This window comes from Methylobacterium dankookense, from assembly GCF_902141855.1.
GTDB lineage: Bacteria > Pseudomonadota > Alphaproteobacteria > Rhizobiales > Beijerinckiaceae > Methylobacterium > Methylobacterium dankookense.
Genome location: NZ_CABFVH010000029.1, coordinates 1 through 53,529 on the forward strand (window position 1 = coordinate 1; position 53,529 = coordinate 53,529).

Sequence of the window (53,529 nt, forward strand, 5' to 3'; positions counted from 1 at the left end):
GCCGATCAGCGCGTGGATCGTGCCGCGCGCGACCTCAAGGGTCACGCCGCTCACGGCGCGGAACCCCTTGAACTCCTTCGTCAATCCGCTCGTCGCCAGGATGATGTCCTGAGCCAAGCGCAACCCTCCCATGCAATTGCGGCGAGCTTGTACCGGAAGCGCGAGCGGCGTCCACCGCATTTCGCATTCAGCCGGGGACAAAGCGGCGCCGCTGACAGGAAGGGGGCAAACGAAAAAGGCGGGGCTCGCGCCCCGCCTCCATGGCATCGCTCGTTGTGAGACGGCTCAGTAGGCCGGGCCGCCGGAGGTCTGGCCGTATTGCGGCACGAGGCGCTCCTGCTGGTTGGCGTTGCCGGCCTTGGCGGAATCGACGGCGTTCCAGTCGCGAACGCTCCTGCGGGCGCCGGCGATCGAGCCGGTGGTGGCGGGATCGAAGACGCTCACCGGGGCGCGGCCGGGATGGGGCCAGTTGCCGGCCTGGGCGAACGCGGCCGGGGCGGCCAGGCTCAGGGCGACGGCAACAGCGGCGGTAGCGAAACGGGTCTTCATCACAGTATCCATCATGTTCTGGCGGCTGAACTGCCGGGCGTGCTCTTCGCGAAGTCTTGAAAATAGCCCGCCGACAGGAGCCTTTGTTCTCGTACGAGACGGATATGGTGCCCGCATCCCGGCCGCGACGTGCGTTCGAGCACATCGCTCCGGACCGCACTGGCGTGCCGGCGCCCCGGCGCGTATCCCGGGGGCACGGGCCAGCGCCGCGGCCGACAGGAGCGACACGAGCATGAGCGACCCGATCGAGCGCATCGCCACGCAGGCCGTGCCCACGCCCGCCGGGCATTACGCGCAGGCCACCGCGTGGCGCGACCTCGTCTTCGTCTCCGGCCAGCTCGGGCCCCGCAGCGACGGCAGCCACACGGCGGGCGAGCCCTTCGAGGTGCAGGCCCGGCAGGCGCTGACGAACCTCCTCGCGATCCTGGCCGAGGCCGGGTGCGGGCCGGAGCGCGTCCTGCGCTGCACCGCCTACATCGTCGGCGTCGAGAACTGGCCGATCTTCAACCGGGTCTATGCCGAGATGTTCGGGGCGGCCAAGCCCGCCCGCACCGTGGTGCCGGTGGCCGCGCTCAACCACGGCTACCTCGTCGAGGTCGAGGCGATCGGTGCGCGCGGCTGAGCCCGCCCGAAAACCTGCATTGATTCATCGCATTGACGCTCGCCCGGGCAGATGGGAGACCCTGCCGCCATGACACGGCCCGACCTGCCCCATCCCCTCCCCTCCGAGGCCGACATCGCGGCCCTGAAAGCGGAGGCCGGCGCGTGGTTCGCCGGCCTGCGCGACCGCATCACGGCGTCGCTCGAGGCCATCGAGGCGGAGGCCGCGGGGCCCTTCGACGCGGACGCGCCGGCCGGGCCGCAGCGCTTCGTGCGCACCCCCTGGGAGCGCACCGACCATGACGGCCGGCCCGGCGGCGGCGGCACCATGGCGATCCTGAAGGGCCGGGTCTTCGAGAAGGCCGGCGTGCACGTCTCGGCGGTGCACGGGGAGTTCGCCCCCGAGTTCCGGGCGCAGATCCCCGGCGCCGCGGAGGATCCGCGCTTCTTCGCCACCGGCATCTCGCTGATCGTCCATCCCTGGAACCCGAACGTGCCGACCGTGCACATGAACACGCGGCTGGTGGTGACCACGAAGGCCTGGTTCGGGGGCGGGGCCGACCTCACCCCCGTGCTGGACCGGCGCCGCACCCAGGAGGATCCGGATTCCGAGCTGTTCCACGCGGCCCTGCGCCGGGCCTGCGAGGCGCATGCGCCCGCGGTCGACTACGCGCGCTACAAGGCTTGGTGCGACGAGTATTTCTGGCTGAAGCACCGCGACGAGCCGCGCGGCATCGGCGGCATCTTCTACGACTACCACTGGACCGGCGGGCCGCAGGAAGACCTCGCCTTCACCCGCGACGTAGGGCTGGCCTTCCTCGAGGCCTATCCGGCGATCGTCCGGCGCAACCTCGCCACGCCCTGGAGCGAGGCCGACCGCTACGAGCAGCAGGTGCGGCGCGGGCGCTACGTGGAGTTCAACCTGCTCTACGACCGCGGCACGATCTTCGGCCTGAAGACCGGCGGCAACGTCGCCTCGATCCTGTCCTCGCTGCCCCCCACCGTCCGCTGGCCGTGAGCGCGGGCGTCCCCACCCGGTTCGCGCCGCAGCAGGAAGCTGCGCTCAAGGCGATCGCCGACTGGCGCAAGGGCGGCGAGACCCCGGTCTTCCGCCTGTTCGGCTATGCCGGCACCGGCAAGACCACGCTCGCCCGCCGCATCGCCGAGGACGTGGACGGCACGGTTCTGTTCGGCGCCTTCACCGGCAAGGCGGCCTCGGTGATGCGCGCCAAGGGCTGCTTTGACGCCGGCACCATCCACAGCCTGATCTACCGCACCAAGGAGGCGGACGAGGGCGGCCCGACCTTCACCCTCAACCGCTCCGGGCCCGCGGCCAAGGCCGACCTCATCGTCATCGACGAGTGCTCGATGGTCGATTCGGATCTCGGGCATGACCTCCTCTCCTTCGGCAAGCCGGTTCTGGTGCTGGGCGACCCCGCGCAGCTGCCGCCGGTGCGCGGCGGCGGCTTCTTCACGGAGGCCGAGCCCGACGTGATGCTCACCGACGTGCACCGGCAGGCTGAGGACGACCCGATCGTGCGCATGGCCATGACGGTGCGCGAGGGCGGGCGGCTGGCGCCCGGCCGCTACGGGGCGAGCGAGGTGGTCTCCCGCCGCGAGATCCATCCCGAGCAGGTGCTCGACTGCGACCAGGTGCTGGTGGGCCTCAACAAGACGCGGCGCCTCTACAACAACCGCCTGCGGGAGCTCGCCGGCCATACCGACCCGATGCCGGCGGTGGGCGAGAAGCTGGTCTGCCTGCGGAACGACCGCACCAAGGGCCTGCTCAACGGCTCGACCTGGACGGTGAAGGCGCTGCGCGCGCCCCCGCGCCCCGACATGGTCCGCCTCGACGTGGTGCCCGACGACGACCCGGCCCTGCGGCGGCGGGCCACCGACATCAAGGTGCTGCGCCAGATCATCGCCGGCAGCGAGGAGGAGATCCCGCTCTATCTCCGCCGCGAGACCGACGAGTTCACCTACGGCTACGCGCTCACCGTGCACAAGGCGCAGGGCTCGCAATGGGACAAGGTCGTCCTGTTCGACGAATCCTACGCCTTCCGCGAGCACCGCGCCCGCTGGCTCTATACCGGCCTGACCCGGGCCGCCGAGGCGGTGACGGTGGTGGTGTAGGGGGCGAGCGGGAGGGGCCCCCGAGCCCCTCTCGACGCCCCTGTTTAACCCATGGCCTCTTCGTACAGGTCGGAGGCCGAGGGCGCGGCCTCGAGGTTCCAGCGTATGGTGCGCCAGGCCTTGCCGGGCCCGTCGCTGTATCCGCCCTTGTGCCATGCCGGGAGGATCCGGCCGCGTCCCGCGCTGTTCACCAGCGTCGTCGCGCCGAACATGTTCTCGATGACCATGCCGTAGACCCAGCCGAGGCCGCCCTTGTTGTATCCGCAGCGGATACTGACGGGCGACAGCATGCCTGCCTTCAATCCGACCATCGTTCCACCGTTGATATGGGACAGCGAGTTTCCGAAGACCGACCAGGGGTAATTGGTGTGCCGGTTGACCGTCTGGGGCGTGATGGGAAGGTTCATGATCAGGAGGCAGGAATACGCAGTATCACTCTCGTCTTCAGCAGAAAGCATGTACCGCATGGTGGCATCCTCCGACCTGCTTTCTTGTTTTGAGGTGGGCGAGGATGCGGCAGGGTATGAATTCGCACAAGTCTTACGCTGAAGATTAGAGCGCTCTCCGCCGAAGTGGACACCGGTTCGGCGCAAGAGAGCGCGTCAAAACAAGAGATTAGAGCCGTTCCCGATTGCAACGCGATCGGGAACGGCTCTAGGGCGTCTAATACTTAAGCATCATGGTTTCGCGTGATGCAGGACGGCGTGGGGCAGGCGTATCCCATCTCCTCACCTCATCCTGAGGCGCGCGGCGTCAGCCGAGCCTCGAAGGAAGCCTCCACGGATCGCGGCGCTATCTGGAGGTCTCCTTCGAGGCCTCCGCGTCGCTCCGGCGCCTCAGGATGAGGTGGATGGGTGGAGCAATGCGGGTCTGCCGTCTTGACAATGTTCCTGTTTTGTGCTCATTTGCCGGGGCCTGCCGCGACGCGTCGTGAGACGCCTCGGGGCGCCGCCCCGGTCAGCCGCCGGGACGGCGTGCGACAGGACGGTGCCTGCGTCTGCCGTCGGCTGCGGCAGCCCCGGGCGCGGGACGCGACACGACCCCCGGCTCGGGCTGGGCGACCTGCCTGGGGAGGAAATGCCCCAGGCCCGACCCTGACCTGGGCGGTGCGGAGGGAAGCTGCGGCGCCATCCACTACGGGATGGCGTGCGACGAAGGCTCGCTCGGAAGCGCCGAGGGCTCTGACCTCGGGACTGTCTTAGCGCCAGCTCGCGACCTCGCGTGACGGACACCGGACGCAAAATCGGATGATCGGCCGGGCGATCCGGCTCTCATCCGCGGGACGCCGGGGAGCCGGCTTTGTGCAACGTTGCGTCTTCGGGCTTCGCGGCGTCCCGCGTCACCCCGACTTTGGGCCATGCCCCCGGCGCAGCAGCGCGCGGGGCCGAAAGCACGTGTGCTCCTCGGATGCGGGACCCCGTCCTCAGCCGAGCGCCTGCTCCACCGCCTGGCCGCAGGCCGTGGTGTCGGCGTTGCCGCCGAGGTCGCGGGTGCGCAGGGTCCGCTCGGAGAGCACGCGCTCGATGCCCGACACGATCTCGGCCGCGGCCGTCCGCTCGCCGAGATGCTCCAGCATCATCGCCCCCGACCAGATCTGGCCGATCGGGTTGGCGATGCCCTGCCCTGCGATGTCGGGGGCCGAGCCGTGCACCGGCTCGAACACCGAGGGGAAGAGCCGGTCCGGGTTGATGTTGCCGGACGGCGCGATGCCGATCGTGCCGGTGCAGGCGGGGCCGAGATCCGACAGGATGTCGCCGAACAGGTTCGAGGCCACCACCACGTCGAACCGGTCCGGGTTCAGCACGAAATGCGCGGTCAGGATGTCGATGTGGTACTGGTCCCAGCGCACGTCCGGGTAGTGCTCGGCCATGGCCCGCACGCGCTCGTCCCAGTAGGGCATCGTGATCGAGATGCCGTTGGACTTCGTCGCCGAGGTCAGGTGCTGCTTCGGCCGCGATTGCGCGAGTTCGAAGGCGAAGCGCAACACCCGGTCGGTGCCGTGCCGGGTGAAGACCGATTCCTGCACGGCGAACTCGCGGTCCGTGCCGGCGAACATCCTGCCGCCCGCATTCGAGTACTCGCCCTCGGTGTTCTCGCGGACCACCCAGAAGTCGATGTCGCCGGGGTTGCGGCCCGCGAGCGGGCTCGGCACGCCGGGCATCAGGCGCACGGGCCGCAGGTTCACGTACTGGTCGAACTCGCGCCGGAACAGGATCAGCGAGCCCCAGAGCGAGATGTGGTCGGGCACCTGCTCCGGCATGCCCACCGCGCCGAAGAAGATCGCGTCGTGGGAGCCGATCTGTGCCTTCCAGTCCGCGGGCATCATCTGCCCGTGCCGGGCGTAGTAGTCGCAGGAGGCGAAGTCGAACCAGTCGAGCTGGAGCCTGAAGCCGTGCCGCTTGGCGGCGGCCTCCAGCACGCGGACGCCCTCCGGCACCACCTCCTTGCCGATGCCGTCGCCGGGGATGACCGCGATGCGGTAGCTGCGCTCGGAACTGGCCATGGTCTCCTCCTTGTCGGGCCCCGGACTGACGAAGCGGACGCCCCCGGTCAACGCCCCGGCCTGACAATCGCCCCGGTCCGGCACCGATCAGACCGGCTCGCCCGCGATGGTGCGGCGCTGGCGCTCCAGCTCGTCGCTGTAGCGCTTGAGGGTGTGGCTCTCGGTGAGCATCCCGATCACCCGGCGCTCGGCGGGGCCGTCGACCACGGCGAGCGCCTCGCTCTCCGCCCGGTCGAAGACGGACGCCGCCTCCTTGGCGTTCATCTCGGGCGTCAGGAACTCCGTCGGATAGCGCACCACGTCGGCGAGTTGGGGCTCGTCGCCCTCCTGCGCCTCCCGGGCGGCGGCATGCGCCTCGGGCACCAGGACCATGCCGGCATAGCGCTCCTCGGCATCGACCACGATGATCCGCGAGGGCGAGCCGATCGGGTGGGCGCGCAGGAAGCTCGCCAGCGGCGTGTCGAGGGGGACGGGGCGGATGTCCTTGCGCATCAGGCGCCCGACCGTGAGCGTGCGGATCCAGCCGACATCGTGGGCGCTGCGGATGCTCTCGCCGCGCAGGTGGAAGCGCCAGGTGGCGAAGGAATAGCCGAAGGTCTTGCGCACGGTGAGCGAGGAGGCGATCACCGCGGCGAGCACGAGGCCGGTGATCGGCAGGCTGCCCGTCACCTCCAGCGCCAGGAAGGTCATGGTGAGCGGGCCGCCGATCACCGCCACCGCGAGCGCGCTCATGCCGATCACTGCGTAGGCGAGCGGCGTCAGCCCGAAGCCCGCCATTGCCGGCACGAGAAGCGGGCCGATCAGCGCGAAGAGCTTGCCGGCGAGCGCGCCGAGGAACAGCGAGGCGAAGAACAGGCCGCCGCGGAAGCCCGAGCCGATCGAGATCGCCGAGGCCGTGGCCTTGGCGGCGAACAGCAGCGCGAGCCCGAGGATGCCGTAATCCTCCGCATGTTCCGCGAAGTGCTGGTGGAGCGCCCCGTGGCCGCCCGAGAGCACCTGCGGCGAGGCGACGAGCGCCAGCGCCCCGACGCAGAGCCCGCCGACGGCCGGCGCCGCCGCCCGCGGGATCCGGCTCGCCTGGACCAGCCGCTCGACCAGGGTGACGCCGCGCATGATCAGGATGCCGAGCCCGGCGCAGACGAGGCCGAGGACGAGGCTCGGCAGGGTCTCGAAGCTCGTCACCGTCGAGGTGGTCACCGCCTGCATGTTGGCGACATCCACCAGCGGATCGGCCGGGACGAGCCCGCGCGCGACGAGGCTGCCGCAGAGGGCGGCCACCACCACGGGGGTGAGCGTGGCGATGGCGTAGGTGCCGATGATCAGCTCGAAGGCGTAGAAGGCGCCGGTGAGCGGGGCGCCGAAGGCGGCGGCGATGGCGGCGGCGGCGCCGCAGCCGACGAGGGTGCGCAGGTCCGCGCGCCGCATCTCGAAGCTGATCCCGAGCCGCGAGGCGATGCCGGAGCAGATCTGCGTGTAGCCGGCCTCCAGCCCCACCGAGGCGCCCGAGCCGTTCGAGATCACGTTCTGCACCACCACATAGAGGCTGTCGCGCAGGGACATCCGGCCCCCGTGCAGGGCGTTCGCCTCGATCGGGTCGATGGCCGGGCGCCGCCGCATCGACCGGATCCGGCCGACCGCGAAGAGCAGCAGGCCGAGGGCGATGCCGCCGAGGCAGGGGGCGAGCAGCAGCGCCAGCGGATCGACATCCTGCGCGGCGCTGAGGCGGCTGCCGTGCGGCAGCCGGTAGAGCGCCTCGCGCAGCCCCTGCGTGGCGAGGTTCATCACCGAGACGGCGAGGCCGCCGATGCAGCCGGTGAGCGCGGCGAGCACCACCATGCCCGCCTCGCTGCGGCGGACGAAGGCGCGCAGCCGTTCCGGGGCCAGCAGCCAGGCCGCCCGGCGCCCGCCCTCCCCGCCCGGCCGCGCCGGAGCCGGCCTGGCGGTGCTCCCCGGCTTCGCGGCTGCCGGCTTCGCGGTGCGGTTGGAACGCTGGCTCACGCCCCCCTCATACGGGCGCGCGGGCCGACGCGTCCACACCATGCATCCACAGCGTGCGTGTGAGCCGCACAGGCGGCTTGAAATGCCCGCCGCCGCAGGATACATCGCGCCGCAGTGCAGCCGTAGCTCAGTTGGTTAGAGCACCAGATTGTGGATCTGGGGGTCCCCCGTTCGAGCCGGGGCGGCTGTACCATCACTTAGCGGATTTCAGGGATCTCGAAATTCGCACTGGGGTAACGCTCAGGGTAACAGCGGCACCCCTCTCCTGCCCATATCGAAAAGCGATACGAGCGTGACAGCGGTCATGGCCTTGTTCGCCACCTTGCCCGCACGCAGGCCGGCACGCCTGAAGCGGCGGAGAGGGGATGAAGGCCAGCGGCCTCCATCCGATTTGCCGCCCGCCGCATCAGGCGGTTGGCGCGCTGAAGGTCCTGGCGGGAGGCCCGGATCAGCCAGAGATGATGCAAAGCGCGGATCAGGCGCATAGCGTGCCCTCCTCCGCCATCTCGACTGTGCGATGAATGCCCCGAAACGACATGGCGTATCCGCACTCGATCAGGGCCTCGCGAGCGAGGGCGCGGACGATGAGCGGATCCGGTTTGCTGCCTCCGGCTGCAAAAAAGACCGCCTCTAGCACCTTCAGCGCTTCGTCGGACAGGCGCTGCGCTTCCTCGATCTCGGCTCGGATCTGAGCGAGGGAGCGCATAAGCCGGGCGTTCTCAGCTCCTGGGTGCGCGGCAAGGCGCTGAGCCTTTGTGGTCTTGCCGACGCGCCGACCGTTCTCGGTGGCGAGGCGGGGCTTGATGGCTGGACGCGTCATAGTCCGCCCCTCCGCCAGTTGCAGCCCACCGCACTCAGGACGAGCGCAGCGCGGGTCGAAGGCTCCAGTGTGTCGATGCCGTGAAAGCTCGCCCCGGCATTGGCTGCCGGGATGAAGTCGCAAGAGCTGGCGGGCCCCTTCGGATGGCCTTCGCGGTCGTACATCTGAAAGACGAACGGCATATGCAGCCGCCGTTCCATCTCCGTGCCGCGATGGCGCTCCCATTGCAGATGGCGCCGCTCGTACTCAAGCCATGCGTCATAGCTGTCGAGCAGTCGCTCAGTGATAGGGACGGCGACCGCGGACGGCGCGCCGATGAGGACCACGCTCCCGCTCGTCGGTGGCAGCGTGGTCAGGCCGCGCAGGAAGCCGCGGCGGGATGAGGGGGCACTCATGCGCGCCTCTCGAAGCTGTCAGCCGCGTATGAGCCGCCAGTCATCATGAGCGGCTGAAGGTGGTCCTCAGTGTCGCCATCGTCGTCACGGTTCTCGCAGGACGCGCCTTCGTCCTCGCACTGCTCCTCCCAGTCATTGAGGCCGCCGTCACTCCACCGGCTTTGATCGCCGTGGCATCCTTCGGCTGTGCCGCCCAGCGAAGCGAGCGACGGCTCGTTGTCGCTATCGTCATGCTCGCGGTCGTCGTGGCAGGCGGGCGCGCCCACCGACACGCCGCACAGGCTTGCCTCGTCGTCGCTCGTCAGGCCGATGCTGTAGACGCCGACGCCCGGCAGGTAGCGGTGCGCGACGAAATCGGCCTCGCGCTCGTCGGCCTCGTGGTCGAGACAGTCCAGCAGTGCGATGTCAGCCTCGATGCGGTCGGCGATCATCTTGCGCAGCGCGCGGATGCGGTCGGGGTCGGCAGCCTGCATGGCCTGGAGGGCCAGGGTGACCGGGCCGAGCTGCCGGCTCGACCCCCGAGGTAATAAGGGTGGGCGAGCGCCAGCGCGGGGTAATAAGGGCGTGCGTGTGCTATGGGCACGGGTAGCCATGCCGCTCTCCTCAACAGAGTGGTGGGGTGAGAGCCGGGGCGAGGGTTCCAGCCTTGTCCCGGCTCGTTTTTTACGCTAGCGTCAATTCATGGGGTCGTCAATTAGCGCTAGCACTAAAAAACGCGGTCGGCCTGCTACGACTGGCACCGGCCAGACAGTTGGCGTGCGGATGCTACCTGACCAGCTCGCCCCCCTCGACGCCTGGATCGCCGATCATCCCGAGCCCAAGCCCAGCCGCCCCGAAGCTATTCGAGAGGCGGTCTCAGAGCACCTGAAGGCGAAGGGCTATCTGAAATGAGATGACCGTCCGATTAAGCTTGATAAGCAGCGAATAAAGCCAAGAGCGCCCGGAAATGAAGTGCCATCAATGCGATAGGCCAGCCATGTTTTCAGTGGGCGATGAGAGGCAAATTCCATTATGCGTGCACTGCTATTCTAAATTCTCAGAAGTAATAAATCTGGAATTTTTGAAGAGTGTACTTATGATGAACCAAGCTGCGGCCGAAATGGACTTAGTGGCGCCATTCGGCCCTCCAACTCCTAAAGTTCCTGTTGGGGAGTTTGCTAAAGCTATGCAAAAGGGTCATACGTTTAACAATTTCAACGTGAATAATTCGCAGATCGGCGTCATCAATACGGGCGAACTTGCCAAAATTGATGCCGCGATTACTCTCAGTCGAGGATCTGATGCTGAAATATTTGGACAAAAAGTCCAAATCCTCACAGAGGCGTTGTTGAAATCAACAGAGGTGTCGCAAGCTCAGAAAAATGAGATAATAGACCTTATTCAGGCTTTAACCTCTGAAGTGATAGCCAAGCGCAAGCCTGCAGTGATTGGTGCGCTACTTCAATCAATCGGTGCTAAAGTATCTGGGATTAGCGTACTGGCTCGGCTGACCAACGATTTGATCGGGTTAGCTAAAGATTTGTTCTGATATAAAATCTCGCAATAGCCGTAGATCATCAAACTATCAAGCGAAAATTATGGGCACCGTGCGCAAGTTGTCGAGCGAAGAACTTGGCAACAGAGGTGAAAAGGAGTTTGATAGCCTCTGCTCTTCTACAAAATTGATTGTCAATAGCGTCAAAAGAGATCTGACGGGCTGGGATTTCCTCATAGAATTCCCACAGGAGGCCCAGTCAAACATTCCTTTAGACGTGAGAAATAACCCGCATTCTTGTAAAATACAAATCAAGGCAATGTGGGAGGACAACGATGAGGTGAAATTCAGACTTTCTTCTTTGGAGAGGCTTGCAAAAGATCCTGGCCCAACTTTCGTTTGCGTTCTGAAATTCGGACCTGATCTCAAATGCACGAAGCTTTACTTTATCCATCTATTGGACGACAATTTGGCTCTCGTGCTAAAGCGTTTAAGATCAGAGTCTGCTAAAGGTATATCTAAAATCAACAACAAAGAAGTAGCTATCCGCCCGTCCAAGATAGGCATAGAAATCAAGCCTGATGGGGGCGAGATAGAAAGGACCATATTGAAACAAATAGGCGATAGCTTCGAAGCCTATACAAGCAAAAAATCAAGTCAGCTCAGGAACCTCGGTTTTGAACAAGATAGATTGACGTTTTCTGTGACTTTCAAGGTTCCGCCAAAACAGATCGCAGAAGCGTTCTTGGGCTCTGGCGAAGCTTTGGAAGTTTCTCGGTTTGAGGGGGTGGAGAGCCGTTTTGGCATTCCACTCCCAATTCTTGGCATTAATGGTCCCGGACGTCTAAGTATACAGCCAACTAATCCGGGAACATACACCATCGCGCTAAGAAGTTTGAAGGGAGGGTTGCCCGTAATCCTTGTGGCGACAATGTATAGCATACCTCCAGCTATGGCTGCACGACTGGGTGGACCTCAAGTTCGTTTAGATACTGGCCTGCTAGACATCCGGATGAAGGCTAAGTCTTGCACGATTACTGCCCTGGAGGCCGGCAAGCTGAACATAAAGGCGAGCCTATCGGATTGGCTTTCGCACTTTAAGGCACTCAAAATAATGGTTGATGGTAATTTTGTATTTGAGCTTCGATCTCAAGGTAAGAAATTATTAAATGAGCGTTTCAAAGAGTCAATGCAACACGTCAGTAAGGATAATCTACAGCAGGCAACTCTTGTTGCCCAAAGATTGCAAAAACTAGTCGCATTGACCCATAGTCGAGTTGATGAAAAATTCACTCTCCACGCAATGATGGGCAGTTGCGATCAAATTGAACTCGCTCACACCCTTTGCTTTGGAAGCGAGTCAGCAGAACCAATAACGATAGATTTTGATTTTTCCCGATCTGATCTTGTAGAAGACGGCACGGGAGGAAGATTGATTAGCTTTATCCCGTTGGGAGGAAAATTGCTTGTCTTTGCTGTTCCAGTAAAATCGATAGATTTCAATTCAAATCCGCGGGTAGTTGTAGATGTCCCCTCCGGTGAGCAGCTAGAAATAGATCTAGTTGATAGATCGGATTACTCTGAATACATCGAATGTTTTAGGGACATTCCTGAGGCTCCGCTGCTTTTGTTTAGGGATTTGAAGCAGGCCTAGCACAACAGCGGCACGACCTATTCAAATTTGACAGGGCCCCGCATCCACGTTTTCGTGCTGCCATAGCACGCGGGCAGCTGAACCTGCGGACCGATCGGCCACATAGCCTCCATCGTTAGTAGGGTAACACCCCATGCGTGTTCCGGAGCGAAATCTTCAGGAAGTCGTCGTTGCCGCCCGTCCTGATCAACCGCGGAAGCTGCACGCTCGCGTAGAGCGGCGGCACCTGCGCCGAGCCGAGGTTCGGGCCGTATGAAAGCGGCTCACTGAGTGTGTTCTCGATGTAGCTCAGGCGAGAAGCGCCGCGGGGAAGCGCGTTGTTTGCCTCAGCAATGCGATGCTCCACTGTCTGCATTCGCGTGAGCAGTGCCATTAGCCCGCCTGCAAGCTTAGGGTACTGCTCTCGCATCTCCACGATTAGGGCCGCGCGCTCAGCATGTACCTCGTCGTAGGTTGCCTGCAGGCCGCTCTGCGCCTCATCGTCCTCGATCTGGGCAAGACGGGCTGTGAGCCGCCTCTGGGAGGCTTCCAAGCGCTCCCGGTCAAACCCCAGGTTCTCGCACTCACGCTTCGCTGCAGTCGCTTCCTCCTCCGATGCGAGGGGGTCGACAGCGCGCGCCTTGGCCGACGCCAAATCGCGCTCGACGCGAGCAAAGTCGGCCTGGGTATGGGCGATGCAGGCGCGAACCTCACCCGAGGTCGTGTCCTTCGTCAGAGCGTCCGCTACGCGCTGGCGCAGGGTGATGATCGGCTCGCTGGTCTTGTCGGTCTTCAGGGCAACCACGGTCATCAGCGCCTCCAAGCATTCGAAAGTCGATCACACATCTGGTCGTAGGCGCTTCGGCCGTCCTGAACCGGCTGCGGCTCACCCTGGTTGGCGGACGACACTTGCGGCTCGGGACGCTTCCATGCGTTGTCCAGGGTCTTGATGTAGGCGGCGCGCCCGGCCTCTACCGCAGCCATATCGACGCCCACGTTGATGCTGGTGTCGCCGCGCGCCGAAGCGCCGTACATCTCGCCGACGCGCTTCATGGCCTGCTCCGAGAGTGAGCGAAGCCAGTTCGAGGCTTCCCCTGCCGCCACCTGCGAGTCACCGAAGTATCCGGGCGTGGCGCCGGAGCCGGCGGCGAACATGGTGTAGCTGAGCATGCGCGCGCTGTCGGCCGCGCGGCGCACCCGGAAGACTTCGTTGCTTCCGAAGTCTGCCAAGATGCTGCCGATCTGAGTGCTATCGGCGGTCGGAAGGTTGTCCATGAACCGGACCGGACTATCAGCCATAAGAAAAGCTCCATCGTTTTGCACCGGAGCACCGTCGCCGAAGCGCATATGCATCCTGTATCCGGGCTTCAATATGCCGTTCTGCATCGCCTCATCGACCGTGACCGGCATGCCGTCAGACTGCCTAAAGAAAATGCTTGCCATGATCTTCTTCTCACGGTGAGGTGGTCGCGCCGGTCGAGGTCAGATTGCCCTTCGTGATCGAGGGGCCCATTGAGGAGAGGCCGCTCTTGGCTCCCGCCGCCGCCGCTTGAGCGACGCCGGGAACTCCGTTCACCGTCTGGTTGACCGTGACGCTCTGTGTTCGGTGATCGTTGCCGACATCGCTGTTGTTCGTGACGTTGTGCGTCACCTGCGCCATGCCTTGCTTTATCCAGCCCAAGCGGTCGCCGAGACTGCCGAAGTTCGGCATCGTCATCCCGCTGGGCTGTGGCTGCGTGAACGTTGGCCGCTTCGGGCCGCTCATGCCGTTCCTGAAGCGGTCTAGAAGATCGTTGTTGCGGGCCCCGGGGTATCCGAGCTTCCGGGCCGTCTCCTCCGGCGAGCCCAGGTTCGGCTTGCCGAAGATCCGGTTGAGCTTCGACACGGTGGCGTTGCGCTCGGCGTCGGTCGAGCCCTTGCCGTCCTCGGCAGCCTGCAGAGCAGCGGATCCGATATCAAGGATGGCCTTGGCAAAGGGAGAACCTTTCTCGCCGATCTGGTCGGCGAGGCGGTCCACACTGGCGCTGAACTTGTCAACGCTCGCGTTGAAGGTGTCCATAACGCGAGCAAGGTCAACCTCCGTCGTGCCGGGCGCAGTCTTGTCGATCGTCTGCCGGAATTCGTCGAACTTGTCGCGCTTTGTCAGAAGTTGCTGAATGGCGTCTCGCGATTGCTGCTCATGCCACAATTCAGCAAGACGGAAGGGATTTCCCTTCGTGAAGCGCTGAGTGATATCAAGCATCCGGTCGAGACGGGACTGACCCTTCTTGTCCGCGGACGCCATCTCCTTCTCGACGTCGATGCCGGCATGCTTCTTGAAGTACCGGCGCGTCACCGGGTCGTTCATCTTCTCGAAGAAGTCTTTGAGGTGGATGGCCGCATCGCCGGTCGTGGCTGACGCCTCGCGTACAACCTCCAAGGCCGCCACAATGTCGCGGAGGCCCGGCAGATCCTTCAGACCGATCTTTGCACCCGACGAAGCTAGCTGCGGCATCGCACCTGAAAGTTCTTTGAATTCTGCTTTGCCTAGTTTGCCGCCAGCAATCATATAGTCGTAAGCAGTTTTGATATCCTTGATCTTCACGCCCAAGTTCTGGATTGTGACGATGCCGGCCTGAGCCGCGTCGTTCATGTCGGTATAGGACGCCCGGGCCGCCTTGGTCGTCGCGACCGCCGACTGCACTGCCGTCTCGTAATCGATGCCGGCCGCGGCAAAGGCTTGAGCAACCTCTGTCATGTTCTGTGCCGTCACCCCGAGCTTCGGCGCCTCGCGCTCGAACATCTCGATTGTTGGCTTGACCTCCTCCGCGGTCTTGCCCGCGGTGATGCCGAGTTCGGTCGCGGCCTGTTCCAGATTGCCGTAGCGCTTGAGGGTGATCGCACCGACCGCCGCCACAGCCGCGCCGCCGACTGCGGCCTGCGCCCGGCTGAACCGCCCGGCAGCGACGCCCGCTGCGATATGGCCTGGACCATAGCCACCATCGCCGGGACGCACCTTGCCGCCGCCATCAGCACCGGGCCCACTGCCGGGACGGAAGCGCACGCGGGATGCCCGCTCCGCTTCTTGGCGAAACCGGCGAGCGTTCCTGGCCGCACGCTCGAACTCGGCGGCCAGCTTGCCCAGGCCGCTCGTATTGCCGCTGAAGTTGAGCTTGAGGCCTTTGCCGGCCTCCCTGGCCGCCTTCTTTACGCGCTCAAGCTCTGCCACGAACTTGCGAGCCTCGCCCATTCCTGTGGCTTTGAACCCGAGCTTGGCGATCAGTTCCTCGACGGTCATGCCTCACCTTCGAGCGTCGCGGCGTTCTGAAACACGCTGATGCGAACGGCCACAGCCCGGCGGACGAACTCGGCGAGGCTGACGCCCTCAGATCGTGCAGACTGCTGGGCGGCCTCGGTCAGACCGCGGGGAACGCCAACCGCGAGGCGTTCGTGGTAGAGTCCGCGCCCGTCTGCGAAATTTGGCGCCTGCAGTTCGACAAGTTTCATGCGAAAAAGCTGCCGCAAAATCAGCAATTTTGCTAGGTCAGTTTCTCCAAATCTACCGGGATCGCCGTTTTGGCCGATATTTCCGCAAAATTGTTGCACCTGAGTCGGGAAAAATATCGATCCACATCTGCCGATTGTCGTTCGCCGCTGAGGTACAGAGCAAGAGCCGCAGCATCGCCTTCCAGCAGCATCAGCAGCGCGACGCGCGAGACCATCCAATCGCCGCCCGCGATGCGGCGCCCGATGTCGTGACGGGCGGCCCACTCGCGCACCGTCCGGGGCGAGCGTTTGGCGATGATGGCAGCTTGGGCCACTGTAATCGCCTCGGCTGGGATCCAGGGGATGAGTACCTGCGGGACCGGCCGCATCAGAGCAGGTCCATGATCGATACGTGACCCACGCCGATCCCGACCAGCACTCCAGCTGCGGCGTTGATGAAGTCGTCGTGGCCGTTGGTCGGATGGTCGATGGTGTCTCGACCGCCCCAAGCGGTTCGGCGCTCCAGACTGCAGAGCTGCTTGCGCATGGCGTCGTGCTCCAAGAGGCGGACCTTGCGGCTGTTTAGGAGAGGCAGGAACTCGGCGTAGATCGCGCCCTTCGGCTTGTCCGAGCGCTCGTAGGAAATGCCCTGTTTGAGCATCGCCTCCTTGGGCCACTCGGCCGCATAATTGTCGCCCACGACACGGTTGACCCCATAGGTCTTCAGGATCGCCGCGAACTGCGTGCAGGCGCTCTCCGGCGAGAAGGGTGGCGCGATGCCCTCTACACGGTCGAGGACGGCACAGCCGTTCGCGTCACGATGCCCTATGGCGAGGGTCATACTGTCCTGTCCCGAGCCACCGGCCGGGTCGATGAAGGCGGTGTAGCTCACATGCGGCTGCCGATCGCGCTGCGTGGTCCCGGGATCGGTGCAGGCGTCGACCACCTCGGGGCTGACGAAGTCGGATATGCCCTCGCGGAACTGCGCGCCATACTCAGCCTTGGCCGCCTCGGCATCGCGCTCGTAGGCCCGCGCCACCTCCCGCTCGATCTTGGGGCTGCGATGCATGGCGAGCGTAGGGGCCTGGATCACCAGCACGCGGGGATCGCCCTTGGAGCCGAAGTCGCGCCGGTAGGCGGCGTACAGCTCGCCCTTCTTGGCGTAGGGGCTCGACAGCACGAAGAGCGGCCCATTCAGAGTCATCAGACCTGGACGGAGCGCCCGCAGCACCTCGCGATCGGGGTTGGCCGCCTGCTCGATGTGCCAGAACGCGATCTCGTCGCAGACGGCCGCAACCAGCGTCGGACCGCGCACTGTTTTGAAGTTCGCCGGCTGCACCACGATGTCGACGCGGTTCCTGAGCCGGATCGTGTCCTGTGTCGGCTCGCCGTCCACCATGTCGGCGAACATCGGCACCTCCGTGAAGATGCCGAGCAGGTAGCGGAAGGCTTCGGTGGCCTGATCCTTCGAGGCCGCCATCACCGGAAGACGCCCGCGCTGGCCCGGAGCGAACTTGCCCTCGTAGTCGACGCAGCCGGCCATGTAGGCGGCAGCCACGGCGAACCCGCGGGTCTTGCCACCACGTCGACCGACCACGCCCCAGACCTCGTCGCAAGGCTGGTCAGGCTCATGCTCGCGACCGCTCAGCTCGCGGAAGATGGTACGCTCGTCCTCGGTCAGCGGCTCACCCTGACTGGCGATCAGCACCGTGCGCCACGCTGCCCAGGTTTCGCCAGGGAGGATGGTGCCGAAGATGTCCGGATCGGTGAGCGCCTGCCGCATGGTGCAGATGCGGCTCAAGGGCGGCCTCCACGGCCGGCGACGTGCTCACGCAGGCTTTTGCGCTCGGGCGCCAAGGGCGGCCCCATCCGACGCGCCTGGCGGTCCATGCGGTCGCCGATCTGGCCAAGCTCCTCCGTATCGACGCGCTCGCCCGCCGCGATGCGGCTGTGCAAGAGGTCGCGCTGGATGGCGAGGCCGGCATAGGTGCGGATGGCCTCGATCTGATGCAGCTCCATTGCGGCTTGGCCACCACGCTCGGCCATCAGATCCGCGATGAGGTCGCCGTAGCGGCGGCCGATCTCGGTGCGGCCGTCGACCTCGCCCAGAAACAGCGTCTTCCCGTTGGTGAGGCGAGTGCGGGCTCGCGGGTCTCGCTGGGGGAGGCGTCCGGTCATGGCTGTGTCGTGACCTCTCAATTGGTTGCGCGACCATCTCCAGCTTGACCGCCACGAAGACGTTGCGGAGCCACGGAGCTGAAGTTTCCGCTATTGGACGGGCCGCAGCGCCTTCAGGGTGTCTGGCTCTGCTTAGCCAATATGGTCGAATACGTCAGTCTTGTCACCGTAATGGAATGTTTTACAAAGATCTGTATTGCTAGACTTCGGTCGGTATCTTCTTGAAAAATTATTGCGGGTTTGTCGACGTGCCTACAAGGCGCATGGCGCTCAGAGGGGCGTCCACACATGTGCCGGACCAAATTGGCGCAGTCTTCAATCCTTACCCAGAGATAGATGAGATTTCTCGGCTGAAAATTGGTAAGGGTCGCACTGAAAGAGCGGGCTGCGGGTTCGGTGGGTGCCGAGATGAACGAACCAAAATTTAATCCAAGAGATCTTCAGGGAAACAAGCACGTAAAAGCTCATCATTGGGAGAAAATGAAATCTGTTGGCGCTGGAAAGCTGGTAAGAGTCACAAACCCTGTTGATGAGAGAAATACAGCGAAGGGTTACTTCACTATCTGGACTGCCCTAGCGGGCAAGGATACCGATGAGATACGAAAAACCCTCGGGCTGAAAGACACGGATCTGATCACAGGAGCTTTCGTGTACAAGTTGCTGAGGGTTCCTGAGCCGCACGAATTCGAGGTTCGTGGGTATACCACGCTCCCGGACGGGATACCGCTGAAAGCCGGCGAGAAAACAGATGCAGCTGGCTTCCCTGCAGGAACTGGTGCTCTTCAATACACTTTGGTCAATCCTGTACCGGCAAAACTCGTATGCAAGTTGGGGCCTGGCGAGAAGTTGACACTGGAGCGCTTTCGGAGTGGGGCAGCATAGAAACGACTTCTTTGTGATGTAGCCATTTATACGACTCTAGCTAAGATCCGCTGCACTTGGATTGTTGTCCACACCTCTCCGCCACGTGCTGTCGGGATGCCGCGGGCCGTCAGGGCCTTAGCGAGTCCGGTGGCAGAGGTGATGCCCTCGGCGCGCAGGCCAGCGATCACCGGAGCGAGGCGGGCCGCCTGAGCGTCACCCTTGGCCTTCAAGGCGGCCTTGGAGGCTGCGTTGTCGGCTGCGGTCGGCACGTAGCCACGGAAGCCGCCCAGCTTGGTGCCGCGGGCCTTGGCGGCTGCCAGAGCGGCCTTGGTGCGTGCGCTGATCATGCGCCGCTCCTCCTCCGCCACCATCGCCATGATGCCGACCGTGAGGCGGTTGGCGTTCGGCATGTCGGCAGCGACGAAGTCCACGCCTGCCTTTTCAAGCCCGAGCAGGAAGTGCGCGTCGCGGGAGAGGCGATCTAGCTTCGCGATGACGAGCCGGGCGCCGTAGAGGCGACATGCCTCGATTGCCTTCACCAGCGCAGGTCGGTCGGCATCCTTGCCGCTCTCGACTTCCTCGAACTCGGCACAGACCTTCCAGGCGCCACCGTTGAGGAAGTCGGCCACAGCCTTGCGCTGCGCCTCGATGCCGAGACCGCTCTTGCCCTGACGGTCCGTGCTGACGCGGTAGTAGAGGACGTGATTGCCGCTGGCCATAACAACAACCTCAACCTTCGTTGAGATATTTGTAACTGGCATAGAGTCCGCCGGTCAATGGGCGTGCTGCCTAGCCTCCAGCTGGTAGATCACCTCAGTGCACATCAGCTTCGTCATGGCCTGGTCGTCGTCGTCCATGTCGAAGCCGCCGCTCCCGATGAAGCCGCCGAGCGCCGCCAGCGTCAGGGTTCGGGCCAAGGCCCCGTCGTCATCCGTGCCCATGCCGCCGAGGGCTTCCATCACCCGCTCCACCATCGTGACGGCCGAGGCCAGCATCACGGCCCCCTCATCGGAGAGCGGCGGCAGGTCGTCAGTCTCAGCGTCCATGCGATCCCTCTCGATTTTTGCTGTTTCCCAGGATGGATGGCGCGCCGTCCCAGACCGCGCCTAGAAATCTTGCCCCACAACAGCACTCTGTAGGTGACGCTACTGCTCGCATGCGCTCGAACCGACATCGCTTGAGCCGCGAATAGCGTCCTTTAGCGCGGCGGTCGGTTTGGAATTTGCCATCCCTCAAGAACTTGCGATGGGTCCTGCTTCTCCAGTTTCCCCACCTTGCGAAGTGGAGTGGAGATAGGTGGGGAGGTGGAGGCTTGGGTCCGTTTCTCCACCTCCCCACTTCCCCACCTCCCTATATGGGAGTGGGGGTGGTGGGGGTGGGGACGGACGGAGGGATATGAATGGCGCCCCAAACATCTCAGTCGCTGGCGGCCTCGCCCACCTCTATCATCGGGCGCGGTCGGCTCTTCTCATCCTGACCCGTCACCACCACGAACATCCCATTGGCGATCCAGATCCTGAGCAGGCGCTTCACCTTCTCCCTCTGGAGCTTGTCCGACAGATCAATCCCGAGCGCCTGAGCGATCGGCTTGCCGACCCAATCGGCGGCCTGGACGTTCTCGCGCCAGGGGCCACCGGCCCGCACGGCGGCCTGCGCGCGGCGTAGATCGTCCACGCTGAGATCGGCGAGCGGATCGGGCCACTTCCAGCGCGTGACCACGCCGATGCTGTCGCCGTCCGTGCCGAGCGGCCCGTTGCCGAGCGGCACGGATGCGAGCTTGAACCAGTCCGAACCCTCCGGCGGTGGGGCAAGGTTGGCCTTGCCGTTGTCGACCCGGAAGTGAAGGCGACGGCGCTCCACGCCTGCCCGCTCGGCCTCTTCCCTAGTCATCGCATTGAGGATCCGCCCCGTCCGGCTGGCCGAGATCAGGGCCACGGCGCCGCGGGCATCCTCCATCTGCACCTCGTTGCCCCCGGTCTTGCGAGCGTGGTGCACCAGCTCGACGGCGCAGTTCGTCTCCTCGGCGACCTTGCCCCAAGCCTTCGCCACACGGTCGATGGCGTTGTTGTCGTTCTCCGACACCCGGTGCGAGGACACGAACGGGTCGATGATGACCACGTCGATGCCATTCTCCACGATGGTGCGCTTCACCGCCTCGACCACGGGCACCGCGATGGTGATGCCGTTCCTGGTCTGCTCCGCGATGACGATCTCGGTCTGCCGGCCGGAGTTGAGGAACAGGCGCCCTTCCACGTCCTCGCGGCCGAGATCGTAGTGCATGGCGGTGGCCATGACGCGCCGCTGCAGCTCGTCCAGCGGATCCTCTCCGTTCCAGTACCAGACCTTGAGCAGGCTGGCCGGCTGCTCGCCGAGCAGGTCCCGGCCGCTCGTCATCGCCAGGGCCTCGGCGATGGCAAGGCTCGACTTGCCGACGCCGCCAGGCGCCACCGTCACGCTGACGAAGCGCTTGATGTAGTGCCGGCCGAGCAGCCACTCGCGCAACGGGATGGTCCTCGGATCGCACCAGGCGAACGGCTCGGCGCTGATACTGGCGGGTGGAGCCTCCGCCTTATCACCTTCCGCTGGTCCCCATCCATTCCGCCTGGCGAGCCAAAACAGGGTGCCGACTGTGATGCCGCCCGGCTTGCTGAAGCTATCCCACTTCTTGGCCGTGAAGGCGGCCTCGTTCTTTGGCGACTGCGCCGACCACGCCTCCCAGACGTCCTTCCCCTCCGGGCCGAGGCCATCGTAGAGGGCGAACCCGACCTGCACCCACTCGTCATAGGTGCAGTCGTTCGGGATGTGGCGCAGCAAGTCCTCCACCGTCGCGCGTGACGGCTTCTCGTGCTTCGACGTGCCGGAGGCTTCCTGTGCCTCCTCCTCGCGCTGGCGGATCCGCTCGCGCTGCTCCGCCCGGGTTTCGGCGCCGGTCGCCCGGATCATGGCCTCAGCCTCGCGCACGAAGGCGCTCAGTCGATCCGCATCCGTCTCCGGCAGGTCGGCGAAGGGCACGTCGAGGGGCGAGCCGGCGGACCACTCGTAGGGGCGTTCAGTCTGCGGATGGCAGCCGAAGCCCACGAATTGCTCACCCTCGGCCAGGGCCTCGACCTTGGTCGCCTTCTCGTCCGGATCGGCCGAGTAGAAGAGATCGGCCGTCTGAATTTTGCGATGTGCCGTCGCCACGCGGTAGCAGAGCAGCGTCCGGGGGGCCCGCCCGACCCGCCGCAGCGGGGTGGGGCCCAGCATCTCCACCGCGCGCGCCTCGATGGCCTGCGCGAGCTGCGGCTGCAGCACGTCGATGTCGAGCCCGATCAGCGTGCCGCAGAGCAGGCCGGTGTTCGTGCAGTCCGGCTCGGCCCGCGACCAGCGCTGGATCTCGCCGGGCGGCGCGTCGAGGCAGCGCACCTGCCACGCGCTCATCATCGGGCGCTTGCCGGCGTCCTTGACCTTCATCGAAGGCGCTGACACCGGCACGGGGTGGTAGCCACGCTCGCGCAGGGCGAGGCGCAACTCGGTCACGGGGGGAGCCTGGTGGAGCGTCACGCGGCGCCTCCCTGCTGACGGAGCGCACGCGCACGGTTGATCGCCAGCAACCGGAAGTCGGCGTAGGCGTCGGTATCGAACCAGGGGCCTGGGGAGATGCCGCAGGTGTCCTTCATCACGACCGGCGCGCCGCCGCGGACCATCACCACGGTGATGAAGCCGGCGGGATCCTGTATGGGATAGGCGCTCAGATCATTGCGTCGGGTCGGCCGGACCCGGTAGCGGCGCCGGCTGTTGTCCAGCGCCCAGAGAAAGTCCTCGCGGTCGAGGCGGCGCGAGATCATTGGACCGCCTCCCGCTGCACATCCTGCAAGGCGGCGATGAGGTCGGCGATGAGCCCGATCCGGATGCAGATGCCGGCGCGGGTCGGCCGGCGCTCGCCCTGATCACCGCAATTGGCTGACAGGGTCCGGATATCGCAGAGCAGGAAGCCGTCGAGATCCACGAGCGCGACGCGGATCGTCTCCGCGTTGTTCTTCGTGAACTCAGCGATGGTGCGCGACTCACTCATGCTCGCTTCCGCCAGTTGTCGGCGGCAGGGAAGGCCAACTCGGCGAGCACGCCTGCGACCTCGATTGACACGCCGAGCCGACGCGAAAGCCGTTGGATAATGAAGGTGGGCGCGCTATAATCCTGGGTGACAGCCGCCAAGCAGTCATTTCCCAGGACCCTCGCCGTGCCCGCGGCGGGGGTTCTGACTTTATGGGCCATCGGTCAGGCAGCCTCCCTCTTGGCGGCCTGTCGAGCCTCGAAGGCCTCCAGATCGGCAAGGCGCCAGTAGCGGCGCGTGTTGATGTAGATCGGCTGCGGGAAACCGAGTTTCTGATCGTTCACCCAACGGAAGACGGTCATGTCGCTGACGCCATAGCGGCGCCTGACCATTGAGGCCGGTAGAAGATCGCTGTTAGTGCTTTGGACAACAGAAGGCATTGCGTTGCTCCTTGTTGGAACACGCTGAAGATGGCTCGATGTCTTAGTCTAAGTCACTGAATTTGAATGGAGCGGAATTCGAGGATTTGGCCGCGCCATTTCAGTGAAAATTCTACGCTAGCTTTCTTTTGCTGTTATAGAGGTTGGCTACCCGCTTCGCACGGCTCACGTCCGTCCCAGAGCCCGCGATTTGCTTTACGATAAGGAGCGCAGCGCCATTCGCGCCTTGGGCTTTGCCAGTTTTTAATAGCTCATCAATCTGCGGGAATAAGGCAATATCAAGTTCTGCGAATATTGAACCCTTGGGGCGACCGCGTTTATTGGGCTTAGTATTTGTGTCTGGCTTTGCAGATACTGAAGAAAAAGTCTGGCCACACAGAAATTCATTCAGTTCCTGCTGAGCTATGAGGACCAGCGCAGCGCCAGTTAGATCTTCCCGAGAGAAGATTGATGTCCGAATAGGCTTCCCTAATGGGAAATAAAAACCGATTTCGAATACGCTATCGACCCTTGGGGTAGCCCATTCGCGCGTCGGTATCGATCTGAGATCGGACGAGCCAAAAACCGGATCGAAGTAGTGAGCCGTGAGTTGACCAAGAAAAAAAGCGTCTCGAAGTTTGCGACAAACTTCCAGTCTGATCGGGCCTAATGCGTAATTCAGCGCTCTTTTCCGATTTTCGTTCTCGAATTGTCCAGATATAGCTCGACCCAGAACATCGTCGACTCTTGGACGCTCCTTCTGTGCTGCCTCAATTTGCTGCGCGGCAGCTTTTATTTCAGCCGCGTACCAAGAATTCTCAGCTGCTTCGCATGCGTGTGCAATGGAGACGAAGCCCGGCGGCACGTAGTCGGTCACGCTTCATTTTCCTGAATTAAGCTACTCACATGCCGCGCCCAGGCCTCCAGCGCCGCGCGCTTCTCATCGAGGTACTGGTGGCGGTTATAGATCGCGGCCACGCCGCTGATCGTGCCGGAGTGGTGGTTCAACACGGCTTCAGTGACATGCACCGGATGCCCGAGCTTCGCCATGCCGGTGGTCGCCGTGCGCCGGAGGTCGTGGAGGCGCCAAGGTGTCATCATCACGCTGTCCGTCTCCCCTCCCCGTTCGGCTTCAACCCGCTTCAGGATCGCCAGCATGGTCGCATCGAGCCGCGCTTTGGCCTTGGCGTAGCCCGAGATCGCGGTTCGGCCGGTCGTGGTGAAAACGTAGCCCGATTTGCCCGCCACCCGTGGCTGGCTCGTCAGAAGGCTCTGGGCGGCTCCGGAGAGCGGTACGTCGTGCACCACGCCGTTCTTCGACCGTTCGCCGGGGATGGTCCAGAGCGTGCCGCCCTCACGCAGCTCCGACCGGCGCATCTTGGCGACCTCGTCTCGCCGCTGCGCCGTGAGCAGCAGTAACTGGACGAAGGGCCCGAACGGCCACCCGATCTCGTTGCAGGCGCGCCAGAGCACCCGGATCTCGGCCTCCTCCAGTACGCGCTCGCGGCTCGTCTCTGCGGCCGGTGCCCTCACCCGGACGCATGGGTTCGCGTCAAGGATCCCGCGATCCATGCACCAGTTGAAGAGCTTCGAGACGGCCGAGAGGGTTCGGTTCGCCGCGATCGGCGTGCCGGCGTCCACGATCTGGTCCAGCAGCTCGATGATGTCCCGGCGGCCGATCTCGTGGATCCGTTTGGTGCCCCAGGCTGGAAGCACCTTGGAACGGAGCAGGCGAGTCGTCTCCTCGGCCGTGCGGGGGCGGTTCTTCTTCCTGACGTGGCGCTCGATGAAGCTCTCCACGACGGTACTGACGAGGTCGCGATCAGGCTCCGGCGCAGGCACAGCCTTCGCGGCCTCTCGCTCCTGCGCGGGGTCACGCCCGAGCGACACGAGGTGGAGAGCCGCCCTGCCCTGCTCACGGGCCCTGGCGAGGTCGAGCGCCGGATAGGTCCCCAGCGTCATCTTCCGCGTCTTGCCGGCGTGGCGGTACCGCACGGCCCAGCTCTTTGCGCCGCTGGGCTGCACGACAAAGTAGAGCCCTGGCAGCGTCGCATCCGGGATCTCCGCGCGACGCGCGGCGTCCGGTTTCATCCGTTCGATTGCCTGCACGGTCAGTACCCGCGCCGCCATCTGGTGCTCCGCCGGGGTAACCAGGGGTAACAGAAATGGCCCGTTAAGGGCTGTTACCCCGAGTTAGGAACGAAGCCTAACATTGGCAGCTTTTGCCAGCGCTGGCAAAGCCGTCGACCATCTGACCACCACCTGATTGTTCGGCCCTGTTAGGCTTGAAAATCTGATTGTGGATCTGGGGGTCCCCCGTTCGAGCCGGGGCGGCTGTACCATCGAATCGCAGGACCTTTCGAAGGGGTTGGCATGAGCGCTGGCCCCTTTTTGCATTTCTGGCCTGCTGCCTGACGGTCGTGCTCAGGAAGCAGACGGGAAGCAGGGTTGCGCCTGTCCCGCGCCGTGCCGTGGGTTGTGGAACAGGCTGCACACGCCGCTGCGTTGAGCCAAGCTGGGGGACCCGTCCCAGGCGGATCTCGCCGCCGGTATCGTCGCGGCCGGCCGGCGACTGCCGGATGTGCCGAGCGCGGCGGCATGTCATCCTGCCTGGACCGCTCCAGAACGCCGATTCGATTGTGGGCAGCGCAGCTTACGGGTAAAAACGCGACCGCGAGGAACGTGCGAAGTGTGTCCGGGGCCGTGTTGAATTCCCTTACGCGTGAGGAGCTTGAAGCCGAGAACGCGCGCCTGCGAGTTGCGCTGGCGGAGGCCGGGATCGACGCGCAGCGCCTCGGTGGCCACCAGGCCGATCAGCGGTCCCGTGCCGCGCAGGACGATGCCCATAGCGCGGCGCGACAGCGCGCGGTCTTCGTGAGCGCCGTCGACTTCGCCATGATCGTCACGGACCCGGCCGGGATCATCTCCGACTGGAACCCGGGTGCCGAACACGTGCTGGGCTGGAGCGCGGACGAGATACGCGGCCAGGACACCGCACGGTTCTTCACGCCCGAAGACCGCGCCAGCGGCTATGTCGAGCACGAGATGCGGTTGGCGCTGCAGGAAGGGCGGGCCGCGGACGAGCGCTGGCACCTGCGCAAGGATGGCAGCCGGTTCTGGGCCTCGGGCGAGATGACGCCGCTCGTCGACAGCGACAGGGGCCATCTCGGCTTCCTGAAGATCCTGCGCGACCGCACTGCCGAGCACCTGGCGGGGGCCGCCCTCGAACAGACCCAGGAGCGCTACCGGCTGGCCCTGCAGGCCACCACCGACGCGATCTGGGACTGGGACCTCACGACCAACCACGTGCTCTGGAACGCGGCGCTGGAAGAGGCCTACGGCCACCCCCTGGCGACGATCGAGCCGACCGGCGACTGGTGGATCGGCCACATCCACCCCGACGACCGGGCCCGCATCGACGCTTCGATCCATGCGGTGATCGACGGCACGGGTCGTGCCTGGACCGACGAGTACCGCTTCCTGCAGGCAGACGGCTCCTACGCCCAGGTACTCGACCGGGGGCACGTGATCCGCGACGGCGAGGGCCGTGCCTGCCGGATGATCGGCGCTATGCTCGACCTGACCCGCATGCGCAGCGCGGAAAGCGCCCTGCGCGTCAGCGAGGAGCGCTTCCGGACGATCCTGGACACGATCGAGGCCGCCTTCGCCATCGTGCAGGTCAAGTTCGATGCCGACGACCGGCCGGTGGACTACCGCTTCCTGGAAGCCAACCCCGCCTTCGAGCGGGAGGCGGGCGTCAACCTGCGCGGCAAGTGGGTGACCGAGTTCGCGCCGAACCTGGAGCGGTTCTGGTTCGAGACCTACGGGCGGGTCGCCAAGACCCGGGAACCCACCAATTTCGAGAGCTATGCCAAAGCCTTCGCACGCTGGTTCGACGTCCGGGCCGTGCCCGTCGGCGAACCCGACGAGCGGCAGATCGCGATCTTCTTCAACGACGTCACGGCACGGCGCCAGCTCCAGGCCCGCAACGCGGCCACGCAGGAGCTGAGCGATCGGCTGCGCGACCTGACGGAACCCCGCGACATCGCCTCCGTCGCGGCCCAGATCCTCGGCACGACGCTGGAAGCCAGTCTGGTCGGCTACGGCACCGTGGACCACGCGGCCGAGACGCTGCTCGTCGAGCAGGACTGGTCCATCGCGGGCGTCCGGGCCCTGCCGAACCTGATCCACTTCCGCGACTTCGGCAGCTACTTCGACAACCTGCGCCAGGGTGAGACGGTCGTGGTGGCCGATGTCACCGAGGATCGGCGGACCACTGCGTATGCGGCGGATCTCGAAGCCATCGGCGCGCGCGCCTTCATCAACCTGCCGATCTTCGAGCAGGGACGCTTCGTGGCCCTCCTCTATGTCGGGCAGACGGAACCGCGCGCCTGGACGGACGACGAGATCCTGTTCGTGCGTGACGTGACCGAACGGATCCGGGCCGCGACCGAGCGGGCGCAGGGCGAGAAGGACCTGCGCGTGTCCGAAGCGCGCGCGAACGCCTATGCCGACGCGCTGCGCGCCCTCAACGAGACGCTGGAGCAGCGCGTTACCGAGCGCACCGCCGAGCTGATGCAGGCCGAGGAATTGCTGCGCCAGTCCCAGAAGATGGAGGCGGTCGGCCAGCTGACCGGCGGCCTCGCGCACGACTTCAACAACCTGCTGGCCGGCATCTCCGGCAGCCTGGAGCTGATGAATACCCGCATCGGCCAGGGCCGCCTCAAGGACGTGGACAAGTACATGGTCGCCGCGCAGGGGGCGAGCAAACGGGCGGCCGCACTGACCCACCGGCTGCTGGCGTTCTCGCGCCGGCAGACGCTCGACCCCAAGGCGACCAACGTGAACACCCTGGTCAGCGGCATGCTCGAGCTGATCCAGCGCACGGTGGGCCCGAGCGTGCAGGTGGAAACGGTCTGCATGAGCGATCTCTGGCCGACGCTGGTGGATCCGTCGCAGCTGGAGAACGCCCTCCTGAACCTCTGCATCAATGCCCGCGACGCCATGCCGGCGGGCGGCCGGATCACGATCGAGACCGACCACCGCTGGATCGACCGGGAGGCGGCCCAGCGGCAGGATATGCCGGCGGGGCAATACTTGGCGCTCAGCGTGTCCGATACCGGCACCGGCATGAGCCCGGAGGTGATCGCCAAGGCTTTCGACCCGTTCTTCACCACCAAGCCGCTCGGGCAGGGCACCGGCCTCGGCCTGTCGATGATCTATGGGTTCGCCAAGCAATCCGGTGGGCAGGTGCGCATCCACTCCAGTGTGGGCGAAGGCACGACCGTCAGCATCTACCTGCCCCGCCACCAGGGCGAGGCCGAGCACGACGAGGTGCTGCCAGAAGCCGGGCTGCTGCCGGTCGCCGAGGACGGCGAGACCGTGCTGATCGTGGATGACGAGCCGACCGTGCGCATGCTGGTCACCGACGTGCTGGGCGATCTCGGCTACACCGCGGTCGAGGCGGCGGACGGCGCCGGCGGCCTCAAGGTGCTGCAATCCGATGCGCGCATCGACCTGCTGATCACCGATGTCGGGCTGCCCGGCGGTCTCAACGGCCGCCAGATGGCCGACGCGGCGCGGGTCACCCGGCCGGAGCTCAAGGTGCTGTTCATCACCGGCTATGCCGAGAACGCCCTGCTCAGCAACGGCCAGCTCGAGCCGGGCATGGCGGTGCTGACCAAGCCCTTCGCAGTGGATACTCTGGCCGCCCGCATCCGTGAGCTGATCGCTCAGTGAGGTCAGGATCCGAGAGGCATCTCGGGCCTTGGGAAGATCTGCTTGCCGGCGGTCTCAGCAAGCCCGCGCGGCGCTTGAGCGAGGGCGACATCCGCCATCCCGAAGGGATCACCCGGATGTCGTATGATTGGCCTGGAACGACCGAGATTCGCAGCAGCCCGACCCACCAGGCCGCCTCCCGAAACGGATCCGTGGGCCGCGATCGTCAATCCGCCGGGATGAAGCGCAGCGTGCCGGCGCGACGCGCTGGCATGCCGGTGTCGTTCGGGTGATTGATCCCATCCGTGACGGGCACCTCGGAGAAGTCGAACGGGCTGACCCCGTCGAGACAGGCGACGTTCACTGCATAGAGGCTGGTGTTGGATCGCCTCTGGTGATGGGTGTATATTCCGCATCGGGAGCAGAAGAAGTGCTGCGCCGATCCGGTATGGAAGCGGTAGCGCGTCAGGGCATCCTCGCCCTGCAGGATCTTGATCCCGCCCGCCTCCGCCATGGCGACAACGGCGCCGCGCATGCGGCAGTAGGAGCAGGTGCAGCGGCGGACCGAATCGAAGCCGTCGCCGAGCGACACCGCGAAACGCACCGCACCGCAATGGCACTGGCCAGCCCGAACAGTCATGGTGCCCAAGTCCCCTATCTACCTGTTCATTGGAGAATGGATCACCAGGCCAGGCACGCCGCGCCGACTGCGACGGCGAGGCAGGACGCGATCCGACGCGGGCTCAGTTCCTCCCCGAGGAAGAGCCGTCCGATGAGGGCGGCGTAGACCACGCTGGTCTCGCGCAGCGCCGAGACCGCCCCCATCGCATCGGACTGCATGGCCCAGATGACGATGCCGTAGGCCAGGATCGAAACGAGCCCGCCGCCCAGCGCCATCGCCGTCTGCAGGCCGGTATAGGCCGGTGGCGTTCCGCGCATCGCGAGATAGAGGAGCGGCATGGTCAGGCTCCACAGCAGGAACATGCTCGCCGCGTAGGACAGGCTGTTCCCGGACAGACGCACCCCGATCCCGTCGACGACGGTATAGGCCCCGATCAAGATGCCGGTGACGAACGCGGCCGGGAGGAAGTCGGCTCGCACCCGCCCGCCCTGGATAGCGAGCGAGAGGATGCCGCCGGACACCAGCGCGACGCCAATGATGGGGACGACGCCGAGCGTCTCGTGCGCGAACATGGCCGCGCCCAGCGCGACGAGGACGGGCGAGGAGCCGCGCGAGATCGGGTAGGTCTGCCCGAGGTCGCCCGAGCGGTAGGTCCGCACGAGGGACAGATTGTAGCCGGTATGGATGAGGGCGGAGGCGATCACGTAGGGCCAGCTCGCCGCGTTCGGCCAGGGCAGGAACGCCATCGCGACCGCCGAGGCGCAGGCGACGGCGATCATCATCAGCGTCATCGACCAGAGGCGGTCGCTGCCGCCGCGCAGCACCGCGTTCCAGCCGGCATGCAGGATCGCGGCGCACACGACGCCGGCGAGGACGAGCGGGGTCATGCGCGGTCGTCGCCTCGGCGCCTCACGACGCTCTCGGCGTCGCGAGCCGGGGCGACAGGGCGAGCATGAGCGGGATCACGGCGAAGGCCGTCGCCGCGGCTGCAACCGCCGCCCCGCTCGGCCCGACGGCGTCGCCGAGCGGGCCGTAGAACAACGGGCTCGCGAGAGCGCTGCCGCCCAAGGTGCAGGTGTAGAAGATCGCGAAGGCCCGCTCGACCCGTCCCCCCGGCGCGAGTTCCGGCACCGTACCGTAGAGGACGGAGGACGTCCCGTTCAGCATCAGGCCGAGCCCCGGCAGCACGACGAGGGCGGGGGCAAGCGGAAGGGCGATCACGGCCAGGATGGCCGCGGCCGTGCCGGCTTCCGTGAGGATCACGCTGCGCGTCACCCCGAAGCGCTCGCCGAGCCGGCCGAAGACCGCCTTGCCGAGCGCGCCGCCGACCGCGACGAGGGCGAACGCGACGCCCACCGTCGCAAGCGCCGCCCCCTTCGCCTGGAGCAGGAACGGCAGGTAGATGAGAAAGGCCGGGCGCGCGGCATTGTCGAGCATGCCGATCGCCACGAGCAGGCCGAAGCCCGTCCGGCCGGCTTGGCCGGTGCCATCGTGTCGGATCGCCTTCGCCGTCCCGTGTGCCTCGCCGGGCATGAGGGGCTCGCGCGGGAGCAGGCGGCCGATGCCGAGCGCGACGACGAATCCTAGACCGGCGACGAGCCACAGGACCGGGCGCCAGTCGGAACGTGTGAGGAGGAAGCCGACGAGCGGTGGCAGCGCCGCCTTCCCCAGGTCGCCGGCGAAATTGTAGGTGCCGAGCGGGCCGCGAGCGGCCTGTCCGTAAGCGCGAGCGATCACCGCGGAGGCGAGCGGATGCTGCGTGCTGCTGCCGGCACCCGAGAGCGCCAGGGCCAAGCACAGGCCGAGGAGGCCCCCGGATGCACCGGCGAGCGCGTAGCCGCCCGCGCTCGTGAGCGTGCCGAGCATGAGTACGGCGCGCGCACCGAGCAGGCGCGCTGCCGCGGTGGCGGGCATCTGCAGCCCGGCCAGCGCGCCGACATAGAGCGACCGCAGCACCGCGAGCGCGACGTAGCCGAGGCCGAACTCCGCCTGCCAGACCGGCAGGAGCACGTAGATCAGGTCGGTATAGCCGTCGTGGAGCGCGTGGTTGACCCCGACCACCGTGAGCGAGCGCCGTGCATCGTGGGAGGTGGGGGAGATATCCTTCGCCGTGCCGGGGCGCAGTGCGGGCGAGATCCGGGTTTCGGTCGTCATGCCCCGCAGGATGGTCCGCTCGTCTCGCGCTGACAAACGCCTTATGCTGACGCTCACGTGAGGAAATCTGACGCATGCATCGCCGGTTGCCGCCGCTCAACGCCTTGAAGGCCTTCGAGGCGGCCGGCCGCCATGCGAGCTTCACCCTGGCCGCGGACGAGCTGCGCGTCACGCACGGCGCGATAAGCCGGCATGTGCAGGCGCTCGAAGCGTGGCTCGGGGTGTTGCTGTTCGAGCGGCACAATCGGCGCGTGGTGCTCACGGAAGCCGGACGCAGCTATCTCGCCGAGATCGGTGCGGCCCTCGATCGCGTGGCGCTCGCGACCGCGCGGCAGGTGGAGCGCGGTCAGGAGCGCGTGCTTCACGTGAACGCCCTCGCGACCTTCACGCTGCGCTGGCTGATCCCGCGCCTCTCCGCCTTCCAGCGCGCCCACCCCGCCATCGAGATCCGGCTGACGACCTCGAACGTTCCGCTCGCGCACATCGCCGAGCCGTTCGACGTCGCCATCCGAGGTGGACCGGACACGCGGCCAGGATATGTCGGGCGAGAGTTCCTCACCGAGGAGCGCATCCCGGTATGCAGCCCGGCGCTGCTGCGGCGCCAGCCGCTGCGGGAGCCGGCACAGCTCAAGCACCACACGCTCCTGCATGCGGCGACGCTGGCCGAGGTCTGGCCGCACTGGCTGAAGGCGGCCGGCGTGCCGGACCTGGAGCCGCAGGCCTCGATCACGCTGGAGCATTTCTACCTGACGCTGCAGGCGGCGCTCGACGGCTTGGGCGTGGCGATGGGCCCGACCCGGCTGGTCGCCGACGACGTGGCGGCGGGCCGGCTGACGCTCCCCTTCCCCGGCCCCGCGCTGCCGGCGCGCAGCTATCACACCTACGTCCCGGAAGCCCGCAAGGAGGACCCCGCCGTGCGGGCGTTCTGCGAGTGGCTGCTGGTTGCCGCTTGACCGCGACAGTGGCTGGTCGCCGACCTGACGCCGGATCGCCCGATGCGTCGCTCCGCGGTCGCACGATCGATGCAGGCGACCACGGCGGGCCCTTGCGGTTTCAGGAGAGAGGCATCGGGACGGCCCCCGAAACTGCGATCAGCGCTCCGCTGCGGCAGCCCGTGCCACGGCCAGGACCTCAGCCCGCGCATCCGCGTCCGCGATGGCGAACCAAAGGCTCAGCAGCTCGGCGGCGCCGGTCAGGTCGTCCCGGTCGCCGGAATCCAGGGTCAGCTCCTCCACCGGCCGGCCGAGCGCGGCGGCGATCCGTGCGAGCTGGATGCGAGCATTCCGCGGACCGGGATACACGCCGTTTGGATGAGAGCGATCTACCATTCCGGATATTCGAAGCGCGACCGACCGCCCTTCTATAAGGCCATGCAACCCAGGATGGAAGCCGTTCCAGTTGTCAGAATTCGCATCCCGGGGGGCCATTGCCAGACGGCTGGAATGCGCTAGACCTCCTTCGCGTTTAGGTTGAGTGGATCTTCGCGATTGCCATGATCGAGTGCGACGAGTTCGATGAGATGGTAGAGGCCTGCATCGAAGCTGGGACGCTTGTCCTTGATCACGGGTCGGAAGAACTGCAACAGATCATGCGCGTGCTGCTGTATCGTCTCGGCCAGGAGGTCGCCCGCCGCGAGGAGCAGGCGTTCACCGGCTTCCCCAAGCTGCACGACGGGGCTTGATGGGGCGGCCGCGGCCCGTGCGGCTTCGGTAGAGCCCGGGTTCAGGATCGTGCGGGTCCTGGCTGCCGAACGGCCTGATCGACCTGCACCAGAACGTCGAGCGCGCGCCAGGGCTTGTCGAGATAGACCGCCTGGCCGGGCAGTTCCTCGACCCGGTCGCCGCCTCCGCCGGAGGTCACGACGAGACGGATATTCGGCCAGGTGCTGCTGGCTAGGCCAGCCAGTTGAACGCCATCCATCGCGCCAGCGAGCCGAATGTCGGTGAACAGCATGGCCACCTCGTCGGGGTGCTCGCCGATCAAGCGGATCGCCTCCTCGGCGCTGGCACAGGCAACGACATCGAGGACCGTCTCTTCCAGCATCGCCACGGCGAGTTCCCGCAGGAGGGCATCGGCCTCCACGACGACGACGATCCGTGTGGGGTTCGTTGTGGTGGAGCGAACGCCGCGGCCCTTCAGCCCGACCGCATCGCGGTCCTGAAGGAGGAGGACGAGTTCGCCGAGTCTCGGCGGGAGTTCGACATCGATGAGGCGATCATATGCTGGGGCCAGGCGGTTCGCGACGCCGTGTGCCGTGGGATTGGCGCTCCCACAGTCCGAAAACTGAAGCATATCGTCCCCACGACGCATGAACCCTCCTGCCCGGCGATGATTGGCTACGCACCGGGATGCTCCTTAATCCATGTAATACCTTCATTTGAACGACGGTGGATCGCGCTGGTTTCAGCTGCGCTGTAACAAAGGCTAATATCATGAATTGCTTGGCTGGCATTCAATTGCGGGCAATCAGGATGTGCCGGCTCCCCCTGCCCTATCCCATCACGGCCACAGAGATTGCCCGAGCGTCGCGCGATCTTCATAGCGTCAGGCTCGCGGCGCTTACGAGGGCGCGTATGCCCCTATCCTGAACCGGGTCGCCGATGCGGATGGTGGGGTTTGCGCAAAGGCAGGGTGAAACATCGGACTGGATCCGCCAGGCAGCCCGATGATCCGCAATGACAGACTGGCGTGGACCTACGCCTCAGCCGTCCCCGTTCTGGCATCGATCAGATCAACAGCCTAGGCGCTCTTGAAATATGCGTGCCTGAGCCTCTCGGCGTAAATCTTGGAGAGCCGTTTCTCGACTTCGGGGCCCGACACGTTGTCGCTGATGTTTCCATTCTCGCTGAAGATACTGTGCGGATCACTATCGTGTATATCGCCCCGATGAGGGAAAGTGGTGTGGACCATCTCATGCACGATCGTGTCGCCGGCTCTGTTCCTCATGGATGTTGAAATGAGAATGTAAGGCAGCCAGCCTATCCCGTTATTGGCTGCTGCATCCTCGGTCTTGATCGTCATGCCGAACACGGTTGGATCGCCCAGGATGCAGAATATGAGAGGAATGCCCACGCCCTGGGATAGAGCATTGTGAGCTTGGGCCCTCAGTGTCCCCGGATCCCCGGCATCCGGCCATACCGGACCTTGATACGGGATGCCGATCGGATCGCCCGAGGGGATGCCGAGCTCCATGTTGTGCGGCTTCAGGAGCGCATTGGCTCCCTCAATGTAGGGACGATAGACCCGCTTCCAATCCGAATCGCCAGTCTTGAAGCAAGCGATGTTCAGCTTGAGCTTCTTCCCCGCCATGTTCAGACTCCAGCGGCGCGACTCGCCAGCGCCATTATGGGCATCCTGCCAACATTATATGTCAAGGCCGATATTGGCTGATGATATGGGTGAGGTGTATCGGAAAAGCTGAGATTGAGTAACTGTCCAGTCGTAATTGCAGGTCGAATTGATTTTTAAGGCATCGAATCGCACAGAGAGGTGATCCGATGGGAGTAAGTTCTCTCCTCGTTGTCCAAAAAATCCGAATCGCTGGGGCTCTTGGTCGGTGTTTTACAGCAGAGAGACGGAGCTTTGCTTCGTAAGGGTCCTGGCTGCCCTGTTCACCATCTGCGACCAAGCGAGAGCTGCGGCGGATGCCTGAGTCGAGGTCGGAAAAGTCCGGTGCGACGCGGCGAGAATCTCTCGAACATCATTCAAGAGAACCCATTCCCACACATTACCAGCCAGCCGGACCTCGAACTGCATGACAACCTCTCGGAGTCTGTTCCATGTCTCCAGAATGCCTTGCAAAAAGCGATGAGTCTTCAGTGCTTTGCCGGCAGCACTGACGTGGATTGCATACGCGGACGGTTGTCCCGAGGATTCACGGAATCCACAGGTCTTCCGATCTTATCTTCGGAAGAGAATCACTTGCTAGGTCCGCCGTCCATGCTGGGTCTGCTCAAGGTGCGCTACGGAAGGGCGGCAGGTTACTGGAGACGTATGACGCGGAACGAATGGACCTCATGCCGCGGCGCTGTAGCGTCTCGCAGTCGCGTTGGCTGCTGAGCGCTGCCGACTGGGATGGGAGTCGCAGGCCAGAATCCGGTTATAGGCTGTTCCTATGGCCATGGAAATGGCTCTGAGGAAAGCGAATGCCGTCGGATAAGATTTTTGATCTCAGTCACGACTTTCTGCTGAATACGTAATCCGTATATTTGTCGTCGTAATGACTGATCGGTATGATATGGACATTGTCCGCCTCGCCGTATCGGCTCAAATATGAGCGGGTGAGGTAATAATCGATCGTATAGATGTTCTGCATGGCGGAGACCTCAAAACCGGCTTCGGCGAAGAGGTCGATATATTTCGATGATTTCGGACTTACTTCCGCGGCAACGATGAGGTTGGTGGGGAGTTCAGCCAGTGAATCCAATATGGCTTGGAGAATCGGGGTTTCGGCCCCTTCGACATCGATCTTGATAAACGTAATACGCGAAAGGTCGGCGCCTGCGATTTCTCGGAGCGGAAGCCCCTGCACGGTGCCGGCGCTGGTGCTCACCGCGATGCTGTTGCTGCCAGAATTATGCTTCTCGCCGGGGCAAATATCGACCTGACAGCGCTTCTCGGTCGCTGCAACATTGCGAATATCGACATTGGAGAAACCGTTGAGGGCGACGTTGCTCCGCAAGGCTTCGCAGGTTCTCGGGTCAGCCTCCACGGCGATGACCTTGCCACCGGAGCCGACCGTCTTTGCGGCGAGGAGCGTGAAGTACCCGACGTTTGCGCCGATATCGAGATAATAGTCGCCCGGCCGCAAGGCGTTGAGCGTATAATATGTGAGGTTGTGTTCGAAGATCTTGAAGAACCGGATCCGCCTCTGGACGAAATCCCGCGAGTGACAGCGCATCAATGTCCCGAAGCTGGTTCGGACCTCTTCCACCGGGCTGATATAGGACACCGCGCGCATGTAGAATCGTTGCCCGACATCGAGCAGGCGCACGATAGAAGAGAACAGATGATTGTCTCTGAGGGAGACGGATGACATGGTGCCTCCAGCCTTGCCAGCAGGTGACATCTTCGATCGATTTCGCATGGGCGAGTCAATGTGAAGGGCGTCAGGTTTTTCCGCCGGATACAGGCCTGATAGATCCGGGTAGCCTCAACGCCTCCGCACGCCGACGCATCCTCTATCGCCTCGACCGCATACGCGTGGCGGTTGCCTGAGCCGTAACGAAATGGCCGCGGCGGCGTTGGTCAGAGAGGAGGCGTCCATGCTCGTTCGCACCCTCGCCGTTGCACTGGTTGCAGCGCAGCCGACCGCCCATGCCGCGCCGATGTCCCCGCATCGGTCGAGCCCCTTTTATCGGACTGCCAAGTTCGTTCCGCCCTCGCCCGCGACTTACGCGGCTCCGGGCATGGATGGGCGCATAGCGCGCGCGCCGTCGGTCCGCCGGGTCGCACCTGTTCCGGCGGCCGGTCGTCTTCCGAACCAGCAGGTCGGCCCCATGCGCGAGCGCTTCGTGCGGGACATCTGCATCGGGTGCTGAGATGCCGGCGGGAGACTCTCGTCGGCCGCAGCCGTCATCGCTCTCACGCTGCCCTGCGCGCCGGAGCGGAGCCTGTGGCGAGGCTCAGGGAAGGTGCTCGCCGCGATGCTCTGCGATGAGCAGCCCCACGGCAGCGGTGAGGCCGATCAAGAGCGGGAGGGCAGTGAACACCAGGAGGTTCGTGGTCATGGCAACACCCTGTCAGGATGCTACGGGCCTCGGACCTACGTCCAGGCGGCCCTTCGAGTTCCGAAGCGGCGTGCCGAACATTGTTGAAAACAGGCTTCGTCCCGTTCGCGCGCTGCCGGCAGCGCGCGAACGGGGCGCTCCTCACGCGGTCGTCGAAATTCCGATTGTCTCGAAACCCTCGAACTGGGGGTGTCCGAGATAGAGCGGCCGCGTGCCGGGGACGCGGCCATGGGCCTTGCTGATCCTCTCAATCAGCTCGGTCCAAAGCCAGCCGGTCAGGTCAGATCATCGGCTTGGCAGGGCTAATCCGATTGCTCCGAGTCCTGACACTAGGGAAGCGCCACACGGTCTCGGCCCTGCTCCCGAACTGGAAGGACGAGGTGGCCCACATCGCGGCGATCAAGGCCTTTCGGGCATGGCTCACCGCCGTTGGGTTAGGGATGCCGCCGCAAGGCAGGGTCGCGCCTCGCGATGTCATTGGTAGGCCTCTCGTCGCCAGCTGCTCAGTAGGGGGAGCCGTAGTAGGGTCGAGGCGCAGGACGATAGTGGTCGCGGACCCGCCGCCGGCCCGGCCCATCCGGGCCATACGCCCGCAGGTAGGTGTTGTACTCTGGCGGGTTGTAAGGGCCACTGTTGACGCCGCCGGTGCGTCCATTGCCGCTGAGCTCAGCGTAGGGGTTGAGGCCATCGCCTCCGCCATTGCCGCCGCCGCCTCCACCACCGAAGGCGAAGGCTGGGCCGGACAGGGCGACGATGAGGGCTGCCAAGGCGATGCGCATCTGAAGCTCTCAGTTCGGCTGGGAGATGCTCACCAACGCGTGTCAGCCAGCTTGGTTGGACGGGCTGGCGACTATGTCGCGATGGCGAGCAGAATCCTCAGTCCGATCAGAACAGGGTGGACGATGCCATGCCTCGCCTCTGCCAGGCACCGGGTCCGCATAGGCCACCTTCAGCAGATCAGCCTGCCGCGCGATGCGGCAGGCCCACGATGCGCCGCTGCGCTCAAAGACCCTTCTTCTTCGGGATCTTCCGGACGCCATGCGGGCGGCTGCGCTTCATCTTGACCTGCTCCGTCATGGTGGTGCCGGCTGTCAGCGCCTGAGACGGCCCGACCGGTGCCGCCGAGGCCGGTGCCGTGAACGATGCCGCGCCGAAGCCGGTCAGCAGGGCCGCGGCCATTATGCACGTGCGCATTGGGCTTCCTCTCCGTCCGCCATATCGCGGCGGTTCTGCCCAGCCAGGATGGCCGAGCCAGAGTGAGGTAGGATCTGCGCCACGAGCGGCGAGACAGAGCGGGACGTGACGCTTCCGCGCGCCTGGCAACCCCAACTGAGCCCGGCCGTTCTCGCGGTGTCGTCGAGGAGAGGCGCCTATGGCACGGGTCGCGGTCGTAACGGGTGGAACTGCCGGTATCGGGCTCGCGACGGCGCAACTCTTCGCCGCGCGAGGCTGGACGGTCGCGGTGATTGCCCGCGACGAGACGCGCTTGCGCCAAGCGGAGAAGCTCCTCGCCCAGTATGGCCGGCCAGTGCTGGCGATCTCCGCTGACGTCGCGAACGCGGCAGCGGTAGAGGCAGCAGCCGCACGGATCGAGGCCGAACTCGGGCCGATCCGCGCTTGGGTCAACAACGCCATGTCGACGGTCGTCAGCCCGGCCGATCAGATCACCCCCGAGGAATATCGGCGCGTCACCGAGACCACCTATCTGAGCCAGGTGTACGGGACGCTGGCCGCACTCCGGCACATGAAGCCGCGCAACCGGGGCGCCATCATCCAGGTCTCGTCGGGCCTCGGCATCCGAGCCGCGCCGCTCCAGGCCGCCTATTGCGGGGCGAAGTTCGCGGTCTCCGGCTTCACGGATGCCCTCCGATGCGAGCTGATCCACGACCGTGTCGATGTCAGCCTGAGCGTCGTCTACCTGCCGGCGGTGAACACGCCGCAATTCGGCTGGTCTCGGACACGCACGGGCCACGGGCAGAACGCGCCCGACCCTGTTTTCGACCCGCGCCTCTGTGCCGAGGCGATCCTTCATGCGGTCGAGAGCCCGCAGCGTGAGGTCTGGGTGGGTCGGACGTCGCTGATGATGGCCGCAGCCCAGGCGCTCGCCCCTGGCCTCGCGGACCGCAAGGCCGCCGCGATGTGGGATGCGCAGCTCGAGGAGGCGGAGAAGCCGGACCGCGCTGGCAACCTGTTCGAGCCAGTCCCGGGTGAGGCCGCAATCGATGGGCGGTTCTCGACCCGCACGCGCACGACCCGCCAGGAGTTCTGGACGAGCCGCGACCGCGACCTGCTGCTGACAGGTGTCGCTGGCGCGGCCATCCTTGGCTTTGCCGGTATGGTGGCCCTGGCAAGCTCACCACGCCGCTTGCTCGGCCGGCGGTAGTGCGGTGCTACCCTGAATCGCCGCGCCCTGGCCGAGAGGCGATATGGTCGAGTTTCAAGTCGGCCGCTGGCCATCCCGCATGGATGCGCCAGCCCTCACGATCATGGCCTCGGCTCTGACCTTCTCCAGCGTCGTCGTGCTGGCGGGGTGGCAGTGAGCCTTCACGATCGGCTGTCTGCCTCGCGAGCGAGCCGCAGCGCTCGTAGTCGTGACGTACGGTCCTCCAAGGCTTGCCGCTCTTCCGCTACCTCGTCCCATATAGCCGCTGCCTTCATCTGCCGATCATCCTGTCGCACCGCTGAAACGGTGCGGCGAAGGTGGGTATTGCTCAGCAGATCGGCCATATGCTCTCCTCTGGCTGCCTCGATAGTCATCTAGGACAGCGAAGCCGGGGGGCAAATTTCTTGACCTCTGCGCGGGTGGCTGGTGGTTGCGCCCTCGTCACGGCCTCGTTCATTGGGGTCGGCATCCGGCGTGCACAACAGGCTACCCCATGTCGGCTTGGTCGGACTGCGTCGCGAGCCTCTGGGCGGCCTATTGGACCGCGATGCTGGCGCAGGTGGCCCGCCTCCGAATGTGCGACGACGGTGACAGTGCATACGCCTTCGCGGGGACCGTGGCGGCGCTGCTCCCCACCGTCGCTCGTGAGGAGCACCTTCACTCCCGCCGGAATGCGCCCAGGAACCGTGTCAGGCCAGCGATTACGCTGTCATGCTCAGCCTCAGGTTCCGAAGAGGAGTCGTCGGGAGCAGCCTCGACTTGACTCAGCCGCTTGCTGAGCTCGGACACGACCTGCTCCACCAACGGCGGTAACGGCACGTTCTGATCCTGTAGGAGCCTGACGGCGCTGACGAGCGCGTTGAACTGATCCGAAGGTACGGGGCGCTCGATGAGCTGTGCCTCAAGGACTCGCTCGGCGACCAAAGTTGCCAGACGCAGAACCTCGGCCAATTTGTTGGGCTCGCCGTTGGCGTCAGTCATCGCGCATACTCCGCTTTCGGCTACCCCCGTCCTTCGTTATTCCCTTGCTTGAATACGGGCCGGCCTTTTCATGGGCGGCTGTGAGATTTTAGCACAGGTGCTGGTGTCAGTCTTCGCGATGGATGCGGAGCTGGCCGACCGTGAGTTCGCCGACCTCGAGCCGGCCTATCCGCGCTCGTCCGACCGACAGCCGCCCGATCGCGAATGCCCCTACGGCCAGGGCGCCGATCGCGAAGGCGCCAAGTGCCAGCGCACCGACCGCTGCGCGGCCGATCTGCGCTTGGTCCAGGTCTGCCTGTGTCGGAGGGGCAGGAGGGCGGTGGTCGCTCAATTCGGTTGGCCCTTCATCTCTAGACGCTCCGCGAGACGCCTGGAGGATCGTCTCTCAATCATCGTCGATGTCGGCCGGCGACCCTGGCGCGAGCGGCCCACTGTCCAAAATGTCATCGCCGTAGACATCGGGCACATCGTCGAAACCAACGACACCATCAGGATTGTCTGGGGCCACATTCGGATCGACCGGCGGAGGTAGATTCCGGTCAAGGCGCCTGTCTAAGCGGTCCATTCGGTCAAGATCACGCTCCACCGGGACGTCTCGGGCGCCTTGCGCGAAGGCGTCCGGGCCAACGACGGCCATCAGACCGATCAAAGCCAGCATCTTCATTTCGGGTCGCCCTTCGCTTTCAGATGCTCTGAGAAGGCCTCGCGGATGGCCAGTATTGCAGCTCCCTCAGTGCTCGTCTCGCCTCCCATCCACCGGCTTCTGCATGGTGACGGTATCGAGGCCAGCGAGCGGCGCGCCAAGCACGTTCACCTCGCCGATCTCGCCAAGTGGATCGACGCCCGCGCCGAGGAAGCCACGGGAGAGTAAGGCGACGGTCGCGGCAGGACGGCCGGTCGGAAGCCGCAAGCAGCCCCGGACGTGTTCGATCCGTGTTGCGCGGAGCCGCGGAGGTCCAGGCGTAACCCATTGTAAAAGCAGGGGCCGTGTTGCAGCGTGATGCAACACCATCAGAGCCCAATCGGGTCAGCAAAAAGCCCGCTAAGTTCTTGACCTGGCGGGCGAAATCTGTGGTGAGCGCGCTGGGACTCGAACCCAGGACCTACAGATTAAAAGTCCGTTGCTCTACCAACTGAGCTACGCGCTCGCTCGCTGCCGGGCCAGGGAGCCGGGAGGAAGCGTGGCCCGCAATAGGTGAGCGTCGGGATGGGGTCAACCGCTTCGGCGTAGCCCCTGCCCTGCCGGCGCCATGGTCCCGTGGCAGCCGGGCAGCGATGCGCCAGGATCACAGCCCGACCGACCCCAGCCTTCGGGCTCCCCACTTGGAACCGGTGCCCGCGGCGTGGCGCCGCTTCAGCTGGGACTTCGTCGTCGCCGCCCTGGCGATCGGCGCTGCGGCTATCGCCTTCGTCGCGGCGATGGACCCCTACGGCCTGCGTGCCGCGCCGGGGCGGCCGGGGGGGGCGATCATGGATCGCAACCAGCGCTTCATGTACCCGCAGATCGCCCGCGGCGGCGCCTTCGACGCGGCGGTGTTCGGCACGTCGACGGCGCGCCTGCTCGACCCCGATGATCTGGACCGGGCCTTCGGAGCCCGCTTCGCCAATCTCGCGGTCAATGCGGCCACGCCGGACGAGCAGCGCCGTCTGGCCGAGCTGTTCCTCGCCGGGCGGCCGGTGCGCGCCGCCCTGTTCGGGCTCGATGCGACCTGGTGCGCGGCCGAGCCGCCGCCGCGCACCGCCCATCCCTTCCCGGATTGGCTCTACGAGCCGGGAGCGTCCTGGGGCGCGCTGAAGCAGGCCAACCTCCAGGGCCTCGCGGTCGCGGGCCGTGTCGCCCTGCATGCCCTGCATCTGGCGCCGGTGCGCCTGCGCGCGGACGGCTACGGCGTGTTCACCCCGCCGGAGGCCGCCTACGATCTGGAGCGCGCCCGCCTCCATATCCGCGCCGGCACCCGGATCGATCCGGAGGCGGACGAGGCCGCGGCCGCGCAGGAGCGGCCGGATGCGGCCATGCCGGCTCTCGACAGGCTCGATGTGCTGCTCGCGGCGCTCCCGGATTCGGCGCGCCGGATCGTCGCCTTCATGCCGGTCCATGCGACGGCGCAGGGGGCGGCGGGGACCGAGCAGGGCCGGCGCGAGGCGGCGTGCAAGGCACGCGTGGCCGAGATCGGCCGGCGGCGCGGCGCGCTGGTGGTGGATTTCCGCATTCCCTCTCCGGTCACGACCGAGGATTCGAACTACTGGGACGCCCTCCACTACCGGTTGCCGGTGGCGGCCCGGATCGTCGCCGGGCTGAAGGCCGCGGCCGAGACCGGGGCGGACGATCCCGGCGGCTTCTACCGGGTGCTCGCCCATCCCTGAGGGCCTGAGGCGGATGCTCATCGGGCCGCTCCGAAGGGAGAGGATCACCCGTCAGGCTCCCGCCTTCGCCGCCGCCTCGGCCTGGGCCCAGCCGGCGCGCGTCTCTTCGGCGAAGGCGGCGAACCGGCCCTCCCGGATCGCCGCGCGCATGCCGGCCATCAGGTCCTGGTAATAGGCGAGGTTGTTCCAGGTCAGCAGCATCATGCCGAGGATCTCCTCCGAGCGGACGAGGTGATGCAGGTAGGCCCGCGAATAGTCGCGCGCGGCCGGGCAGCGAGAGGTCTCATCGAGGGGGCGCACGTCCTCGGCGTGGCGAGCGTTACGCAGGTTCACCCGGCCGTGGCGGGTATAGGCGAGGCCGTGCCGCCCGGCCCGTGTCGGCATCACGCAGTCGAACATGTCGACGCCCCGCTCCACCGCGCGCAGCAGGTCGTCCGGCGTGCCGACGCCCATCAGGTAGCGCGGCTTCTCCCGCGGCAGGTGCGGCTCCACCGTCTCGATCATCGCCAACATCACCGCCTGCGGCTCGCCGACCGCGAGGCCGCCGATGGCGTAGCCCTTGAGGTCGAGATCGACGAGCGCCCGGGCGCTCTCGACGCGGAGCTCCGGTACGTCCCCGCCCTGCACGATGCCGAACATCGCCTTGCCGGGCTGCTCGCCGAAGGCGGCGCGGCAGCGCTCGGCCCAGCGCAGCGACAGGCGCATGGCCTTCTCGATCGCCTCCGGGGGCGCGGGTAGGCGCACGCACTCGTCGAGCTGCATCTGGATGTCGGAGCCGAGCAGGCCCTGGATCTCGATGGAGCGCTCGGGGCTCATGCGGTGGGCGCTGCCGTCCACATGCGAGCGGAAGGTGACGCCGTCCTCGTCGAGCTTCCTGAGCGCGGAGAGCGACATCACCTGGAAGCCGCCGGAATCGGTGAGGATCGGCCCGTCCCAGCGCATGAAGCGGTGCAGGCCCCCGAGGCGGGCCATCCGCTCGGGGCCGGGGCGCAGCATCAGGTGGTAGGTGTTCCCGAGCACCACATCGGCGCCGAGGTCGCGCACCTGGTCGGCATACATCGCCTTCACGGTGGCCGCGGTGCCGACCGGCATGAAGGCCGGCGTGCGGATCACGCCCCGCGGCAGGGTGATGGCGCCGGTGCGCGCCTGCCCGTCGGTGGCGTGGAGCGCGAAGCGGAACTCGGGGGTCGCGGTGGGTTCGGTCATCGGGGTCCTGTAGGGCCGGGCTCGGCCGGGAAGAGCAGGCTCGAATCGCCGTAGGAGTAGAAGCGGTAGCCCGTCGCGATGGCGTGCGCGTAGGCCGTGCGCATGGTCTCGAGCCCGGAGAAGGCGGCGACCAGCATGAACAGGGTCGAGCGTGGCAGGTGGAAGTTGGTCATCAGCGCATCCACCGCCCGGAAGCGGTGGCCGGGCGTGATGAAGATCCGGGTCGGGCCGGCGAAGGGATGCAGGCGCCCGGCCTCGTCCGCCGCGCTCTCCAGCAGGCGGAGCGCCGTGGTGCCAACCGCCACGATGCGCCCGCCCCGCGCCCGTGCCGCGTTGAGCGCCTCCGCGGTGGCGGCGTCGAGATGGCCGACCTCGGCATGCATGCGGTGGTCGGCGGTGTCGTCGGCCTTCACTGGCAGGAAGGTGCCGGCGCCCACATGCAGCGTGACGTGGTGGCGCGTCGTCCCCGCCGCGTCGAGGGCGGCGAGGAGGTCGTCGGTGACGTGGAGGCCCGCCGTCGGGGCGGCCACCGCGCCGGGCTCGCGGGCATAGACCGTCTGGTAATCGGCCGCGTCCCGCGCATCGACCGCGCGCTTGCCCGCGATGTAGGGCGGCAGCGGCAGGGTGCCGAGCGCCGCGATCGCCTCGTCGAGGACGGGACCGGAGAGATCGAAGCGCAGCAGGATCTCGCCGCCCTCTCCCTTCTCGGCGACCGTGGCGTCGAGCCGGGCGAGCTCGCAGGCGGTGCCCTCTCCCTCCGCGCCGAAGCGGATGCGGTCGCCGGGGGCGAGGCGCTTGGCCGGCCGGGCGAAGGCGCGCCAGGAATCGGCGGCCTCGCGCAGGTGCAGCATCGCCTCGCAGCGCTGGCCCGGGGCGCCGGGGCGGGTGCGCACCCCGTTGAGCCGGGCGGGAATCACCCGGGTGTCGTTGAAGACGAGGGCGTCGCCCGGCCGGAGCAGGCCGGGCAGGTCGGCGACGTGCCGGTCTGCAAGCGTCCCCCCCGGCTCCACCACGAGCAGGCGGGCCGAGCCGCGCGGTTCGGCGGGGCGGAGCGCGATGCTCGCCTCGGGCAGGTCGAAATCGAACAGGTCCACACGCATCGGCTGCCGCTTGCACGGAATGCGTCCGCGAATCAATTTCGGGCCGCTGCGGTGGCACGGGAACCGGCGGCGCAGATCCGCGATTCCCTTCCGCCCTCGGGTGACGATTCGCGCCCCGCGCCACTGCTGCGGTCCTGCGCGCCGGTTCCCCGCGGGCCCGAGGAGGGACGCGCCATGCCTGCCGCCACGATGCCTGCCGCCAAGATGCCTGCCGCCAAGATGCCTGCCGCCAAGCGCATTCGCCGGGTCACGCTCGACGGCCAGCTCGTCGGCTACTGGGAGCGGGAGGCCGCCCGGCTCGACGCGCTCGCCGCCGAGGCACGGTTCGGCTGGCAGCGGCGCAGCCTGGAACGGAAGGCCGCCTATGCCCGGGCCCAGGGCGAGCGTAGCCGCGCCCGCGAGGTGGCCCGCGGGCGGGAGCCGGTCCCGGCCGAGCCGTCCGGGAATAGCCCAGGCTAAGACCTTTGCCGTGGCCTTGTGAGGCGTCGATCCCGTATGCGCCGGCCCGGACGAACCGGGCAGGAGAGCATGGACCGCACGCAGAAGGCCGCGCTGGCGAGCGCCGGGGTCGGGCTCGCCGTCATGGGACTCAAGTTCCTGGCCTGGTGGCTCACCGGCAGCCTCGCCCTGTACTCGGATGCCGTCGAGAGCATCATCAACGTCGTCGCGGCCGGCGGCGCCTTCCTCGCCCTGCGCGTGGCGGGGCGGCCGGCCGATGCCGACCACCCCTACGGCCACCACAAGGCGGAGTTCTTCTCCGCCGTGGTCGAGGGCGCCCTCATCATCGTCGCGGCGCTGCTGATCCTGCGCGAGGCCTATTTCGGCCTCCTGGAGCCGAAGCCTCTCGACGCGCCGGTGCTCGGCGTGGCGGTCAACGGGCTCGCCACGGTGGTCAATGCGGGCTGGGCCTGGGCGCTGATGCGCTGGGGCCGGGCCTGGCGCTCGCCCGCCCTGGTGGCCGACGCCCGCCATGTCTTCGCCGACGTGATGACCTCGGTGGGCGTGCTCATCGGCCTCGGCGCGGTGCTCGCCACGGGCTATCCGGTGCTCGATCCGGTGGTGGCGGGCCTCGTCGCCCTGAACATCCTGTGGTCGGGCTGGCAGATGGTGCGCGACTCGGTCGACGGCCTGATGGACCGCGCCGCGCCGCCCGAGATGGTCGGCGAGATCCGGGCGCTGATCTCGCGCCACGGCGCCGGCGCGCTGGAGGCGCACGACGTGCGCACCCGCTCGGCTGGGCAGGCCACCTTCGTCGACTTCCACCTCGTGGTGCCCGGCGAGATGAGCGTGCGGGATGCGCACGTGATCTGCGACCGCCTGGAGGGCGCGCTCGAGGCCGACATCCCCGGCGCCGTCGTCACGATCCATGTCGAGCCCGGCGAGAAGGCCAAGGGCTGCGGCCTGCCGGTGATCTGATACCGTGTCCGGTTGATCGGACCGGACACGGTCTCAGCAAGCCCGCCCGGCGCTTGAGCGAAGGCGACATCCGCCATCCCGAAGGGATCACCCGGATGTCGTATGAGGTGCCGGGGCGGCGCCCCGGCTTGGTCCCGGGCTCCGCCCGGACCCGCGAGAGGGGTGACCCCTCTCGACACCCGGACCTCATGCGCCTTCGGCTCCGCGCGTCGTGTGACGCCGGAGGCTTGGCCGGAGAGGGAGACGCGGGACGCCGCGGAACCCTGAAGGACTTTGCGCAAACACCGGTCCCCCGGCGTCCCGCGGATGAGAGAGGCGTCTGGCCCGGTCTCATCCGATTTGAGCGTCGCGGTTTCTTGGATACCCGCCTGCATCGACCCCGACCTCGGATGGCCTGGTATCGGGGTTGGACCCGCGACGCGGTGCGTCCCCCATCCCAGCCTCGTCCTCGGCAGACGTAACGTGTCCTGCACCCGGCCTCGTATTGGGCCCGGCATCGGTTCCTCGACCTGCAGGCCGGACTGTCGGCGCTGTCCCGTGTTCGTCCGGGCTGGCGCCGAGAACGGCCCTGTGTCGCGCAGAGGCGCCCGGGGCACCGGCTGACCGGCCGGCGACGCGGGAACCGCCGCGCTGTCCTGGTCCTTGCCGGCGGTCATCCGGCTCGGGCTCCCTGCTCACGGCGCGCCGGGTTGCAGGACCCGTCGCGCCGTGGGACAGCGCATGGGCAGGTGCGTACGTGTTTTGTTCTCGCATGTCAAGCTTATTGTCATAGAATGGGCCCGCTGTCCTCCCCGCAAGGGGGCGGGGAAGGCGCCTCTTCCGGACAATGGGTTGGGAGCGGCCAGTGGCGATGCCGGATCAAATGCGGGTCCCCTCTCCCGTTCGGGAGAGGGACAGGGTGGGAGTCGAGAACCGTCCGGACCGAGCGGAGTGGGCGCCGCCTCACCGTCGCGACCCCTCCGAAACCTTCTCATACGACATCCGGATGATCCCTTCGGGATGGCGGATATCGCCTTCGCTCAGGCGCCGCGCGGGCTTGCTGAGACCGGGCCCGGTCTGATCAGCCGGACGCGATATCATCCCTCACCCCAGCCCTCTCCCGACCCGGAGAGGAGGCGCGTCGCGGCTCCCGGGATGTCCGGACGCCGTCCCTCCCGATGCCCTTCGGGCATCACGCTCCTCCCAATCGGATCCGGCCCGATCCGAGCAAAGAGCGAACCCCATCCCCGAACGCGAAAAAGCCCGGCTTTGCAGCCGGGCCGATCCGAGTCTGAAGCTTTCGGATACCGTCCCCGCGCGGATCCCGAAGGATCCGCGCGGGGCCATGTCGTGGCTTAGAAGTCGCGCTGGACGCGGGCGCGGACCTGGAACACGTCGGCGTTGGTGACGGTGCGCAGGGTGCCGTTGGCGATCGCGGTGTTCAGCAGCGCCTGCGAGGTGATGCCGGGCGAACGGTTCGCGTCGATCACGCGGCCGCTCTGGACGCCGTAGTTCTGGTAGACGCCCTCGACACCGATATCGAGGTCCTTCACCGGCGACCAGATCAGGCTGCCGCCCACGTTGAAGGCGTAGGTGTCGCGCAGGATCTGGTTGAGGTTGAAGTAGCTCGAGCCGAATGCGCCGATGTTCGTGATGCCGGCGATCGCGAGACCGTTATACGAGGCCTGAGCGGCGCGGGCGCCGGGAGCGAAGGCGACCTCACCGTACGAACCGAACAGGGCCGAACGCAGGGTCGGGGTCCAGTAGTGCAGCAGCGAGGCGACCACCGTGAAGCTCTGGGTCAGCTCGAGGCGGTTGTTGAGCGGGTTGAGCACCGCGTCGCTGAAGAACTGCGAGAACGGCGCGCCCTGCAGCGAGGTGGCCTGCTGGATGTACGAGCCCGCCCAAGCGGAGGCGCCGGCGTACATCTGCGCGCCTTCGGCATAGGCGCCCTGCAGGTACAGGGTGTCGCCGGGGGCGATGAAGGGCAGGTTGATCTTCAGGCCGCCCTGAACCGCCCAGCCGTACTCGGAAGCCGTGCGGCCGAGGGTGCCGGGGTTCACGCCGATGATCTGGGCAGCGGCGGTGTTGAGGTTGCCGGAGTTGATCTCGTGCACGGCGCCCGAGATCTGGGCCGAGCCCCAGGGCTGGTCGTAGCGCAGCACGCCGACGAAGTCGGGCATGCGGTTGCGCTGGATCGCGTCCTCGAAGCCCAGGCCGACCGGGAGACCGGCAGCGTTGAAGCCCAGGAAGACCGGAACCGGCGACTGCGTGACCGCGAAGGTCTGCAGGCTGGAATTGCCGAGCACCGCGGCGGCGGCGGCGACGTTGGCCGGCGAGTAGGTCGGGGTGCGGCGGAAGCTCGGGTCTTCCATCGAGATGGTGGCCGAGAAGCCGTTGCCGAGGGTGGCGGTGTAGGCCGCGAGGTTGGTCGAGGCGACGTCCGAGCCGAGCGTGCCGGCCTGGATCTCGAAGTCGTGGGCGTAGAAGTCGAAGAACGAGGACGCGCGACCGGCGGTGAAGCCGGCGAACTGCACGAAGGCCTTGTCGGTGTTGAAGTACTGCTGCACGCGGCCGTAGCCGTCGACGCCGAGCGCCGGGAAGGCGTTGCCGATGCGGTTCTGCGTGCCCGAGTGCATGGTCGGGAAGCCGGTGCGGCTGGCAGTCTCTAGGCGGACGAAGGCGCGGAGCGTGCCGTAGGCGGTCTGGGTGCGCGCATCGAGGTTGATACGGGCGAGGCCGCGGTAGCCGCTGTAGTCACCGTTGCCGGCGCTGCGGGCGAGCGGAGCCTGGTAGCCGTACTCGAAGCGGGCGCGGCCCGAGAGACGCAGGCAGGTATCGGTGCCGGGGATGTAGAAGAAGCCGGCGCCGTAGGCGGAGCAGACGCGGACGTACTCGATCGGAGCCGCCTTCTTGACCGGAAGGTCGGCGGCCTGGGCGGCGGCGACGGCCGCTGCCGAGCCGAGAAGGGAGCTCTTCAAGAGCTTCATCGATATCTCCAAAAGCTTCGAGACCCGAGAGGGGCCCGGGGGCCGCGGCATTCGCCGTCTGGTTCCGGACTTGTTTTGCGTGGCCCACGTCTTTGGTGCGGTGGGCTCTTGCGGGCTCGCTTTTGCGACGCCCCCAGTGCGGTCGCACTCTGGGCGAAGCTTGGAACCGGAGCAACGTGGATTCACGCCCTCGGGGCTGGTTCCGGCCCCATGTTGCCGCCCCGCAACATTGATGGAACCCTATAGTCGGCAAGGATTTGCGTCGATTGTGCGCAAATCTGTGCGCGAATGCCGGCACCGTTCCGTCGAGACGACGGAAGCACTGTGGCCCGCGGACGTGCGGCTCCGTCGCCTCTCGCTCCGTCCACGCCCGGCCCGGATGTCGTAACGCCGAGAATCCTAAGGAATCAGCTTATGCGAATCCCGGACATCGAAGGCCCCGGTCCGGTCAGGCCTCCGCCCGGCGTGGCTCGCGCAGGGCGGCGTGGGCCTGGACGAGGATGTCGAGGGGCAGCCAGGGGCGGCCGGTGCAGACGGCCTCGCGGGGAATCAGCGCCCGGCAGGCCTCGGGCGTCCCCGAACTGACCACCACGCGGATGCCCGGCCGCAGCGTGCCGGCGGCGGCGGCGAGGCGGTGGCCGTCCATGCCGCCATGGAGCGCGTCGGCGGTGAGCAGCATGATCACGTCGTCGCCGCAGCGCTGCAGCACCTCGACGGCAACCTCGCCGCTGGCGCAGGTGATGACACCGAGCTCCGTCGGCTCCAGCAGGGCCTCGGCCCGGGCTCGCGCCGCCGCATCCGCGTCGACCACGAGGACCAGGGGCGCCGTCGCGGTGATCCCGGACATCGCTCGTCCTCCCTTCGCTGTCGCCTCCCGCAAGCGGCACGAAGCGGGCGCCGGTATGCCGCCGTCCCCCCACGCGATCCGCTTAATCCTGGAGTCGGCCCCCTGCGTGTCAAGGCCGGGCCGGCGTCCGCGCGTCAGAGCCGCAGCTCGATGCGCGTGCCGGAGAGGAGCACGGCATCGGGCCGGTGGCCGGTCTCGTCCGCGGCGAAGCCGATCGCGGCCTCCCGGCTCCGGAACAGACCGCCGGCACGGCCGTGGACCTCGACCGCGACCCAGTGCCCACACCGGTCCTGCCCGACGATGAAGCGGGCCGGGTCGGTCGCCGCCTCGATCCGGATGGCGGCTGGGGCGGCGGTTTCGACGGCCTGGAGGACGGCCTGGACGGTAGGGGGCATCATGCGTTCGGGGTTCGCGCGATCCTCAAGGGACCGCATCCCCAAGCTGCGCCGCCGCGCATAAGGGTTCGAGCGGGACGCGCGGGCAATTCCATCAGCGTCCCATAAGGATCCGCCGGCGCCCTCCCCCGCTCCGGAATCCGGGGTGACGAAACACCGCCGCTCGGGTATCCCTCACCGGCGCGCAGGGGCGTGGGGCCTGTAGCTCAATGGTTAGAGCCGACCGCTCATAACGGTCTGGTTGCAGGTTCGAGTCCTGCCGGGCCCACCACCCTCCCCTCAAGCGCTTGATGCGCAACAAGGTATTGAGCAAGAACGGGTTTCGAGCAACGACTGTAGCACCGCTATGGCCTCTGGGCCCGATACGCTATTGACGCTCGCCGTGCCCGCCGGCGTGCATCTGGGTCGCGGATTGGCCGGACACCTTCCACACCGGTAACGACCCGTCTCGCATGAACATGGCGAATGCCTCGACGACCTCCCATCGGTCGAGGGCTGCCACGCCATCCACGGCGCGACCGACGATACAGGCGCCCTCGGGAGCACCTGCGACAGGGGGGCGACTCTCCAATGAGAACACCACACCCGACCGATCAGGCCTCAGCTCGTCCGGCAAGGCATCGATCCTGCGCCAGAGGCAGTACCACTTGGCGCAAGCGTCCGGACGCTCGCGGTAGATGCCGCATGCCATGCCCGTGTTGTGCGGGCACAGGATGCCGGCCGGTTTACCGAGTGCCCTGATCTCCAGTATCCGGCAGCAGACCGTACAATGTCCGCATTCTCGGTCGGAGGCAGGTCTGGCCGCAGTTCCTGGAGGCGTCATTCGGCGACCGTGGGCGTTGGCGCGGCTCGGTGCGGGTCTCGAGCCGCCGGTTGGTTCTGGTGGCGTATGTCCGGGTTAGGACCTAGAGAGCCCGCATGCTGGACGAGCCGACGCTGTGGGACTTGGTATCCACCGAGCAGATCGCCATCGAGGATGTCGCGGTGGCTGTCGACGCGTACCTGGCCGATCCCACGACCGGCGAGCACCCGCTCGATGAGAACTTCTCCCTCGATCTGGCCGATGCGGTGACGCAGCACGCCTCGGCAGAGCAAATCGCGGAGCTGACGGACAGCCATGCTCCTTCACGGCGCATGGCTGTCCGCTCGGCCCTGCTGATGGCTCGGCCGACGAGGCGCTAGGGCATCTTCCGTGATCCTTGGATCGCGGAAGATGCTCTATCTCATTGGTTGAGCCGCATTTCTTTCGCGGAACCGGCAACCACTTCCGCGGAAAATGCTCCAGAGCTGGTCCCGATCCCATCGCAAGCGGGACCAGCTCCAAGTCATTGTCTTGACGCGCGCTCTCGCGCCGAGCCGGCATCCATTTCGGCGGAGAGCTCGCTAGTCCTCGTCGTCGTTCTCGACGTCGACCAAGTCGCTGGCGCTATCGTCGTCCTCGTCCTCGATGAGCGTATCGTCATCGGCGGTGTCGGCGTCTTCCTCGATGTTCAGATCGTCGTCGCCCCCGGTATCGCTGTCATCGGATGCGTCGGCTTCCTCGGCTTCCACCTCGTCGAGCGACACGATCTCCGGGCCCTCCGTCTCAGGCTCTTCCTCCTCGACAACGGCCTTGCTGCGCGAGAAGGCGGGCGGCGAACTGCGCGTGAAGGAGGCCGCCGCGGAAGTCGGCACGATCTCGCCTGTATAGGGGGAGATCACAGGATCGCGGTTGAGGTCGTAGAATTTTCTTCCGGTTGTAGGGCAGATCCGCTTCGTCCCGCGCTCGGAGTGGTCCATGTAAGCCTCGTCGTGACACTGCTGCGTCCGGTGAGATGCGCTTCGCCGAAGGCCGGTGTCAAACGGGCCTGTTCTGCAGCCGTGAGCGCTGAAGCGGCGCAGGCGCCGGAAGACGGTGCGAAGCCCTTGTCGGGACACGCTCTCGCGCGGAGCGGGCATCCACTTCGGCGAAGAGGGCTCTGGAAAGGCCTTGCATGATCGGCATGCCGTCCCCCGATTTCGCGGGTGACCCTTGAAAAGGCGACGGTGGTCGGTTAGAGCGATGGCATCGGATTTGATCATTCGGCCCGCTCTCCTGCTCCCGATCGAGCGCCGAGTCCGGTTTCCCGCTTAAATCGAAATTTGATTGGTGCGGAAGCCGCATCGCGTCTCGTGCCGCAACGGCGCGCAATATCCCTTGTTCATCGGCCGTGTTACGGTTTCAGCCGAGCGGTCCACGGATCAACATGCACCCTACATCCAAATTGAAAGCCGCAGCGGCGCAGCCATGCCCGCAGCCTATTGCTACCCAAGTGGTACCTGTCTACGCAACGAAGAAACCGATTTCCTGCGGCCTGACCCGCGAGGAACTGCGCAAGATCATCCTGGACGCTCTGGGGTGAGCACCTGGGCGCAAGGGACGCGCTCGACTTCCTTAACCAACAGGATCAGATATGGCTATCGGCACCGTCAAGTGGTTCAACGAAACCAAGGGCTTCGGCTTCATCCAACCCGATGATGGCGGCAAGGACGTGTTCGTGCACATCTCCGCCGTCGAGCGTGCCAACATGCGCACGCTGGTTGAGGGACAGAAGATCTCCTA

56 protein-coding genes, 3 tRNA genes and 1 pseudogene (1 of these 60 only partly in view) are annotated in these 53,529 nt (G+C 66.0%); 20 read left to right on the plus strand and 40 right to left on the minus strand.

Features of this window, described 5'->3' with window-relative positions:
• Together MTDSW087_RS30905 and MTDSW087_RS19300 are read right to left on the minus strand one after the other, a co-directional pair.
• Window positions 1-132: pseudogene (locus tag MTDSW087_RS30905) on the minus strand (ABC transporter ATP-binding protein); the annotation flags it as partial.
• A gap of 153 nt (window positions 133-285) precedes the next feature.
• A complete protein-coding gene (locus MTDSW087_RS19300) occupies window positions 286-549 on the minus strand; it encodes a hypothetical protein (RefSeq protein WP_144766536.1) in 264 nt (87 codons plus the stop codon).
• A gap of 232 nt (window positions 550-781) precedes the next feature.
• On the opposite strand from MTDSW087_RS19300, the gene MTDSW087_RS19305 reads away from it, so the two are divergent.
• The 3 genes from MTDSW087_RS19305 (at window position 782) to MTDSW087_RS19315 (ending at window position 3,282) form a co-directional block, all read left to right on the plus strand.
• Window positions 782-1,171 (plus strand): RidA family protein, encoded by a 390-nt coding sequence (locus tag MTDSW087_RS19305; RefSeq protein ID WP_144766537.1) that lies wholly within the window; start codon window positions 782-784, stop codon window positions 1,169-1,171.
• A gap of 69 nt (window positions 1,172-1,240) precedes the next feature.
• Window positions 1,241-2,167, plus strand: a complete 927-nt coding sequence (gene hemF, locus MTDSW087_RS19310; protein ID WP_144766538.1) for an oxygen-dependent coproporphyrinogen oxidase — start codon at window positions 1,241-1,243, stop codon at window positions 2,165-2,167.
• A complete protein-coding gene (locus MTDSW087_RS19315; RefSeq protein ID WP_144766539.1) occupies window positions 2,164-3,282 on the plus strand; it encodes an ATP-dependent DNA helicase in 1,119 nt (372 codons plus the stop codon). The genes hemF and MTDSW087_RS19315 overlap by 4 nt, the downstream gene beginning before the upstream one ends.
• A gap of 44 nt (window positions 3,283-3,326) precedes the next feature.
• Here MTDSW087_RS19315 and MTDSW087_RS19320 read toward each other — a convergent pair whose 3' ends face one another.
• The 3 genes from MTDSW087_RS19320 to MTDSW087_RS19330 all read right to left on the minus strand — a co-directional run bounded on the left by MTDSW087_RS19320 (window position 3,327) and on the right by MTDSW087_RS19330 (window position 7,621).
• Window positions 3,327-3,749 carry a hypothetical protein gene (locus MTDSW087_RS19320; protein ID WP_144766540.1) on the minus strand — a complete coding sequence of 141 codons (423 nt, stop codon included), beginning with the start codon at window positions 3,747-3,749 and terminating at the stop codon, window positions 3,327-3,329.
• Between the two features lie 956 nt (window positions 3,750-4,705).
• Window positions 4,706-5,785: a tartrate dehydrogenase gene (locus tag MTDSW087_RS19325; RefSeq protein ID WP_144766541.1), complete on the minus strand. Its 1,080-nt coding sequence runs from the start codon at window positions 5,783-5,785 to the stop codon at window positions 4,706-4,708.
• Window positions 5,786-5,872: 87 nt separating this feature from the next.
• A complete protein-coding gene (locus MTDSW087_RS19330; protein WP_238179397.1) occupies window positions 5,873-7,621 on the minus strand; it encodes a chloride channel protein in 1,749 nt (582 codons plus the stop codon).
• 278 nt (window positions 7,622-7,899) lie between these two features.
• Here MTDSW087_RS19330 and MTDSW087_RS19335 point away from each other — a divergent pair.
• A tRNA-His gene (locus tag MTDSW087_RS19335) sits at window positions 7,900-7,976 on the plus strand.
• A gap of 282 nt (window positions 7,977-8,258) precedes the next feature.
• On the opposite strand, the gene MTDSW087_RS19340 is transcribed toward MTDSW087_RS19335, so the two are convergent.
• Genes MTDSW087_RS19340 through MTDSW087_RS19350 form a run of 3 tightly spaced genes read right to left on the minus strand, consistent with a single transcriptional unit; the run spans window position 8,259 to window position 9,471 of the window.
• Complete coding sequence (locus tag MTDSW087_RS19340; protein WP_144766543.1) at window positions 8,259-8,603, minus strand: hypothetical protein; 345 nt, start codon at window positions 8,601-8,603, stop codon at window positions 8,259-8,261.
• Window positions 8,600-8,998, minus strand: coding sequence for a hypothetical protein (locus MTDSW087_RS19345; protein WP_144766544.1), 399 nt, complete (start codon window positions 8,996-8,998; stop codon window positions 8,600-8,602). The genes MTDSW087_RS19340 and MTDSW087_RS19345 overlap by 4 nt, the downstream gene beginning before the upstream one ends.
• Window positions 8,995-9,471 carry a hypothetical protein gene (locus tag MTDSW087_RS19350; RefSeq protein ID WP_144766545.1) on the minus strand — a complete coding sequence of 159 codons (477 nt, stop codon included), beginning with the start codon at window positions 9,469-9,471 and terminating at the stop codon, window positions 8,995-8,997. Before MTDSW087_RS19350 ends, MTDSW087_RS19345 begins: the two co-directional genes overlap by 4 nt.
• A 503-nt stretch (window positions 9,472-9,974) precedes the next feature.
• On the opposite strand from MTDSW087_RS19350, the gene MTDSW087_RS19360 reads away from it, so the two are divergent.
• Window positions 9,975-10,526: a hypothetical protein gene (locus MTDSW087_RS19360; protein WP_144766547.1), complete on the plus strand. Its 552-nt coding sequence runs from the start codon at window positions 9,975-9,977 to the stop codon at window positions 10,524-10,526.
• A 49-nt stretch (window positions 10,527-10,575) separates the two neighbouring features.
• Window positions 10,576-12,126, plus strand: coding sequence for a hypothetical protein (locus MTDSW087_RS19365; protein WP_144766548.1), 1,551 nt, complete (start codon window positions 10,576-10,578; stop codon window positions 12,124-12,126).
• A 115-nt stretch (window positions 12,127-12,241) separates the two neighbouring features.
• On the opposite strand, the gene MTDSW087_RS19370 is transcribed toward MTDSW087_RS19365, so the two are convergent.
• Genes MTDSW087_RS19370 through MTDSW087_RS19400 form a run of 7 tightly spaced genes read right to left on the minus strand, consistent with a single transcriptional unit; the run spans window position 12,242 to window position 17,748 of the window.
• Window positions 12,242-12,916: a hypothetical protein gene (locus tag MTDSW087_RS19370; RefSeq protein WP_144766549.1), complete on the minus strand. Its 675-nt coding sequence runs from the start codon at window positions 12,914-12,916 to the stop codon at window positions 12,242-12,244.
• A complete protein-coding gene (locus tag MTDSW087_RS19375; RefSeq protein WP_144766550.1) occupies window positions 12,916-13,548 on the minus strand; it encodes a hypothetical protein in 633 nt (210 codons plus the stop codon). Before MTDSW087_RS19375 ends, MTDSW087_RS19370 begins: the two co-directional genes overlap by 1 nt.
• A gap of 10 nt (window positions 13,549-13,558) precedes the next feature.
• Window positions 13,559-15,382: a phage tail tape measure protein gene (locus MTDSW087_RS19380; protein ID WP_144766551.1), complete on the minus strand. Its 1,824-nt coding sequence runs from the start codon at window positions 15,380-15,382 to the stop codon at window positions 13,559-13,561.
• Window positions 15,379-15,591 (minus strand): hypothetical protein, encoded by a 213-nt coding sequence (locus MTDSW087_RS19385; RefSeq protein WP_144766552.1) that lies wholly within the window; start codon window positions 15,589-15,591, stop codon window positions 15,379-15,381. Before MTDSW087_RS19385 ends, MTDSW087_RS19380 begins: the two co-directional genes overlap by 4 nt.
• A 32-nt stretch (window positions 15,592-15,623) precedes the next feature.
• Complete coding sequence (locus MTDSW087_RS30275) at window positions 15,624-15,905, minus strand: MerR family transcriptional regulator (RefSeq protein ID WP_186383911.1); 282 nt, start codon at window positions 15,903-15,905, stop codon at window positions 15,624-15,626.
• A gap of 53 nt (window positions 15,906-15,958) precedes the next feature.
• Complete coding sequence (locus MTDSW087_RS19395; protein ID WP_238179395.1) at window positions 15,959-17,371, minus strand: hypothetical protein; 1,413 nt, start codon at window positions 17,369-17,371, stop codon at window positions 15,959-15,961.
• Window positions 17,368-17,748, minus strand: coding sequence for a hypothetical protein (locus tag MTDSW087_RS19400; protein WP_144766553.1), 381 nt, complete (start codon window positions 17,746-17,748; stop codon window positions 17,368-17,370). Before MTDSW087_RS19400 ends, MTDSW087_RS19395 begins: the two co-directional genes overlap by 4 nt.
• Window positions 17,749-18,144: 396 nt before the next feature.
• On the opposite strand from MTDSW087_RS19400, the gene MTDSW087_RS19405 reads away from it, so the two are divergent.
• A complete protein-coding gene (locus MTDSW087_RS19405; RefSeq protein WP_144766554.1) occupies window positions 18,145-18,630 on the plus strand; it encodes a hypothetical protein in 486 nt (161 codons plus the stop codon).
• 26 nt (window positions 18,631-18,656) lie between these two features.
• Here MTDSW087_RS19405 and MTDSW087_RS19410 read toward each other — a convergent pair whose 3' ends face one another.
• The 8 genes from MTDSW087_RS19410 to MTDSW087_RS19445 all read right to left on the minus strand — a co-directional run bounded on the left by MTDSW087_RS19410 (window position 18,657) and on the right by MTDSW087_RS19445 (window position 25,194).
• The gene (locus tag MTDSW087_RS19410; protein ID WP_144766555.1) at window positions 18,657-19,331 is read right to left on the minus strand and encodes a recombinase family protein; all 675 of its coding nucleotides are present in this window, start codon (window positions 19,329-19,331) and stop codon (window positions 18,657-18,659) included.
• Between the two features lie 54 nt (window positions 19,332-19,385).
• Window positions 19,386-19,658 carry a hypothetical protein gene (locus MTDSW087_RS19415; RefSeq protein ID WP_144766556.1) on the minus strand — a complete coding sequence of 91 codons (273 nt, stop codon included), beginning with the start codon at window positions 19,656-19,658 and terminating at the stop codon, window positions 19,386-19,388.
• Window positions 19,659-20,028: 370 nt separating this feature from the next.
• Complete coding sequence (locus MTDSW087_RS19420) at window positions 20,029-22,155, minus strand: AAA family ATPase (RefSeq protein ID WP_144766557.1); 2,127 nt, start codon at window positions 22,153-22,155, stop codon at window positions 20,029-20,031.
• Entirely contained in the window at window positions 22,152-22,439 is a 288-nt protein-coding gene (locus MTDSW087_RS19425) for a hypothetical protein (RefSeq protein WP_144766558.1), read from the minus strand. Before MTDSW087_RS19425 ends, MTDSW087_RS19420 begins: the two co-directional genes overlap by 4 nt.
• Window positions 22,436-22,666 carry a hypothetical protein gene (locus MTDSW087_RS19430; protein WP_144766559.1) on the minus strand — a complete coding sequence of 77 codons (231 nt, stop codon included), beginning with the start codon at window positions 22,664-22,666 and terminating at the stop codon, window positions 22,436-22,438. Before MTDSW087_RS19430 ends, MTDSW087_RS19425 begins: the two co-directional genes overlap by 4 nt.
• 203 nt (window positions 22,667-22,869) lie before the next feature.
• Window positions 22,870-23,085 (minus strand): helix-turn-helix transcriptional regulator, encoded by a 216-nt coding sequence (locus MTDSW087_RS19435; RefSeq protein WP_144766560.1) that lies wholly within the window; start codon window positions 23,083-23,085, stop codon window positions 22,870-22,872.
• A 112-nt stretch (window positions 23,086-23,197) separates the two neighbouring features.
• Window positions 23,198-23,941, minus strand: coding sequence for a hypothetical protein (locus tag MTDSW087_RS19440; protein WP_144766561.1), 744 nt, complete (start codon window positions 23,939-23,941; stop codon window positions 23,198-23,200).
• Window positions 23,938-25,194: a tyrosine-type recombinase/integrase gene (locus MTDSW087_RS19445; protein ID WP_144766562.1), complete on the minus strand. Its 1,257-nt coding sequence runs from the start codon at window positions 25,192-25,194 to the stop codon at window positions 23,938-23,940. The genes MTDSW087_RS19440 and MTDSW087_RS19445 overlap by 4 nt, the downstream gene beginning before the upstream one ends.
• Window positions 25,195-25,767: 573 nt before the next feature.
• Between MTDSW087_RS19445 and MTDSW087_RS30910 the strand changes: the two genes are divergently transcribed.
• A complete protein-coding gene (locus MTDSW087_RS30910) occupies window positions 25,768-28,803 on the plus strand; it encodes a PAS domain S-box protein (protein WP_238179543.1) in 3,036 nt (1,011 codons plus the stop codon).
• 205 nt (window positions 28,804-29,008) lie between these two features.
• On the opposite strand, the gene MTDSW087_RS19460 is transcribed toward MTDSW087_RS30910, so the two are convergent.
• From MTDSW087_RS19460 to MTDSW087_RS19470, 3 genes are read right to left on the minus strand one after another with little or no spacing between them, the layout of a single operon-like run.
• Window positions 29,009-29,422 carry a GFA family protein gene (locus MTDSW087_RS19460; RefSeq protein ID WP_144766599.1) on the minus strand — a complete coding sequence of 138 codons (414 nt, stop codon included), beginning with the start codon at window positions 29,420-29,422 and terminating at the stop codon, window positions 29,009-29,011.
• Window positions 29,423-29,463: 41 nt separating this feature from the next.
• Window positions 29,464-30,291 carry an EamA family transporter gene (locus MTDSW087_RS19465; protein WP_144766563.1) on the minus strand — a complete coding sequence of 276 codons (828 nt, stop codon included), beginning with the start codon at window positions 30,289-30,291 and terminating at the stop codon, window positions 29,464-29,466.
• Window positions 30,292-30,313: 22 nt separating this feature from the next.
• Window positions 30,314-31,558: an MFS transporter gene (locus MTDSW087_RS19470; protein ID WP_144766564.1), complete on the minus strand. Its 1,245-nt coding sequence runs from the start codon at window positions 31,556-31,558 to the stop codon at window positions 30,314-30,316.
• 74 nt (window positions 31,559-31,632) lie between these two features.
• On the opposite strand from MTDSW087_RS19470, the gene gcvA reads away from it, so the two are divergent.
• Window positions 31,633-32,511, plus strand: a complete 879-nt coding sequence (gcvA, locus tag MTDSW087_RS19475; protein WP_144766565.1) for a transcriptional regulator GcvA — start codon at window positions 31,633-31,635, stop codon at window positions 32,509-32,511.
• Between the two features lie 138 nt (window positions 32,512-32,649).
• Here the strand turns inward: gcvA and MTDSW087_RS19480 are convergent, their stop codons facing one another.
• Entirely contained in the window at window positions 32,650-32,886 is a 237-nt protein-coding gene (locus MTDSW087_RS19480) for a hypothetical protein (protein WP_144766566.1), read from the minus strand.
• 164 nt (window positions 32,887-33,050) lie between these two features.
• Between MTDSW087_RS19480 and MTDSW087_RS19485 the strand changes: the two genes are divergently transcribed.
• Complete coding sequence (locus MTDSW087_RS19485) at window positions 33,051-33,239, plus strand: hypothetical protein (protein WP_144766567.1); 189 nt, start codon at window positions 33,051-33,053, stop codon at window positions 33,237-33,239.
• Between the two features lie 41 nt (window positions 33,240-33,280).
• Here the strand turns inward: MTDSW087_RS19485 and MTDSW087_RS19490 are convergent, their stop codons facing one another.
• The 3 genes from MTDSW087_RS19490 to MTDSW087_RS19505 form a co-directional block, all read right to left on the minus strand.
• The gene (locus tag MTDSW087_RS19490) at window positions 33,281-33,868 is read right to left on the minus strand and encodes a response regulator (RefSeq protein WP_238179541.1); all 588 of its coding nucleotides are present in this window, start codon (window positions 33,866-33,868) and stop codon (window positions 33,281-33,283) included.
• Window positions 33,869-34,297: 429 nt separating this feature from the next.
• Window positions 34,298-34,867: a hypothetical protein gene (locus MTDSW087_RS19495; protein ID WP_144766568.1), complete on the minus strand. Its 570-nt coding sequence runs from the start codon at window positions 34,865-34,867 to the stop codon at window positions 34,298-34,300.
• 865 nt (window positions 34,868-35,732) lie between these two features.
• On the minus strand, window positions 35,733-36,596 hold the full coding sequence (locus MTDSW087_RS19505; RefSeq protein WP_186383913.1) for an FkbM family methyltransferase: 864 nt from the start codon (window positions 36,594-36,596) through the stop codon (window positions 35,733-35,735).
• A gap of 226 nt (window positions 36,597-36,822) precedes the next feature.
• Here MTDSW087_RS19505 and MTDSW087_RS19510 point away from each other — a divergent pair, with 226 nt between their 5' ends.
• Complete coding sequence (locus tag MTDSW087_RS19510; RefSeq protein WP_144766571.1) at window positions 36,823-37,098, plus strand: hypothetical protein; 276 nt, start codon at window positions 36,823-36,825, stop codon at window positions 37,096-37,098.
• A 692-nt stretch (window positions 37,099-37,790) separates the two neighbouring features.
• Here the strand turns inward: MTDSW087_RS19510 and MTDSW087_RS19515 are convergent.
• Window positions 37,791-38,066, minus strand: a complete 276-nt coding sequence (locus MTDSW087_RS19515) for a hypothetical protein (RefSeq protein WP_144766572.1) — start codon at window positions 38,064-38,066, stop codon at window positions 37,791-37,793.
• 223 nt (window positions 38,067-38,289) lie between these two features.
• Window positions 38,290-38,466 (minus strand): hypothetical protein, encoded by a 177-nt coding sequence (locus MTDSW087_RS30285; protein WP_186383914.1) that lies wholly within the window; start codon window positions 38,464-38,466, stop codon window positions 38,290-38,292.
• A gap of 193 nt (window positions 38,467-38,659) precedes the next feature.
• On the opposite strand from MTDSW087_RS30285, the gene MTDSW087_RS19520 reads away from it, so the two are divergent.
• Window positions 38,660-39,670, plus strand: a complete 1,011-nt coding sequence (locus tag MTDSW087_RS19520; RefSeq protein ID WP_144766573.1) for an SDR family oxidoreductase — start codon at window positions 38,660-38,662, stop codon at window positions 39,668-39,670.
• A gap of 657 nt (window positions 39,671-40,327) precedes the next feature.
• On the opposite strand, the gene MTDSW087_RS19525 is transcribed toward MTDSW087_RS19520, so the two are convergent.
• A complete protein-coding gene (locus tag MTDSW087_RS19525) occupies window positions 40,328-40,651 on the minus strand; it encodes a hypothetical protein (protein ID WP_144766574.1) in 324 nt (107 codons plus the stop codon).
• Between the two features lie 70 nt (window positions 40,652-40,721).
• Between MTDSW087_RS19525 and MTDSW087_RS31315 the strand changes: the two genes are divergently transcribed.
• Together MTDSW087_RS31315 and MTDSW087_RS30295 are read left to right on the plus strand one after the other, a co-directional pair.
• Window positions 40,722-41,183, plus strand: a complete 462-nt coding sequence (locus MTDSW087_RS31315; protein WP_186383915.1) for a hypothetical protein — start codon at window positions 40,722-40,724, stop codon at window positions 41,181-41,183.
• 72 nt (window positions 41,184-41,255) lie between these two features.
• Window positions 41,256-41,522, plus strand: a complete 267-nt coding sequence (locus tag MTDSW087_RS30295; RefSeq protein WP_186383916.1) for a hypothetical protein — start codon at window positions 41,256-41,258, stop codon at window positions 41,520-41,522.
• 201 nt (window positions 41,523-41,723) lie between these two features.
• Here the strand turns inward: MTDSW087_RS30295 and MTDSW087_RS19545 are convergent.
• A tRNA-Lys gene (locus MTDSW087_RS19545) sits at window positions 41,724-41,799 on the minus strand.
• A gap of 127 nt (window positions 41,800-41,926) precedes the next feature.
• Between MTDSW087_RS19545 and MTDSW087_RS19550 the strand changes: the two genes are divergently transcribed.
• Window positions 41,927-43,015 carry a hypothetical protein gene (locus tag MTDSW087_RS19550; RefSeq protein ID WP_144766578.1) on the plus strand — a complete coding sequence of 363 codons (1,089 nt, stop codon included), beginning with the start codon at window positions 41,927-41,929 and terminating at the stop codon, window positions 43,013-43,015.
• A 51-nt stretch (window positions 43,016-43,066) separates the two neighbouring features.
• Here the strand turns inward: MTDSW087_RS19550 and tgt are convergent, their stop codons facing one another.
• The gene (gene tgt / locus MTDSW087_RS19555) at window positions 43,067-44,221 is read right to left on the minus strand and encodes a tRNA guanosine(34) transglycosylase Tgt (protein WP_144766579.1); all 1,155 of its coding nucleotides are present in this window, start codon (window positions 44,219-44,221) and stop codon (window positions 43,067-43,069) included.
• A complete protein-coding gene (gene queA, locus MTDSW087_RS19560; protein ID WP_144766580.1) occupies window positions 44,218-45,321 on the minus strand; it encodes a tRNA preQ1(34) S-adenosylmethionine ribosyltransferase-isomerase QueA in 1,104 nt (367 codons plus the stop codon). The genes tgt and queA overlap by 4 nt, the downstream gene beginning before the upstream one ends.
• Window positions 45,322-45,540: 219 nt before the next feature.
• On the opposite strand from queA, the gene MTDSW087_RS19565 reads away from it, so the two are divergent.
• Window positions 45,541-45,780 carry a hypothetical protein gene (locus tag MTDSW087_RS19565; protein ID WP_144766601.1) on the plus strand — a complete coding sequence of 80 codons (240 nt, stop codon included), beginning with the start codon at window positions 45,541-45,543 and terminating at the stop codon, window positions 45,778-45,780.
• Window positions 45,781-45,849: 69 nt separating this feature from the next.
• Window positions 45,850-46,737 (plus strand): cation diffusion facilitator family transporter, encoded by an 888-nt coding sequence (locus MTDSW087_RS19570; protein WP_144766581.1) that lies wholly within the window; start codon window positions 45,850-45,852, stop codon window positions 46,735-46,737.
• 1,334 nt (window positions 46,738-48,071) lie between these two features.
• On the opposite strand, the gene MTDSW087_RS19575 is transcribed toward MTDSW087_RS19570, so the two are convergent.
• From MTDSW087_RS19575 to MTDSW087_RS19585, 3 genes are all read right to left on the minus strand, one after another.
• On the minus strand, window positions 48,072-49,706 hold the full coding sequence (locus MTDSW087_RS19575) for a porin (RefSeq protein WP_144766582.1): 1,635 nt from the start codon (window positions 49,704-49,706) through the stop codon (window positions 48,072-48,074).
• A 448-nt stretch (window positions 49,707-50,154) separates the two neighbouring features.
• Window positions 50,155-50,553 carry a response regulator gene (locus MTDSW087_RS19580; protein WP_144766583.1) on the minus strand — a complete coding sequence of 133 codons (399 nt, stop codon included), beginning with the start codon at window positions 50,551-50,553 and terminating at the stop codon, window positions 50,155-50,157.
• Between the two features lie 134 nt (window positions 50,554-50,687).
• Complete coding sequence (locus tag MTDSW087_RS19585; protein WP_373321991.1) at window positions 50,688-50,951, minus strand: hypothetical protein; 264 nt, start codon at window positions 50,949-50,951, stop codon at window positions 50,688-50,690.
• Window positions 50,952-51,143: 192 nt separating this feature from the next.
• Between MTDSW087_RS19585 and MTDSW087_RS19590 the strand changes: the two genes are divergently transcribed.
• Both MTDSW087_RS19590 and MTDSW087_RS19600 read left to right on the plus strand, forming a co-directional pair.
• A tRNA-Ile gene (locus MTDSW087_RS19590) sits at window positions 51,144-51,219 on the plus strand.
• A 647-nt stretch (window positions 51,220-51,866) separates the two neighbouring features.
• A complete protein-coding gene (locus MTDSW087_RS19600; RefSeq protein WP_144766584.1) occupies window positions 51,867-52,130 on the plus strand; it encodes a hypothetical protein in 264 nt (87 codons plus the stop codon).
• Between the two features lie 201 nt (window positions 52,131-52,331).
• On the opposite strand, the gene MTDSW087_RS19605 is transcribed toward MTDSW087_RS19600, so the two are convergent.
• A complete protein-coding gene (locus MTDSW087_RS19605) occupies window positions 52,332-52,727 on the minus strand; it encodes a TIGR02300 family protein (RefSeq protein WP_144766585.1) in 396 nt (131 codons plus the stop codon).
• 653 nt (window positions 52,728-53,380) lie between these two features.
• On the opposite strand from MTDSW087_RS19605, the gene MTDSW087_RS19610 reads away from it, so the two are divergent.
• Window positions 53,381-53,529 carry the 5' portion of a cold-shock protein gene (locus MTDSW087_RS19610; RefSeq protein WP_144766586.1) on the plus strand. It continues 61 nt past the right edge of the window, so only the first 149 of its 210 coding nucleotides appear in the window; its start codon is at window positions 53,381-53,383; its stop codon lies beyond the right edge, outside the window.

Bases quoted from the DNA above. Each gene is read 5' to 3' on its own strand.
- MTDSW087_RS19300 (WP_144766536.1), bottom strand. From the start codon at position 549: ATGAAGACCCGTTTCGCTACCGCCGCTGTTGCCGTCGCCCTGAGCCTG.
- MTDSW087_RS19305 (WP_144766537.1), top strand. From the start codon at position 782: ATGAGCGACCCGATCGAGCGCATCGCCACGCAGGCCGTGCCCACGCCC.
- hemF (WP_144766538.1), top strand. From the start codon at position 1,241: ATGACACGGCCCGACCTGCCCCATCCCCTCCCCTCCGAGGCCGACATC.
- MTDSW087_RS19320 (WP_144766540.1), bottom strand. From the start codon at position 3,749: ATGCGGTACATGCTTTCTGCTGAAGACGAGAGTGATACTGCGTATTCC.
- MTDSW087_RS19325 (WP_144766541.1), bottom strand. From the start codon at position 5,785: ATGGCCAGTTCCGAGCGCAGCTACCGCATCGCGGTCATCCCCGGCGAC.
- MTDSW087_RS19330 (WP_238179397.1), bottom strand. From the start codon at position 7,621: ATGGTGGTGCTCGCCGCGCTCACCGGCTGCATCGGCGGCCTCGCCGTC.
- MTDSW087_RS19340 (WP_144766543.1), bottom strand. From the start codon at position 8,603: ATGACGCGTCCAGCCATCAAGCCCCGCCTCGCCACCGAGAACGGTCGG.
- MTDSW087_RS19345 (WP_144766544.1), bottom strand. From the start codon at position 8,998: ATGAGTGCCCCCTCATCCCGCCGCGGCTTCCTGCGCGGCCTGACCACG.
- MTDSW087_RS19350 (WP_144766545.1), bottom strand. From the start codon at position 9,471: ATGCAGGCTGCCGACCCCGACCGCATCCGCGCGCTGCGCAAGATGATC.
- MTDSW087_RS19360 (WP_144766547.1), top strand. From the start codon at position 9,975: ATGTTTTCAGTGGGCGATGAGAGGCAAATTCCATTATGCGTGCACTGC.
- MTDSW087_RS19365 (WP_144766548.1), top strand. From the start codon at position 10,576: ATGGGCACCGTGCGCAAGTTGTCGAGCGAAGAACTTGGCAACAGAGGT.
- MTDSW087_RS19370 (WP_144766549.1), bottom strand. From the start codon at position 12,916: ATGACCGTGGTTGCCCTGAAGACCGACAAGACCAGCGAGCCGATCATC.
- MTDSW087_RS19375 (WP_144766550.1), bottom strand. From the start codon at position 13,548: ATGGCAAGCATTTTCTTTAGGCAGTCTGACGGCATGCCGGTCACGGTC.
- MTDSW087_RS19380 (WP_144766551.1), bottom strand. From the start codon at position 15,382: ATGACCGTCGAGGAACTGATCGCCAAGCTCGGGTTCAAAGCCACAGGA.
- MTDSW087_RS19385 (WP_144766552.1), bottom strand. From the start codon at position 15,591: ATGAAACTTGTCGAACTGCAGGCGCCAAATTTCGCAGACGGGCGCGGA.
- MTDSW087_RS19400 (WP_144766553.1), bottom strand. From the start codon at position 17,748: ATGACCGGACGCCTCCCCCAGCGAGACCCGCGAGCCCGCACTCGCCTC.
- MTDSW087_RS19410 (WP_144766555.1), bottom strand. From the start codon at position 19,331: ATGGCCAGCGGCAATCACGTCCTCTACTACCGCGTCAGCACGGACCGT.
- MTDSW087_RS19415 (WP_144766556.1), bottom strand. From the start codon at position 19,658: ATGGACGCTGAGACTGACGACCTGCCGCCGCTCTCCGATGAGGGGGCC.
- MTDSW087_RS19425 (WP_144766558.1), bottom strand. From the start codon at position 22,439: ATGATCTCGCGCCGCCTCGACCGCGAGGACTTTCTCTGGGCGCTGGAC.
- MTDSW087_RS19430 (WP_144766559.1), bottom strand. From the start codon at position 22,666: ATGAGTGAGTCGCGCACCATCGCTGAGTTCACGAAGAACAACGCGGAG.
- MTDSW087_RS19435 (WP_144766560.1), bottom strand. From the start codon at position 23,085: ATGCCTTCTGTTGTCCAAAGCACTAACAGCGATCTTCTACCGGCCTCA.
- MTDSW087_RS19445 (WP_144766562.1), bottom strand. From the start codon at position 25,194: ATGGCGGCGCGGGTACTGACCGTGCAGGCAATCGAACGGATGAAACCG.
- MTDSW087_RS19460 (WP_144766599.1), bottom strand. From the start codon at position 29,422: ATGACTGTTCGGGCTGGCCAGTGCCATTGCGGTGCGGTGCGTTTCGCG.
- MTDSW087_RS19465 (WP_144766563.1), bottom strand. From the start codon at position 30,291: ATGACCCCGCTCGTCCTCGCCGGCGTCGTGTGCGCCGCGATCCTGCAT.
- MTDSW087_RS19470 (WP_144766564.1), bottom strand. From the start codon at position 31,558: ATGACGACCGAAACCCGGATCTCGCCCGCACTGCGCCCCGGCACGGCG.
- gcvA (WP_144766565.1), top strand. From the start codon at position 31,633: ATGCATCGCCGGTTGCCGCCGCTCAACGCCTTGAAGGCCTTCGAGGCG.
- MTDSW087_RS19480 (WP_144766566.1), bottom strand. From the start codon at position 32,886: ATGGTAGATCGCTCTCATCCAAACGGCGTGTATCCCGGTCCGCGGAAT.
- MTDSW087_RS19485 (WP_144766567.1), top strand. From the start codon at position 33,051: ATGATCGAGTGCGACGAGTTCGATGAGATGGTAGAGGCCTGCATCGAA.
- MTDSW087_RS19490 (WP_238179541.1), bottom strand. From the start codon at position 33,868: ATGCGTCGTGGGGACGATATGCTTCAGTTTTCGGACTGTGGGAGCGCC.
- MTDSW087_RS19495 (WP_144766568.1), bottom strand. From the start codon at position 34,867: ATGGCGGGGAAGAAGCTCAAGCTGAACATCGCTTGCTTCAAGACTGGC.
- MTDSW087_RS19505 (WP_186383913.1), bottom strand. From the start codon at position 36,596: ATGTCATCCGTCTCCCTCAGAGACAATCATCTGTTCTCTTCTATCGTG.
- MTDSW087_RS19510 (WP_144766571.1), top strand. From the start codon at position 36,823: ATGCTCGTTCGCACCCTCGCCGTTGCACTGGTTGCAGCGCAGCCGACC.
- MTDSW087_RS19515 (WP_144766572.1), bottom strand. From the start codon at position 38,066: ATGCGCATCGCCTTGGCAGCCCTCATCGTCGCCCTGTCCGGCCCAGCC.
- MTDSW087_RS30285 (WP_186383914.1), bottom strand. From the start codon at position 38,466: ATGGCCGCGGCCCTGCTGACCGGCTTCGGCGCGGCATCGTTCACGGCA.
- MTDSW087_RS19520 (WP_144766573.1), top strand. From the start codon at position 38,660: ATGGCACGGGTCGCGGTCGTAACGGGTGGAACTGCCGGTATCGGGCTC.
- MTDSW087_RS19525 (WP_144766574.1), bottom strand. From the start codon at position 40,651: ATGACTGACGCCAACGGCGAGCCCAACAAATTGGCCGAGGTTCTGCGT.
- MTDSW087_RS31315 (WP_186383915.1), top strand. From the start codon at position 40,722: ATGGGCGGCTGTGAGATTTTAGCACAGGTGCTGGTGTCAGTCTTCGCG.
- MTDSW087_RS19550 (WP_144766578.1), top strand. From the start codon at position 41,927: ATGCGCCAGGATCACAGCCCGACCGACCCCAGCCTTCGGGCTCCCCAC.
- tgt (WP_144766579.1), bottom strand. From the start codon at position 44,221: ATGACCGAACCCACCGCGACCCCCGAGTTCCGCTTCGCGCTCCACGCC.
- queA (WP_144766580.1), bottom strand. From the start codon at position 45,321: ATGCGTGTGGACCTGTTCGATTTCGACCTGCCCGAGGCGAGCATCGCG.
- MTDSW087_RS19565 (WP_144766601.1), top strand. From the start codon at position 45,541: ATGCCTGCCGCCAAGCGCATTCGCCGGGTCACGCTCGACGGCCAGCTC.
- MTDSW087_RS19570 (WP_144766581.1), top strand. From the start codon at position 45,850: ATGGACCGCACGCAGAAGGCCGCGCTGGCGAGCGCCGGGGTCGGGCTC.
- MTDSW087_RS19575 (WP_144766582.1), bottom strand. From the start codon at position 49,706: ATGAAGCTCTTGAAGAGCTCCCTTCTCGGCTCGGCAGCGGCCGTCGCC.
- MTDSW087_RS19580 (WP_144766583.1), bottom strand. From the start codon at position 50,553: ATGTCCGGGATCACCGCGACGGCGCCCCTGGTCCTCGTGGTCGACGCG.
- MTDSW087_RS19585 (WP_373321991.1), bottom strand. From the start codon at position 50,951: ATGATGCCCCCTACCGTCCAGGCCGTCCTCCAGGCCGTCGAAACCGCC.
- MTDSW087_RS19600 (WP_144766584.1), top strand. From the start codon at position 51,867: ATGCTGGACGAGCCGACGCTGTGGGACTTGGTATCCACCGAGCAGATC.
- MTDSW087_RS19605 (WP_144766585.1), bottom strand. From the start codon at position 52,727: ATGGACCACTCCGAGCGCGGGACGAAGCGGATCTGCCCTACAACCGGA.